Source organism: Paenibacillus caseinilyticus (assembly GCF_027533645.1).
Classification (GTDB): domain Bacteria; phylum Bacillota; class Bacilli; order Paenibacillales; family NBRC-103111; genus Paenibacillus_G; species Paenibacillus_G caseinilyticus.
In genome coordinates this window covers 519,043-572,894 of sequence record NZ_JAQAGY010000002.1, presented here as the reverse complement: position 1 = coordinate 572,894, position 53,852 = coordinate 519,043, and the positions used below count along the sequence as shown (strand labels likewise).

The following is a 53,852-nucleotide window of genomic DNA, read 5'->3' as shown; positions in this document are numbered from 1 at the left end:
GCGACAGAAGACATTGTTCTGGATCGAGACCCCTTCATATTCGCCAAAGAGCTGGATGTGGGAGAGGAACTTCTCAGGGAGTGGCGGATCAAATGCCAGCCCAGTAGACTTGAGTCCGCTGCCGCACCGGTTGAAGAGATTCTCGGCGATATGCACATGCTTGTTCAGCTGCTTCAAAATGATCGCATTGCCGGCCACCCGATCGAAGAAGTTCTCGATGATCTGGTTATACTCACAGGCAAATAGTGCCATTGCGAAGCTCCGGTCAATCCACTCGAATCGATTATGAGCGATCAGGTTTGCCTTGGCCTGTACAAGATCGAATGCTGACGCACCGACGAAGGTGCAGTCCTTCCATACCGAATCAATGATCCGGCCTTTGAAGAGAGCATTCACACCATAATTCGTGAAGTCACACTCGAAGAACCGATAATTGTGGTACGCCCCCTTCTCGTCTGAAGGCGCATCGAGGACCACCATATCCTTGAATGAGCAGTTACGAAAACGCATGGATCGCGGGCTCGACTTCTCCGCGAGCTTAGCGAAATTCGTGAAGCAGAGATTGTCAATTGTGGCCCGCGTCGTGTCTGCGGCAAAGAGGACGTTTGAATCTGCTCCGATCAAGACCGATCCACCAGCGAAAAAATCGTCATGCTCCGGCCAGTATTGCTTGTTGCTTGCCGTTCCCTCGATAAAGACGTTATCCAGCCGCTGCAGCTGGCCTGCGATAAGGAACGGGCCAAGCGGCACTTTGATCTTTTCCCCGGTCTCCCGCGCCTGGTCGATCGCCTTCTGGAAGGCTACGGTGCAGTCTACCTTCCCGCCAACCACCGCTCCCTGCTCAACTACATTAATCATTGACTCTCGCTCCTCGGCCCTCTCAGGGCAAAAAAATTAGCCCCGATCGGATCGAGGCCAAATTGTTTGGAGGTATTAAGCTGCGTTGCTCTGTACTGTGACTTCGTTCCATTGGCTGGTATTTTCCCCGCCCGCATACATTCCGAATTTGGTTCGGCCTGCATACTCCGTCGCATCCGCTGTGGAAAGTGTGAAATCCATAGCAGCCGTCGCGCTGCCTTCAAGGTAAACCTTGATGTTGTTGCCAGAAACCACGATTTTGATTTCATGGCTAGCTGTCGTGTTGATCGTGGCGGCCACAGCATGCAGCTGCGTCGTTGTCGCTGTACCTGTGACATCACTACGTTTAAACAATTTGAGCTCAGCTCCTGCAGCAGCAGCATCGTACCTGACATAGAGGTAGTTGGTGCCATTCAGGCCGCGGAACGCGAAGCCCTGCTTTCCACCGGCAGCGTACACATTATAAATGAGAGTGTAGTCCCCCGTAGGCGCACCCGATTCCACAAGAATCTTATCTCCGGTTGTCCCAGTGTACTTGGCCGCATTGTTGACGAGCTGCCAGTTAGCTGGCGTGGTTGCCACCGAGGTGTCCCAGGGTGCCCCGGTTTCAGGCTGGTGACCGTTGAGCGAACCGTTAGGGCCAGTGAAAGTATCCTTATAATACACAGTAGGCCCACCTGCAGGTGCAGCATCGGTTGTGACGGCCAGCGCTGGGGATGCCGTGGACGTATTGCCGTTCGCATCCCGGGCTTTCAAAGTAAAGTTATACGGCGTGGATGGGTTCAAGCCTGTGATGGTCGTCTGCGTTACCGTTCCTACCGTGACAGCCGAAGGGCCGCCTTCGATGATGTAATTCGTTACGCCGACGCCCCCAGTGTTATCAGAAACAGCTGTCCAGGAGAGAGTGACGCTGTTATGCGTCTTGCTGACCAGTGTTGGCTGTGCCGGTACGTTCGGCGCGGTGCTATCCGATGCAGGCGCGCTCGTCGTCACGCTGAGAGTGGCTGCAGGACCTTCATTCCCTTTGGCATCGACGGCTCGCACTGTAAAGGTATATGCCGTACTCTGCGTCAGCCCCGTTGCCTGGTAGCTCAGAACGTTTCCGAGCGTTGCAATCAAGGTTCCGTTGCGGTATACCTTGTAGCCGGTCACACCGGATCCTCCAGGGTTATCGGTCGCTGCCGTCCATGCGAGGTTTACCGTGGTGGTTGTCTTGGACGGCGACGTGAGCGATGCAGGCGCGCCTGGGGCCGTCGTATCTGCAGCTCCCGCTGGCAGCTTAAGGGTGGCAATGAACCCGGCACCAGAGTCAGCGATTTTCGTTGATCCTACCGCATTTGGGTGGACACGGTCAGCTTGATAGTCCGTTGCGTAATCAATTCCGATGCCGAACATGTCCCACACAGGGCATTTCATGTCGTAGGCAAGCAGGCGCGCCTCGGCATTATGATCCATCAGGCTGTTACCCAGGAGGTTTTTGTCCTCATTTTTCACTACCGCTTCCGGTGGGCCATCCCGTGGAAGGGAAATGGCAATGACGACAATAGCGTTAGGATTCCAACCTCGGATCAGGTTCACCGTTGCCCTAAGCGTTCCCATATGGTTGTTGTCCGTTGCGGTATCTGTATAAACACCCTTGTCGATTTCCAGACGCGGATCATTGCCACCAGAGTACAGAATGTACACATCCCCGGTCCTATCCCATGAATTTCTGTTGGAGTAGATCGAGGTATTCGTCGCGCCCAAGGCTGTCTTCCAAGACCATGGTTTTCCCGGGTAACCATATTTAATAACTGTTCCCCCGGTTCGGGCAGCTAGTTTGGTAGACCATCCCTGCCCGGCAGGCACGTCTTGTTCGGCGACAATGGAGTTGCCAATCACGATGATCTTCTTGCCTTTAAATGGTTGGGCGATAATTACGTCTCCGGTACCTCCCCCTCCAATGCCTCGAGTCTGCTCAATAAATAAACGATAAGCACTTTTTACCTTCCGCACCACCATGTTTGCTCATCTCCTATTCCTAAAAATAAAGCAAGCAGCCGACTATTCGGTGCTTGCTTCCTCGGGCTTTTGTTGCTGTTCTTGCTCCTGTCTCTCCAATACAGAAAGGGCCGTAAACAGCTCCCTCTCTTCTTGCTGCAGCACATACATTTGCGCCTGGATCTGCATGATTCGTTGCTTGATTCCATCCTTCATTGGTTTGGTCCCTCCTTAGTCTTGGGCGACTATACCTTCTTTGATATTGATTTTTTCGGTAACAAACCCTTGAACCCCCTGCGTTGCCGTTTCGATAGGACCGATGGCATCGGGCTTGAGCAGCAGCATTGCATTTGAGGCGAGCATGTTTCCCTCGTCATCAAATTTCTGATAGGTGACTCGATACTGCATGAGCTCACCGTCTTTGTTGAAGTTTTGGGTGATAGACATGATATTGATCTTCATGGGTTACCTCCTATCCTGCAGCATAATTGAAACGAAGGTTGTGATAACCAAGGCGCCATGCAAGAACCCGATACATGAACTTCTTCCCGGCTGGCCCGTGTATCGTAAAGCTGTCAACTCCCCGGACAGGTACGGTAAACCCGCTGCCGTCGATCCCGGTTACATGAACTTGGTAATCGTCCCCGTTAATCTCGACGGTCTCCAGGAAGATAGGATCCATCTGGATCACAACAGATCCATCATCTCCGATCTCACCCTCACCGAAGTCCTCGAATCGGTTCTCAGGACTTTCCATAGCGTAAAGCAGTTGCTCACCATGGCTGGCCGTTTGGACAAACGCTGATTTTGTACCGCCTACGCTGAAGGCCTTCTCTACGCGGAATTGGGTAGTGTTCCACCAAGCCGTCACCTGGTTATTCGCGAAAATCTCCATCTGTCCGTCCGAGTTCCAGTTAAACCCGGTATCATGGTCACCAACCGCTAAGGATATAGCTGGTTCAGAATTCATAAGATTGTTGGCAGCTCCGTTGTGGACGAAGGTCCTTCCCCAGATATTCACCTGGCCCATGCCCCGGACGGAGAACCTGGGGTTCCATCCGTTATAAAGACTCACTGCCTCAAAGATACTTGTGTCATTGCTAGCGTAACGGTTTGCCACAATGGCCCCAACCGATGAGGTCGAATCCTCATAGTTAACGATATACGCTCCAAGTTTCACTCCACCTGGTATCCCCTGGAATGTGCTTTCGGCGAACTGCCGTCCTGGTTTACGACGAACATCGAGAGAAATACCAGTATAGTCATTTGCTATGGTCACAACGGGGTGAAAACTACCCCCATTTGTTGCCCCGTGATCCATAGTTCCTAGCTGTACACCGCGGTTACCAGCAATACGGGCACCATCAATGTTTTTTGTTGAGGTCTCATCGAAGTACTGAATGAAATGGTTCTTGTCGAGACCATCCGTGCTTCGGATGTACAGTGGCTGGTTATTCAGGCTGAGGGAATACCCGCTGCCCACATTGAGATTCCGACCACTCGTCCAAATATCCGCTGTATCGCCGCTCAACTTCCAGTCAATGGTTTTACCGTCACTCGGTCGAACAGCACGGAAAAGGAATCCCGCCCCGCCCATGCCGTCATTGGCTGTATTGAATATTTGCTTGATCCGGAACTTGTCAGTAGCCATGGTCTCATTCTCCATGTTAACGACTACGTCTCTCCCGGATGATCCCGTCGCCCTAACCGTGATAAGGGCATTATCATCATTCTTTTGAACGGAAAGTCTGCTGAACTGAACAGCGTCTGCCTTCTTCAGTGACTGATCAAAGTCGCCCTTATGGACAGCATTCTTCTGCAATTCCTCCAGCACTTTGCTTGTTCTGGTAAATAACCAGTTGAAATAACCTGCCGGCGGTTTCTCGCCTGCTTGAAATCCATCCGTTTTTTTTCCTGCCGGCGGTTCCACCCCCGCCGCGCCCCATCCGGGTAGCTGCTCTAAGAACACTTATAAACACCTCCTATATCGGCAGCTCATCTTCCTCTTCTGGGCTGTATGCCGCCCCAAGGTATCCGCCGATGGTCCCTTCAATATCTCCGAATCCGGCACTGTTGTCCGTCTCGCTCGAATCGTAATCCGAAGAAAATGAGAATGTCCCCTCAAGCTCGATCACACCCACGCGCACGCCAGCGGCCACCGTCCGCTGCACAACCCGGGCAAATTGATTCAGCGTCATGCCGGCGGCATTCAGTGTGGCCAAGGGAAGCTTTGTGATAGATATGGCAGCCGGCTCCGGATCCACGGCTGCCGTGTACTCTTCCCGGATTCGTATCTCACTCGGATCCACATTGAGCGCAATGGAAAGAACCCGAATGATGGTATTGATATCCCCCTCACTCAGATTCTGGGCAATCTTACTCTTGAGCATGATGCGGTACACTGAATCGGACGCCACACCGCGCGGCTGCTGCACCATCTGTCCGATCCGATCCAACGTCGACCCTCTGGCCTGGTCGATCTCCCGCCAATCGTGAACGCGATTCTGGGCCTCCTCATAGGCTTGCAGCTGCCCCGCCATGATCGCCAGGAGCTTCCCAAGATTGCTGTTTGGGCCCTTCGTGAACACGTCTGTCAGGCGTTTGACGATATCCTTTACCTGAATCATACGACCGGCACCACCGTTACCAGATTGGCCGCCGTCTGGGCGACCTCATTCGCATCGATCTGCAGGTTCCCTTCTTGCCAGCTCGTCCCATCCGTACTGAGCTCCACCTTCACGTCGATAACACCCTCGACGCTGTAGGCTGCCGCAATGATCCGGGAGTGTACCACTTCCGCTCCCATGCTGAGCCCTACATAGACCGTGCCGTCCGCGTCCTCCCCTCCGACGTACCGTATGGCTGCCGTCTCCACCTGCGCGGCGCCATTGGCCGGGAAGCGATTATCCGTCGTCACCGTGATGCGTTGGTGGACCGGTACCTCAACCGCATAGGAGAAACGCATGACCCGGTCTGTCCCAGAGTCGTCCTTGACGGTCACGCTCTCGGTCCCCCAGGGCTGGATCCCGCCGGCTTTGGTGTCCAAGATGGCTTGGCCGATATCCTGGGGAAGCCCACCGAGCACGAAAGCCTCGAACGATTTGGGCGGCCTACCGGCGGCATCGGTCGTATTTGTAAAGTTCTCGATGACTGTGGCTGCTCGTACGCCTGTCGTCCGAAGGAGCGCCGCTCGGATGGCTGGAATAGTCGCCTTGCCGCGCCCCTCTGCAGATACACCGAAACGGTTGCGAAACTCCTGCGCCGTCTCCTCCTCGCGGCCTCCAGACGTCTCAGATTGGTTTATCACGGCCGTTACATGCGCCACCGGATTCACTATCGTCGTAATCTGCCCGGCCGCCACATTGCCTGTTTTGCCCGCCAGGAGCGCCTGTATATTAGCCGTGCCGTGCCCTGTTCCATCGAGCGTCACGGCCTCGAGGGTTTCAAACACGACGTTTGATGTCGTCTTCACCCGGAACCCGGACGCCACTGTGGAGCCCGCGGTGCCCGTGATGGTGATCGAACCGATCGCCCTGCTCGCCTGCAGCCGCTGAATGCCTCCAAAAGGGCCGAGCCGATACAGACTTACTCCAGTTGCCGTATCCGGAAAGGCGCTGTTGTAGACCGCCTCCAAGCCCTGCCAGAGGATCGCCAGAAACCAGGCGAACAGCCGGAGGATGATCCCCAGGGGCGAGCGTTCGGAGGTGTTGATCTGCTCCCCGTAGGCCTCCCGGGCTTTGCTCTCCATGTCCGAGAACAGGTCGGCGAATCTCGGCCGCTTAAATCCCTTTTCATCCAACATTAAGGGCCACCTCCTCGGAGATTATTGTTCCATCCTCCGCGGTGGCTTCAAAGCGGACCACCGACGTCCTCCCTGCAGGGTCGTCCTGGATCTCCAGGCTATCGATGGTCTTGATCCGCGGCTCTTGCCGTAACCCCTGCCGGATCTGTTCCAGCCGTGCCTCCATGCTCAGGCTCTTCCCCACGAATTTTTCAACATCAATACCCATGTTCGGATTAAGGAACCACTCGTCTTTATTGGTGCCGAGGGATATGCTCACGCACTGCGCGATCTCCTCCGGCCCCTCCACCATGAGCAGCTCCCCGTCCTCGATGACCAGGTCACCATTCACCAGTTTTAAAGACTGCATGAAAACACCCCCACGATAACTGCATCATTCTTGCTGTGCTTTCGATCCGTATCGGGGCTCGCCGTCACACCGCTCAGGGTATTCTTGATCTCCCGGTCCGCGCACACCACAAGAACCATGTCCCCAGGCTGCAGTACCGGCCGATACACCTGTACGGTGCCTCCTTCAGTCCGGTACTTGTGCCCAAGCGCCGGAACGTTTTGGATCGGTGCCGGGTCCTCCTCCGTGATCCGGAGCAAGGGCTGTACCGTAGCCATGCAGGTTGCCTCGTCGAAGGAGATCACCCTGCAGGGAAAGCTTACGTATAAACCTGCAGCAGCCTTTTTGGCCGAAGCCGCGGCGAGCTTTGCCAACCCGGCGCCCGCATCCTTATTCACGGCAGAATCGCCTCCACTTCCGTTGAAAAATCACCGGTATTGCTGAATTTATGGCTGCCGCTTCGGACGTGTACCCGGCCTTCGAAGACTCTGCTTTTGAGTTCAATTACCGAGGCCGTTGTTATCCGATACTGTAGCTGCGACCGGACGGTGTATCCCTTGAAGCCGTCCTCCTCAAACGGGTCAGGCGATCCGATCAGGCCAGTACCCGGGGAGAGCGTGAAAAGATCGTCCGCTCCCCGCCGGAGGTTTCGGATATACAGCTTGCCTTTATTGACGTAGGCCGAGGTGCCGCAATCTGCAGCCACGTCGCTGATGATATCCGTAACCTCTCCGCTCGCCGTGTACCCATCCTCATACCGATAGTCCTGGTTGAGTTCAAACTGAGCGATTGGGAGCCCCAGCTGCGCGGCCATTTCCCTCAGGATATAGGAAGCCAGGGTGCCCTCCGTGTAGGCCACGTCCGCCACCTTCCGGCTGGAAAGATCCTCGGAGTCCAGGACATAGATCGTGGTGATCTTGTCCACCCCCTCCCGACGCGTGAGGGTCTTGGCCACGAATCCATGAAGGATCAGACCAACGTCTCCCCAATACCCGGCATTGATCATCAGCACGCTGCCGCGCTTGATCCGCTCGATGGTCTCCGGCGACAGGTTCCAGATGCGGATCTCACTCTCGTTCGGCAGTGGGTCATTGTCGAAGGGGATGGTGCCCTCCATTGTGTATTTGTCCAGCGTGAAGAGCATGTTCTCGACCATGACCTCCACCACACGCCCGAAATTAGGCATCCGTCTCCGCCTCCCCGACAAATAAAAAGACGCTCTCACCAAGCGTCTCCCATGTTACTTCTGTTTGATTTCCCGACTCATCCAGCGGTACGATCTCCCAGGCAGGAAACCTCCGATCTCGGATCGCGCGGAACAGCGGTACCCCGTAAACAAGCTTCTCGCCGTAAACCAGCACCTCTCCGTCCCGCTCGAGATCCACCGTAAAAAAATCATGCTCAGCGTTATAATGCACTTCGAAGGTGTAGAATACGTCCGCCAGGGAGATCTCAAATCGGTAGGGGATCACTGTCTTGTCAATGTCGATGTATTCCATCCTATCCCTCCGCCCACGGGCTGCCCGCCTTGAATTTCACCTTTTGGACCTCTTCCGTCTTCTTGGCTGTTTTGCTCTTCGTCTGCTTGCGGCCGGAGCTGATGACCGGAGCTGCCTGTGCCCTGATCGGAGCCGGTAGGCTCTCCGCGTAGGATGCTTCTGCGATCCGGACCTCTACCAAGGTGAAGGAGAACTCAAACCCATTGGCCACCTTGTTCGTATGCCTAGTCCGCAGCCCCTTGATCAGGCCGACAAAGTAATTGCGGCCATCGTACTCCACGATTGAGGCGTTATTCTGCAGGCTCTTGAGATTCTCACGGATCTGGGCCGCGTCCTCGCCGACGATAAGACCGCTGATCGGCATCCGGACCGGCTTCCGTTGTACGTGGTCCACCAGGTTGACGTTGTCCTCGACCGGCTGCTCCGTGACGTCGATATCGTAATCCGGCTCCTCATCTTCGACCATGAGATACATTCCGTTAAGTATCGCCATAGGAGACCACCTCCCCCTGCAGGCCCAGCCGGCGTACCGCGCTCTCGATAACGTCGAGTAGGCGTTGATCGATTTGATCAAGGATAGACTGCCCCGCCGGCGTATTGACGGCGTTACCCGTCAGCTCAAACTTGACATGGACGTCCACTCGCGAGGTACCGCCCTGTCGACCGCTTGCCACCGGCTCGGGATACGCGGCGCGAGGCAAGCTTGCCGGTCTGAGCTCGTGCTCGATCGGGCCTTCAATGGCACTCCCCGCCAGCTCATCAGAAGCTTCGATGACTTGATCAGCGGTGCCTGATATCCCTAATGCAAAGCCCTCGCCTGTGTTGACGCCGATCTCCATCATATCCCTGGAGGGCGAATGGATATCCAGGGCCTCCATGACGTTCTCTTTGATGCTCGCGGCAAGATCAGTGACTGCACCCCATAGAGCTGGCCCCTTCGAGACAATACCTTTGATAAGCCCTTCGAGGATGTCTGCACCTATGGAGAACAAATTGATATTCCGTAAGAAGCTTTCAACATTACCCCATACCGAGGCGATTTTCGGGCCGAAGCCGCTCCAAACCTCGCCAAGCCACTCGGTAATCGCACCCCAGTTCTGGAAAGCCCAAGCCACACCCGCCACTGCTGCACCCACGGCAAAAGCGAGGCCGATGAATGGCAAAAACGGTGCAGCTGCCGCCCAGCCTGCCACAGCAAGCCCCCATAATGCAGGTGCAACCGCCACGCCGATTACAAGAGCGAATCCCGCCAAACCAGGGCCGATGATCTCAAAGTTGTCTATGACAAAACCCAGCGCGTCCGAGAGTAACATTACTGCAGGGATCAGCATCTGGCCGATAGGTATGAGGATTCCAGTTTCGATCTGACGGCCAAAGCTCATGGTGGCATCGGATAGGCTGTTGAGCTTGATTTGGTTGAGCTCCTCCATCGTATCCTTTGTCATGTCAAACTGACTCTGCGCGGTACCCATGGCCGCCACGACGCCTACTTCCAGATCCTCGAATTGGGTCCCCATGAGAGCTACCCCGACCGTGTTTCTTTGGACCGGATCCTCGATATCGGAGATCATCCGCATGATCTGGGTGAATGACTTCTGGGCTTCTGGCCCACCTCGGGCGAAAGTCTGCATCATCTCGTTGGCATTCAGACCTAGCATTTTGTAAGCCATGATGGAATCCTTGGAGCCGTCTTTCGATCGGATATTGAACTCTTTGACGGCATCGCCTACCTTATCGAGATCCCACGCGCCAGCTTCTGCTCCGGCACTGAAGATATCAAACATCTGATTCGCAGACATACCTAAAGAGTCAAAGAACACGGAATATTCATTCGCTGTATCCAGGAGATTGCCGTTTGCGTCTAAGCCCTTTTGCGCGCCCTGGGCGAGCAGGTTGAAAGCCTGGTCGGACGTCACCCCGAAGTTCTCCATGACCCCATCTGCGGACCTCACAGCGTCTCTGACCTCAAAGCCAAAAGCGTCTCGCATCAGCAGCGCGTTCCTGGTGGTATTCTCAAGCTCCTTGCCTTGCTGCTTTGTGATTTGAGCCGTGACGGAAATAGCGCTCCCCAGATCGGACCAATTCTCGCCGAAGTTCTGGGAGTACAAGCTCTCTGCTACTCCGCGCGTCTCCTGCATCTGGGCCCCTGTGGCGCCCGTAGCGCCTTGGATCCGCTCCATCGCCCTTTCGTACTCCTCTGCAGCCTGGACAGCACTAGCGCCCACGGCCGCGAGGGAGAGAGCCGCTACCGCCGCCCCGCCCCCCGCGGCCAGAGCTGTGAGTGACGCACCGAGACCGGCTATCGCGTTGTCTGCTTTCCCAGCGTTATCAATGAGCCCGCCAAGATCCTTTTGCGCCTTCTGGACTGCCTTGCTCTGGAGCTTGAACCCGATGGCAAACATCAGGTTCCCTATAACACCCATAGCCTACCTCCTTCTGCCGGTTGGAGGCTTCCCTTTGGGCTTGGCGGCCTTCGTCTGCTGCTCCAGATGTATGTCAAGAGCTGCATTAGCTTCGGCCACGTCCTCCCAATCCATCGAATTCAGATCGCTGTATGAGATATTCATGTCCGAGAGCAAAAGCCGCCAAGTTGACCAATTTCGCTCCGCCCTAGACCTCGCTTCCTGCTTGCTGATCGTCATCCTCGTCGTCAGCTCCATTCATGAAGTTGATGGCAGCCCCCACGACCTCATTGAACTCGGCAATGTCATCACCGAAATCCTCGATTCTCATTTTCGGGTCCACCACAACATACTTAAGGACTTCGTCGGCCGACTTCTCGTCGGAGGCAACCCCGAACCGATTCTTTACGCGGTCACGGATCTGCTGCACTGCACGGATCCCTGGGAACTGGAAGATATACTGCTTTCCTGTGACTTTCGAAGTGAAGTGTTTCTGCTTTTTTTCCATGTTTATTTATCGCTCCCTACCGAAATTTTTTAGGTCATTTTCAGGTCAAGGCATTGGAATACATACTCACGATCCTCTGCACTCTTGCCGTACGTCCGGGTTGCAGGCTTTGTAACGTAAGCCTGAGTAGCCGATGACCGTTCCTGGGGGTCTCTGGAGATGACGGTAATCGATACAAGCTGCCCGCTATTCGCCAAGCGATCCAGAAAGGGTACCTGGGGACTTGTCGGCAGCAAAGTGACCCTGATCTCGCCAGTTTCATCGTTCACACGCGCCCGAATCGGATCCCCCTGCGCGCCTACCCGGACCTCGTAGCCGTCTTCGCTTTTCTCTACCTCGACCATATCCTCGCCAAAGCCGGTCAGGTACTGGCCTGCTACAATTACACTTACGCTTCTGGCGTCATACGTTCTAGCCTCTGCCATCTGGTCGATACCTCCTTTAGAGTCTGATATACCCGCGGATCCGGGCCTCGTGGATCGCACCGGCGAGCTCAAACCAGAATTCGCCGTCATTGTAAATCCGGTCAGCACGGTCTGCCGGATCAACCTCCGCGCGCGACTTGAAGTCGGTGCCATAGAGACCGATTCCGTCCGCGTCCCGTGCAATCATCCCCTGGTTGAATGCACGTTGCAAGACCGTCAGCACAACGCTCTCGATCTGGGCAATGCCGGTATCATCATAAGGAATCTTGTCCGTCGAGTTGATCAGCTTTTGGACCGCATACTCAATGTTAAAATCCACATAATCCTTCGAGTGAATGACGTCGATATACTCACCGTTCGTCGTCTTGCCCTCGCTGGTGACATTGTCGCCGGCCTTGGTAACGTAAGTGTTAGCGCCAAGCGCATGGATCGCAGCCAGCTCTGTGGCGTCGATATCCAGCGGCTGGATACCCGTAAGGGTCTTCGCCTTCCACGTTACGCTGCCGACGTCAGCGGATCCTGTACGCCCAATCCACGCCGCCTCAGGGTAATTCGAAACGTCCGTATGGTAAAACCCAGTCGTCCGAGTGAAACCCTCCGCAAATACAGCGGCGAGGTCCGTTTTGCTGCTCGTACGGAAGAAGAACTGCCTGGTATCGTCCTGCTCGACTGCCTCACCGATCGTTGTGATATCATCCACATTCGTGGAGGTCGTCACAAGGAAGTACCAGTCCTTAGTAAAGAGTCCCGGCAGAATATCCTCCAATGTCTCCGGCGTTCCCCCGGTGCGCCTGGCCGCGATCGCAATCTCCCGCGGGGAATCATCGCCTTGGTTGAACAGCGCGAAGGCTGCCTTGTATTCCTCTGTGCTGGCTGCATAATCGACCAACACCGCCGGCAGGTCCAGATACGTTTTGTATGCGTGTCCCGCCGCGCTCGACCCCAGAATCAGGGGCTTACCGAAGCCCAGCTTGGGTGTCGGTCGTTGGATCTCGATAATGACCGTTACGTCATTCTTGTTAGCCAAGCGGATCAACTCCTTTTATATTTGCAGTCTCGATGGTTTCCACGGTGTACTGCACTCTATTTGTTGTCCGGAAGGTCACCTCGAATCCGTGTCGGCGCTCCCATTCCTCGCCTACAAGGACGTCTCGATTCTCCACCTTCCCGATCTCGGCGACGATCACGTCCACCTTGTACTTAAGCTCCAGATGACCCTCACCCAGGAACCAATCCCGCGCCTTAAGAGCTAATACCTTACCCTCCAAGGTGCTTTCTGAGTAGGAGTGAAAGGACATGGTGAATTCGACCGTCTCAGTCAGGGTAACGGCTCCATTTTGGCTCTGGATAATCGGTAAGCCGCCGGGACTGTCGTCCTCCAGAAAGTCATAAGTCATGAATGGATAGGCCGGAGCTTGGCCGGAGCTATTCATCTCAATGACCTTATTCCCTAGATAGGCTGCCAGCCCCCGCACGATGGCGGATCGGATGGATTCAAAGGAGATCATGGGAGCTCACCCGTTTCAGCATGTATTTTCCCACATCAGAATACTCACGGGCCTCAACCGACTCCACCTTATACCGGGTGCCCAGATACTCGATAACGTCACCCGTCTGGTGCTCAGTCGTGGCGTAAAGAATCCGATCATCCGAAGTGTATCGGCCGCCCTCAAGCTCCATCAGCTTCATACCGACGGGCTGGATTACGCCTAAAAGGGTTTCAGGAGCCGCGGCCGCAGGTTGAAACACCCCATCTTCGTCGTAATCTCCCGCGCCGGTACGCACCCGGATGTATGACGTGGAGTACTTCCTGATCAGCCGGGCGAATCGAAACATTCTCACCGGCGCTTCCTCCCCGTAATCAGATAGGTGATCGAATCCCTCAGCTCCTGCTCCTGTACAAGGATCTTGCGTGAGCCCTTCCGTCTCGCATAGATCGGGGAAAGGGGAGGCGTCCGGATTCGATCAAAATTCTTCAGTACACTCTGCTGCGCCAAGTCGCCGATTTGTTTGAGGAACGACTCGGCATCCAGACTGCCTTCTGCCAAGTCCTGCAGCTTGGTTCTGACCAGCTTGGAGACGGCAGCCGATGCCTTTTTACGCCCCGATCCGATGAAGCTGCGAGCCGGGATACCTGCCTTGATTGACCCGTATTCATGGATGCCGGCGATCATGGCCAGCTCAGCATCCCCGGCCGCGCCCACATGGACCTCTTTGGCAGCCAGCTCCTCAAGCTTTCTCAGCATGTCAGGCAGCTTGGACTCCTCTGTCACGGTTACATTGGCTCTCCTCCTCGAGGTACGTCTTGTTTTTGTCATGCGAACCTCTTATAGGGATCGATCAGCGCCCTCACCGTGTAGGGAAGCCCTCTCTCGTCAGCGGAATAGGATACCGATATGTCCCCCACCCGCTCCGAGCTTGCACCTGGATCCCGCATAAGTGTTTGGGTGAGTAGCATGCACGCTATCTCCAGAACCCGCGGTAAAGTCTGCGGCCGCTCCGCTGTGGCGTCTCCTGGCAATACATATCCTGCCGTGTAGCTCACTGTGATCGCCCTCTCGCCACATGGCCACCCTGCACGCCGGAACAGGATACCCTTCTCTGCATCGAGCTCGAAGTCTTCCCGCATCCCATCCTCAAAGCTTACGGCACTCACGGAGTGAACCGGGTAGTTAGGGAGGAGCAAGGATTTTCCCCTCACTCCATCTACCACTACATCTTTGTGCTCTTGATATCCAAAGGACCGCCGGCAGTAATTCTCTATGGCGGTAGAGGATGCCACCAGTAACGCTTCGAGCAGTTGATCCTGGGACGAATCCTCCTCTGAGATTTCAAGCATAGGCTTTATTTTAGCGAGGGTAGCAAGCACTAAGCCTCACCGCCCGCCTTCTCGTCGAGCTCTGCCAGCGCCTTGGCTGCCGCCTCTTTGCCGCGGACCCGCTCTCCGTTAGGCAGATCGTACCAACCGCCACCGACGTGCTGCAGACGCGGATCCAGCTCGTCGTCCTTGTCGGCATCTGCGTCGTCGTCCCCGTCTGCGTCGGCGTTGGCTGCAGCTTCTTTCGGCTCCTGTGGCTCCTGCGGCGGCTGCGCTGGAGGTTCCGGAGGCACCACGATCTCCCGACCGATCACAAGGGCCGCTCTCAGTTCCTGCTCTCTGAACTCGTCAGCGTAGATTTCGTCGCCCTGCTTGTACTCTTGGCCGGTTTCCTTGTCGGTGAAGTCAGCGATTACCCGAAATTTTTTTACGCTCATTATGATCAGCTCCCAAAAATAAGATCAGAGGTCCTTAGAGGACCCCTGTCGAGTTTTTAAGCGGATGGATTGCCAAGAACGACATAAGGAGAAGCTTTAGTCACGCCGTCTTCGAGGGTAAGTGGAGTCTTGACCCAAGGCTTACCGTCAACGTTCCAGAAGCACTTGATAACGGTTTTGTTGTTTACAAAATGCACATGCTCGGATGCTGCGATGTACGGGCCCGAGCCATCTTTGATCAGGTAGTAATCGAAGTCCACCAAAGCCACGTCGCCTACCGTACCCTTAGGGCCCGTCTTACCTGTGAACCGGATCGGCCGGCCCAGCAGCGTGGCGCCAATACCGCGAGTCGCGTCTCCACCGTTGAAGATGTAATTGCCTGCAGGGTCTTCAAGCAGCATCAGTTCAGGCATTGCGCTTTGGGCGACAACCCAGACTGCTTTGTCCAAGGAGGAAGGCAACATTTTGGACAGCATCGTGACAAGGTCGTTATAAGTAATCACGTTCGCCAGCTGACGGTTAACCAGGAGCCTGCCCTCAGCTGGGATGACCCCGAACGGCTTTCCGACCCCGTCTCCCTTCAGGAAGGCCGTATCCTCTGCTGCGGCCATTGCCTGAGAGAGCAGGCTCCGAAGGAAGCCATTAGCTGCAGTCCAGTTCCGAAGCAGTTTATCAGTGACCACGACATGCGCCGCAACCTCATGAGGCTCGAGAGTGATTTCATCGAGCTTCGCCTCAGTTTTTGGCTTGGCCTCGCCTTCACCGATCCACGTCACCGTAGCACCGCCGTAGGCGCCGGCTGCCCCTTGCACGAATGTCGGCATCGTGATCTTTGCGTCAGGCGGGGACCCGGCAGGAATAACGTTGGCACGCGGTCGGACCACCGCAGCTTCATAGGCCAGTCTCAGCAGCTCTTCCCGGAATTGCTCTGGTACCATAAAGCCGCCATCCGGATTGCTACCCATAGAGAAGTCATTCCGGAAAGACTCCAAACGACCTGTGCTGTCCCCAAATCGTACGGCATTCATGAACTCACCAAGGGATTCAAAGCCGGCGGTATCCTTAACAGGCGCCTGAGTAGGGCTACCAGACAGTGCTGCAGGCCGGAAAGGTTGCTCCGCCGGCTGGCCGAGATCTCGCATGCGTGCCGCTACCGTCGCTTCACGGCTTGTCTGCTTGTTTTTCGCCTCGACCTGGGCATCCAGCGCCTGGATCTCCGTCTCAAGAGAGTCAAACTCACTTGCCTCGTCCTGGGTCAGGTCACGCTCTCCCTCCGCCCGGGCCTTGGCCAGGATTGTGCTCTGCCGCTGGATTTTTTCATTACGGGTTTGGAGTAATTGCTGCAAATTGGCCGAAAATAACTGCAAATTCAGGGGCAAAGGCGTTCTTTTTTGGTTTTTCATGAGTTCTAAACCCTCCTATGTCGGTTGTTTTGAGCGACTCTTTCATAAAAAGCAAGCGACCTTTTGGGCCGCGGAGCCTCGTTTTTCGGCTGATTTTCGGCCTCTGGAACCATGATTATTGGGGCATTTTTGAACTTTTTGAGGTCCATTTCCTGCCCATTGAGGGTCAATACGCCCCCATCTAACGCGGCCGCCACGCTTTTTTCAGCCTCAATGGCATCTGCAAAGCCATAATTCAAGGCTTCCTCGGCAGTCAGCCAGGTCTCGGCTTCCAGAAGGGCAATCAGCTTATCCCGGTCCATGCCAGTCTTATCTTGGTAGGCCGCAACCAGGCTTTCCTGGATTTGATCCAGGTCATCCGCCTTTTTTCGAAAATCATCCGAGTTGCCGTAGGCATATGTCCATGGTTTATGTACCATGAGCATGGCATTTCGCGGCATAAGGACCGTATCACCGGCCATTGCAATCACAGAGGCGATAGAAGCAGCCAAACCGTCAATATGGACGGTCACCTTGGCCTTATGGCGCTTCAACATGCTGTGAATTGCCTGCCCTGCGAAGACGTCTCCACCGTCGCTGTTGATGTACACGTCGAGATCTGCGATATCACCGAGCGCATCGAGCTCGGCCTTGAAAGTTTTCGGTGTGATCTCGTCGCCCCACCACGATTGACTCTCGATAATGCCGTAAAGAAATAGCTCCGCCCTGCCAGCGGATGACGCTTTGAACGACCAAAATTTCTTATTCTTGCTCCTCATCGTTTGGATCACCTCCTTCTGGCTCAGGATTAGGCTGCGGCTGCGGCCCTGCGGCGGCCATGGATGCCGGGATCATGTTCCCATTTACGAGATACACCTTCCCGCTTCCGTCCTCCGTCGGGTTCCGATCCTCGAGCGCGCGCCACTCATCCACATTGATAGCCCCGTTCTGCCGCTGGATCGCAAGCCCCTCTTGCCGGCTCTTATAGTCGCCCCGGAGCAGGCCGTCAACGTTGAATTTCACGTAATAACCGGCCCTTCTCTCTTCGGGCGTGAACAGCTTCCAATTTGCGGCCTGTTCAAACCGGGTCAGGTATGGCATAAGAGTATGCATCACAAACTCGATGCCCTGGTGTTCGATATTGTTATTAGTCGAGCGCTCCAGGTTGGCGATCATGTGCGGCGGTACCCGGAAGAGCCCGCAGATCTCATCCCTGTTGAGCTTCCGCGTCTCGATAAACTGGGCGTCAACAAAGGGCATCGGAATCCGGTTGTACTTCATGCCCTCCTCGAGCAGGAGAGGCTTCCAACTGTTCCCCATCCCCACGCCGTTCTCATCGATCCATTCCCGCAACCGAGCATAGGCTTTATCGCTCAGCCCGCGCGCTTCCGGATGCTCCAGGACCCCGCCGATGTTCATCCCCGATTTGTAGAACTGGGAGACAAACTGGGAGGATGCCATCCCGAGCCCCACGGCTTCCGCCGCCATCCGGATGGGAGAATATCCCTGAATCCCGTTCGATCCGAAACCGGAAACATGAAATACTCGGTCTGCCGGGAAGATTTCATGCTTGCCGCGGTCGTTCACCTGGTACTGCAGGGCCCCCGTCAGCTCATTACGGATTGGCTCGCAATTGAACCACTCCACAGGATAAAGCTCGATGACCTGGCCGGCTCGATTCCGCGTAATGATCGAATATCCGTTCCCGGACAAAGCAACATGCCCGATCTTCGCCTCCCGCCAGCTCTGCGAGGTCATTTCATCATTCGGCCGGTGGTAAAGCAGCTCATGCACCGGGTGGTCTCGTGCCTTGTCCTTTCCGCCGCCCTTGCGCTCCTTGTATACCGCCAGCGGCAGCATGCCGACCGCTTCTGCAAGCACCCGGACGCAGCTGTAAACGGTGATAAATCGCATGGCCGAATCCTCGCTGACATGGACTCCGCCAGGTGACTGCCCTCCACGGATGCGCTCAATCACCTGGCGGTCGAAGTCATCCATGGAGTACTGCGACTTGATGCCCAGCTTGGATAACAGGCCCGTCAGTAACTTCACAATTGCCGCACCCCCCTCTTCTCGTATGTCGATCTGTTGTCTTCATTCCGCATTACCAAGTCCAGCGACATGACCAACGCGACAATTCCGTCGATCTTACCTTGGCTGCTGGCCTTATCCGGCTTCACGTTGCCGGCCGGGTCCTTTTTCACCGCCATGCTGTCCGCCATCCAGCGGAGCACTGCGTTTCCCCCATGCCGGATCTTATTCCGCCGGAGGCGCCGCTCAAACTCCATCATCGGGGCCGCCATGGACATGAATCCTTGCCCCATTGGCACCACTGTCAGCCCCTCTTCCGCGAGCTCGAGCGCCATCTGGTAACCCTGGAACAATCGGTCAACGTTTAAGGCTTCCAGTCCAAAGATCTCGGCGTCTTTCAGAACCTGCGCCTTAACGAACGCGTAGTCGATCGCGTCTCCCGGGGTTGTCTGCAGCAACCCTTTGTTCTTCCAGGCCCGATACTGATCGGCGTACCGGTTCCGGCGATCCGTTAGGCGTGCCTCAGGCACCCAGAACCGAGCTAAAATATCGACCGTTTCCGGATCGTCTTCCCTCGGGAACGACATGACCCAGGCCGTGATATCCGAAACACTTGAAAGGTCCAATCCTCCGTAACAGGTCCGCCCCAGCAGCTCCTTTTCTTTCCGACCGTCATCCGCATTCCGATCCCACAGCTCGAGATCAATCCACCGATCGGCCTGCTGGGTCCAGATATTAAGTCGCTTGGTCAGGAAGTTGTTGAGCGAGCTGGGCATTTCCTTCGCACGGCGAGCCAGCCTCTTCAAGTCGTTCTCTTTCACGGAAATTCCGTAATTGGGGTTCGCCTTCTTCCAGGTCTCAACAGAAAAAGGGTCATCCCCCGGATCCGGCGCCGCTATGAAAGCAAAAAGCATGTCATCCTGAACCGTTTTGTTCAGGACCTTCTCCCCATACTCCCTCTGCTCGAAGCAAAAAGAGCTCTGGTCAAAGCCGGCCGTCGTGATTGCGAGCATCAGGGGCTGCCGCCGTGCGCCCGTCGCCGTATCCAATACGTCCCACAGGGCCCGCTTTTTATGAGCATGCAGCTCGTCCACAAGCGCGGCATGTACGTTCAGGCCGTCCAATGTGTCCGCATCGGCAGCAACCGGCTCGTACTTGGAGGCCGAATTTTCGATGAAGAGGTTATCCTTGAAGGACTTGATCCGCTTCTTGAGAGCAGGGGAGGCCTTGACCATCCGCACGGACTCCTGGTGAATGATTCGGGCCTGCTTCATGTTCGTGGCCGCCGTATACACTTCCGCCCCTGGCTCTCCATCAGCGATCAGCAGATACAGGCCTATGCCGGAGATCAGGGCCGACTTCCCGTTCTTCCGCGCCACCTCGATATAAGCGGTGCGGAACCTCCGCATGCCGTCGCTCTTTTGCTTCCAGCCAAAGATGCTGCCGACGATGAAGTGCTGCCAGGGCTCGAGCTCGAAACTATGCCCGCCCCACTCCCCCTTGGAATGCTTGAGGAATCGAAAAAAGTCTATAGCGTGATCGGCCGCCTCCGGATCGAAATAATACTCGCTGTCCGCGTCTTCCAGATCCGCCAGATGGCGCTCGCATGCTTTACGGAGCAGCTGCCCCGTCACGATCTCCCCGCCTATCACCTGCAGGGCATATGCCGTGGTGCGGTTACTTGCTGCGGCGGAGGTAATCTTCGAACTCATCTTCCTCACCGCCCGACGGCAGCCGCATCCGGCCGCGCGCACTTGGCGTCAAACCGAACTCAGTACAGAAGGCCTTGACCTGCTTGAGCGCCTTCTCCGCGATAGCGATCTCCGGGATTGGTACCTCGTTCTCGGCGCCAAGCGTGTTGGTGTACGTCATGGTCAGCTTCTTGTACTTCTTCTGCCAGGCGATCACCGCTCGCTGCGCCGAGTGGTACAGTGACCAGGACTGGCAGTAAGCAGCGAAGGTTGCCCCATCCACGACCGTCAGGAGGCCGAGCTTCTCGAGCTCCGGGGCAACCCGTTTCCATTCCTTCTTTGCTTCCGAGTCGAGCCAGCTCGGGCACTTCGGCGCGATGGGCTTCGGCTTCGGCTCATTTTCGTTGAGCGGACGCTTACCGGGGTTACCGGTCAGCACTTTCAGGTGTGTCGGTTTGGGCGGTCTGCCTCTCGGCATGAGAACCAGCCTCCTTTCCAAAGGGCCTATGAATTTCGCGGAAATAACAAAAATGCTGGCGCGCGGTCTATAGTTTTTAGCTTCTGGAGGATTTTAGCCCCCCTCCCCCTCTGCCCCAAGGCCAACTTGCCGCATCAAATTATCAGCCTGCTGTAGCAAATCAACCAGCCGTTCGGCCTTGACTATCGCCGCATCCAGTTCACGGGTGTCTACTTCGATTTTGATTCCATTGATTGTCCTTACCTTGTTCTCATCCATTGCTGTGCCCTCCCTGGTGGGTCGATTCGATCTTCTTCCTAGTTGTCAGCATGCAACTGTACTTCCCATCAAGGTACAGGGCATACACCCTCTCACCTTCATACTCGCAGATGAACTCCCATCGAATCCGATCATCCATCCTCACTCACCCCTATACAAAGATTCATTGCAGCACTATAATAAAAACTACCTCATCAGATGCCCGTTCCTGGATAGGAACTGGAAGCGGCTTAGCCCATGGCAATCTGCCCTTCTGAAGGAGGTGCGGGATGAGAATTCACTTCGAATTCGAAATCTCGCCGGTGTGCTTTGTCACTCTGCTACGTGTAGCAGAACTGGCCATCCACATCGCGGGGCTCCACCAATAGGTGGGGCTTTTTTAATTTCCAAACCCACCGTCTTCCCGTGCTGTCTTCTTGTCATGGCAGGACTTACACAATGCCTGCCAGTTGCTCTTTCTCCAGAACAGCTGCATGTCTCCCTTGTGTGGCTTGATGTGGTCAACCACCGTGGCCACAGTCAGCCGCCCCTGCTCCATGCAGCTCTGGCACAATGGGTGCTCCTGCAGGTAGCGGGTCCGGGCCTTCCTCCACTTGGCGTCATATCCGCGGGAGGCAGCCGATCCACGGCCCCTGTCCTGCTGCTTCTGGTGTTGGGGGCAGCGACCGTTTCGGGTGAGGGTCCGGCAGCCCGGCTCCCTGCAGAAAGTGGGTAATAAATTTGGCATGCCATTCCTCCTCTCTTTTACCAGCAAGGCTTTTCAGGAAGAACGAAGCGGACGTTAGAACGCCGGCGTACTCGAGTTGGCCGAACGTCCCCTTGCAAGTACCCGTTCATCCCTCCTGAAAAGCCTTGCTACTTGTTTTGAGTCGCTTGTCAGGGCAAGGCATCTGAACCTCCGGGATCTACCCGGATACCGCACCTACTTTTCCCCGGCTACTTTGCCCGTTTGGACGTTTCGCACGACCTATTTTGTTATCAAGGAGTATCAAAAAAGGCATTAACCTGGATACAAAACTCTCAGGTTAATGCCTAGTCTAGTATTTTAATCCGACGAAGATTTGGGGGGATTTCTATAATTTTCGATACGCGCCTTTACGGCCCCCATCAGTGCGTCCTGCCCGGCGGCTTTTGTCTCCAGCGCCGTCATAACCTCTTCGTCCATGGTCCCCTCAGTAACCAGGTGATGGATGATCACGCTGTGCTGCTGCCCTTGCCGGTACAGTCTGGCGTTGGCTTGCTCGTATAGCTCCAGGCTCCAGGTTGGCCCAAACCAGACGATGGTACTGCCTCCCTCCTGCAGGTTGAGCCCATGGCCGGCGCTCGCAGGGTGGCACAGCAGAAGCGGGATCTTACCGGCATTCCAATCCGCTATATCCTGATTGCCTGCTTCCCCCTTTCCAAGGGTCCGCAGCTGGGGGAGTCTTTCGGCGATCCTGGAGAGGTCATGCTTATACGCATAGAACACGAGAACTGGTTTTCCGTTCGATGCCTCGATGATATCCTCTAGGGCGTCCAATTTGGCATCGTGGATCTCCCTGACGCCTCCGTTTTCGTCGTACACCGCTCCGTTGGCCAGCTGCAGCAGCTTATTGCTCAAAACGGCTGCTGTACTGGCCACTACGTCTCCGCCGAGGTACGGCAGCAGCAGGTCCCTCTCCAGCTGCTCGTATTTGGCCCTGGCCGTCTCGCTTAACCGGATCGGCACCGTCCGATCAATCCGCTCCGGCATATCCAGCCAGTCCGCCGCCCGCATGCTCACCGCGATGTCCCCGATGGCCTCGTAGATCCTCGATTCCGCCTCTTTTTTCTGACTCCAATCGTAAACGACGTGGCCGCTGCGGGCGCCTGCGATAAAATATCGATCTCGATAGCCTGTGATCGTCTTGCCCAGCCGCTCCCCTTGATCGATCAGGTACATCTGCGCCCACAAGTCCATCAAGCCATTCGGAGCCGGGGTGCCGGTCAATCCGACGATCCGCTTGATCAGCGGGCGCACCCGGCGCAGCGCCCGGAACCTCTTCGACATGGCGGACTTGAAGCTTGAGAGCTCGTCTATGACCACCGTGTCAAATGGCCACTTGCTGCCGGTCATGCTTACCAGCCATTCCACGTTTTCACGGTTGATCACGTAAAGATCGGCATCGGCCTTCAGGGCCCGCTCCCGCTGCCGGCGATCGCCAAGGATCTTGCTGATCCGCAGGTGCTGCAGGTGGTCCCATTTTTGACTTTCACGGGCCCAGGTGTCGTCCGCCACTCGAAGCGGGGCGATGATTAGGATCTTGCCGGCCTCAAATCGATCGAACAGCAGGTCATTCAGGGCCGTCAGGGTGATGACCGTTTTTCCGAGTCCCATATCGAGAAAGAGGGCCAGTTTGTCCGTCTCCAAGATCCGCTCCGTGGCATATGCCTGGTAACCATGCGGTTTATATTGCATCGATGCCCGCCTCCGTATCGATCACCAGGACTTCAAACCCCAGCCCCCTCAGCTCCTCGTGCCGTTTACGTTGCAGTGGCCTCGGCTGCCCCCCGGGAGCCTTAAGCTCCACGAATATGGCTCGGCCTCCTGGGAAGAGGCAAATCCGATCCGGCACCCCCGCCGTACCCGGTGAGGACCATTTCCAGCACTTGCCGCCTTTCTGCCGGACAGCCCGGACAAGTTTACTCTCTAATGCCGATTCTCGCATGTCGACCACCTCAAATCTCTCAGTTTTCTCTTTTGGCCAGATAGACAGCAGATACAGCATTTCGCGCGTACTCGCAGAAATACGCGTTTAAGTTGTTTACGTAGGCCCTATATATACTTAAATATACTTTTTCTATTTTTATTAAAAGTATCTGTCCTATCTGTCCAATGGCGTTAAAACCCTTGATACGTAAGGCTTTTTCGCGGACAGACAGATACGGACAGATACGCTATCTGTCAGGACAGATAATCTTCATCTGTCTCTATTCTTTCAAATGCTGTCTGCTTGCCGTAGTCGTTAAACGTGACGCGTCGGTCCAGCTCTCGCCACCCTGGCATGCGCCGCATGATGGCACAAATGTTCCTTGCCTCCCATGGCTCCATGTCCCCTTTGCGGCGGCCAAGGCACTCCACCCAGAGCTCCGCCGCACATACCCGCTTCCGCAGCTGACCGTGGTCCTTTGAAAATTCATTATCGATTGGGGTCTCCAGATAACGATGGATAAGCCCTTCGCGCGGATCCTCTTCCATATGTGAGCTCTGTACGTTCTCCGCCTCCCTAGCGGCTTCGCGGTCCAGCTCCAAGGATTCCCCGGCCCTGTATAGGCTCAGCGCCTCCGCCCAGATTTGCCCCACCAGCTCGTCCGTCAGATGGTCCCAATGGTTCAGTTTGCGCCGCTCCGGATGCACGCTCACAGGCCAAAAGCGGCGGTTACCCGTTACATCACGCAGGAAATCATGGGTGTTGGTCGTCCCGAAGAAGACGCACTTGCGCGGGAACTCACTGACCTGGCGATCGTAAGCCACCCGGTACCGGTCCTCCGTCTTCGACAGGAAGGCTTTGACCTCGTCCACCTCAGACTTCCGCATGGCTGACAGCTCGCCGATCTCGAAGATCCAGGCACCCTGCAGGTGTTCACCGGCTTCCTTATTATCGAATGTCCGCAGGGAGTCACTGAACCACTTGCGGCCCATCTTGGCCAACAGGGAGCTCTTGCCGGCCCCCTGCGCGCCGACCAGCACCAGCATTTCATCAAACTTGGCTCCGGGCTCATAAATCCGCTTAATGGCTGCCACAAACATCTTCCGGGTCACGCTGCGGACATAATGGGTATCGTCCGCGCCCAGGTAGGTGACGAACAGCCTGTCCAATCGCTCGACGCCGTCCCACCGCTGCTCCTGCAGGTACTCTTTGATGGGGTGGAAGGCGTTGGCGTGTACGACCTCAGCAAAGGCATTCTGGATCGTCTGCGCCGACTTGAATTTATATGTCTTGGCAAAGTAGTGCTGCATTCGCTTGTCGTCTGCGCCCAGCCATGGCTCATAGGCCTGGTTCGGCCGCTCCCGCCCTCTCCACGGCAGCGGTCCGCGGATGACCTCCGAATTACCGAATGAGTCGTAAGCCAGCACGCCCTTAAATGGCCCGCAGCGCAGGATCAGCTCCGCGTTCTTGGCCGTTGGCAGGGGCTCCCCCGTCTTGTGATGTATGTCCAGCTCAGTCAGCCAGGCGTCCGGATCGATCTCTTCGTCCATAAAGTCATCATCGAAGTCCTTCCGCAGCTCCGACAGCTTGGCCCTTTTCACTGCAGGGTCGTTTGCTGCAAGCTCGAGCATGGCCAGATGGCTTGGCCGCTTGGTGCTTGGCGTGTGGTCCTTCACGTCCTCATCGAGCTCTCCGAATTTGTGGATCCGGATCAGGTCGAAGATATTATGGCAGTGCCCGTCGTTGGCCGGGTCGCTTTGGTGCTCGCTGTACGCCCATTGGTCGTCATAGATCCGCATCCCGCCGACCGAGGAGCCGCCGGTGTATGTCCAGCGGTCCTCATGCGTGGTGGGCTCGTATACATCGACGAGGAACTTCTCAATCCCCTCCGCCATCCCGTACACCTGGCAGAAGGCGCCGATCACGCCCGGCTTCTCTGTCGGATCCCCGAGCTTCCCGCGCATCGTCTCGAGGTGCTTCAGGTCGTCAGCATGCCGTGGCCACTGCAGCGGGTCCCGCCAATCAGAATACTGCTCCAAGACGCCGTCAACGCTTATAGGCTCGCCGTCCACTTCCACCAGCTCCGGATCCGCGTCACGGGAGCAGCTGGGCAGGTACATCAGCCGGTGCACATCGAAGGTCGTGCGGTCGAAGTACGGCAGGCCGATCTGGGCCGCGATCCACCGGCTGACGGCCGCATGCTCATCCGGAGCCATGGCCCGGTCCACTGGAGCGACCACCCGATACTTCGGCCGTGCCGGTCGGCTGCCGTGCGTGGAGTAGATCACATAGGCATTTCCCCCGAGAACCAGGTCAGCGCTGAAGAGGAAATCCTCATCAGCGCTGTCCGCGTCCAGGGTGATCAGCCAGCGGCTCTCCACATTCTCCTTCTTGCGCCGTCCACCTTTGACCAGGCCGCCGACGAATGCTTTCCCGTCCTTGATCTTGCCCTTTTCAGCGGTCGACATGCGATCGTATTCGGCCATCGTCTCACCGGTTCGGCGGGGCTTGCGTAGCCGCTCGACAAACTCTTCCCAAGTGAGGTATTCCGGCTTCCAGTTGGTATCCGATTTATTTTTTCCGAAGCTTATGTCAAGCATGGCGTTCAGCCCTTCCATAATACCTAGTACAAAAAAATGTGATATAACATTTTTTGTATATTTTTCTATCTTAAGGATAATTCTTAATTACGTAAGTAACACAATTAAAAACAGCGAGGAGTTTAAAAATGAACAATTTGCAAGTGACATTAACAGAGAGTACAATTGAGAAATTTCTAAGATCTCGGTTAGAGGGAATAACTTTCGAAAACCAAGAAAAAGAGCTTCGTAATGAAAATGGGGTAAAAATTGTAGCAAACGTTCATGTAAGAAAAGTTGAGTTCAATGATTTTGTTTTAACAGCACCAGACGTTTTTTCGATCAATAAAATCTTGGTAGAGTTTGAAAAACTTAATGTTGTCGTCAGTGTGGACATTAAGCACTACAAGAATGAGAATGTGATTGTTACACCCGATATCCCCGAAGTCAGAGTTGGACCAGTTGTAATTACTCCAAGAAGGGAAGTCCCTGACATTGTTTTGTGGAGAATCGATATCTTCGGTGAAAACCCTGATGTTCAATTAACTATGGGTTTAGAAAATATTCTTAAACCGGAATTTTCAACCAGCTTCAAATTTAACACTAATGACTTCAAAGTAACGTTATCCTTAGCTGATTTTCAGGTTCACAATTTTGTTATTCCTGATAGCATAGGTGATGAGCTAAAAAAACAAGTAATTGAAGAAATCACAAATAAAATCAAAGAGAAAATCGACAATAAATTTTTAGATGAGATAATGGATATCTTGGAAAAAGGGGTTAAATTATTCCCTGTTCCAGATTTCAGCGGTTTGATCAATCAGGCGTTAAAGAGTAAAGAATTTGAAGATTTCGTAAAAAATCAAGTTAACTCGAAATTAGGGGATTATGTTTTATATGTCCCAGCCAACTTTAAACTTGGTCCCAATGAATCTCCGATTGAACTAAGCATTGAAAGCCCCGTTGTGAGTATTAATGATCATCAAGTTACTATAAGCGTAAACGTTAACGAACTTTAGAAGGTGTCTGCTTTTGCCCTTGGATTAGGACAAAAGCAGACTCTTTACAATCTGATTTCCATGCTACATTAATACTTGCTTCGGGAACGAGAACCGTGACCAATCGCCGTACAACTCTCGCACCCTTTTCGCGCCCAATTTCCCAATTTCCCAATTTCCGACTTACTCATAACTGGCTGTGTAGCGGCACGCTCATAATCCCAGCCCAGCTGCTTCACCCTTACCCGAAAAGTGTGATAGGCTATGCCATTCATCTCGGCCAGGGCAATAAACTCCGACGGATACACCTGCATGCATTTTGAGGCTCTGAGCGCATGCTCTTTGACTTCCTGAGGGCTTTCCAGAGGCTTTGTGGCGGCATCTTCCTCGCTCCATCCCCGACGTATGCGAGACATAAACGATTGGTAGGAGATGCCGTTATCCTCCGCCACGTAACGCCACCTTTTCCGATCCGTCAGTTTCCTGACCGGCACCGTCATGGCCTTCTCTTTTTTCCACCCAAGCTCACGGACTCTGCGATCCAAAATGATTGGCGATATACCATTAAGCTCCGCCTCTTCGTATTCCTCAGGAGTGATGTAAAAATAATGACTCATCTCGTTTTCCTCCCTTGAACGATGGGATATAGAGAAGGTATACCTCCCCGATCAACTGGCCGGCCTCGTCATATATAAACTCCCAGGGGATCTCATGAAAGTATGGGTCGAGCTTCCGTTCGGGCTCCCTCATATCAATCAGTCCTTTTTATAAAAGTCCGTCTCGAACGCATCGGCTCGGAGCGGCAGCCCCGGCGCCCAGCTGATCGGGCGGCCCATAATATCAACGATTTCCGGCAAACTATCCCACCCGCGGGGCTCATCGATCACCACTTCGTCATGAACGTGGAGTCGGATCCGGAAGCCGGCAGCGTCGAGCCGCATCATGCTCACCGCCAGGCAGTCCCGTGAGATCGCCTGGACGATGTTCTCGACGAACTTGGGGCCGTAGGAGCTGATCCGTGCCCAGCGCTTTTTCTCATCGATACCCTCATACGTGATCTGCATCTTGTCGAATTTCCCAGGCTTGATTTGTGGATTCACGTAGGCCAGCCGGCGGCCGGACGGCAGCTCGATGAAGAGGTACCCTGACTCGTAGATGAAGCGGATCCCGTGGTGCAGGTTCACAGTGCGCTGCTCTTCAACAGCCTTCAGCGCCGCCTTGTCCACGTCCCACCAAAGCTTTGTGATATTCGGATTCGCATCCCGCCAAGCCTTAACCAGGTCGGGGAGCTCATCCGCATTAAGACCCATCTTGAGAGCCCCCATCGCTTCCAGGGCACCGACGCTCCCGCCGTAACCGAGCGCCAGCTCAGCCACCTTGCCCTTCTGTCGTTCGGAGCTCGTCTTGCCGATCGATTCGATCGGGATCTTAAACATCTGAGCCGCCGAGGCCTCATATATCTTGCCGTGTGTCTCGAACACGTCCAGCCGCCACTGCTCACCCGCGAGCCAGGCGATCACCCGGGCCTCAATGGCCGAGAAATCGGAAACGATGAAGCGGCAGCCGTCCGAAGGGATGAATGTTGTTCGGATCAGCTGAGAGAGAACAAACGGCGGTGCGCCGAAAAGCATTTCCAGCAGCTCATACTCGCCTTCGCGCAGGAGCTCCCGCGCCAGATCCAAGTCTTTCAGCTTGTTCTGAGGCAGGTTCTGCACCTGGATTATGCGGCCCGCCCAGCGCCAGGTGCGATTGGCTCCGCAGAACTGCAGCAGCCCCCTCGCCCACTGGTCGCTGCAGATCGCCCGGCCCATGGCCTCGTACTTCTTCACGCTCGTCTTGGCCATCTCTTGGCGAAGCTCCAAGGCCCGCCGGGTGTCATCGTCTGGCGCCTGGTCGAGCAGAATGGGGATGCTCTCTTTCGTCAGCCCGTCCTCCACCGTTAGCCCCCGCTCCTGCAGCCAACCGGTCAACTGGGCGACGCTGTTGGGATTGTCCAGCCCTGTGAGCTCCCGCGCCTCCACCACCAGCCGCTCGGTATACAGCGCATCGCAAGCTAACGCATGCCGTACAAGCTCCGGATCCAGCCGGACGCCATTGTCGTTTATCCGTTGGTCGAGCGCCCATAGCGCCCATTCACTCTCCGGCACCGGGTAGGCTGCCAGCTTCTTGCGCAGGTCCCGCTCCGTAACGACGTCCTGCCGGCAGTACTCCTTATAACGCTCCCACTTCTCTGGGTCATGGTGCGGGAGGTTACGTGTCCGGCCGCCGTTCGCCTTGGTCGGCTTGCAGGGGGTCGAGAAGAACTTGATAAGTGCCTTGCCGGCGGTGTCTTTCTGCTCGCCTAGCTTCAACACCTTGGCCACATCTCCGAGAGTCCCGGGGAGTCCCAGGGTCAGCGCGTGGACGGCGGTGCAGCGCCAGGCCGCCGGCGGCATTGGCTGTCCAAAGTGCCTGGCCAACGTCGTCCGTTCAAAGTTCGCATTGTATGCCGTCTTGATCACCTGGTCATCAGCAAGCGCTTTGAGCACGTCGGCCGGGATTTCCTCGAAGTCCGTAAGGTCGATCACCTGGACCGGATCGTCATCGAAAGCAAACCCGAACAGCAGGATCTCGAAGTCTGGAGCCTCAACGTACCGGTACACCCCGCTCTTCTTGAGATCGACAGAAGAATAGGTCTCAAGGTCGATCTGCAGGACTGTCATGGGTCAATTCCTCCGATTTTTGAGATAAAGAAAGAGGACCCCCTAAAGAATCCTCTTCCGTTGTGGTTAATTCAGAAAATCTTCCTCACTGATATCCACTACATCGTCACCAAAATCGTCGGCTGCAGAGCTGCGGCCGCCCAGGTAATCTCCATCATGCAGCTTCTGCAGATTGTTCAAACCTGCGGCCACCCCTCGGTTCCCTTTGGCATCGAAGGTATAGAAATTCAGGCTCACGCGACCATAGCAGCCCGAGTACACTTCGGTGCTGTCCAAGATCTCGTTACGGTCACGATCAACGATGCCAGGCTTCTGCTTGCTGGAGCAATTGAGGAAATAGTGGCCGGCATACTCCGGGTACATTTCGGTATCCTTCTCCGCATCCCCGTCGCGCAGGGGCTTTTTGAGATTCGGAGGGATCTTCCCACCCCATTTGCTCTTGCCCGCTTCAATTGCAGCATTAGTGGCTGCCTGGATCTTTTTCAGCGTATCCTTGTCGCTTTTAGGGATCAGTAGAGTGACGGAGTATTTCGGATCCTGGCCGTCTTCCATCGCCTGCGGTTTGAAAACATGTACATAAGAGAAACGGACTTTGCCGGTAATAACTTTCGTGTCCTTGTTAGTGGTCGTCATATTGATCCTGTCTCCTTTTATGTTAATCTGCGAAATCGGCTGCAGCTGAGGCCCCGGATGATAGCTCGACACGCTTGTCCTCTTCTGGAACGAGCGCCGGCTTACCAGCGGGCTTGATGATCAGATCCGACAGCAGCTCTTTGAATTTTTTCTTGCCTACGGCTTTCTCGAGATCCGAAATACCGAGCAGTTCCTTCGGCTTGTAGATCAATTCAGGTGCGTACCCCTCGAGCAGAAGCACATCTGCGGCCACCAGCTCGTCCGTTATTTTACGATTGCTCCGGCCTTCAACTACTTTCCAGCCAGCGTATTTCACACCGTGATCCCGCGCCTGCTTCAAAGCATAAGCGGCAATGTCTGATGCCCAGGCTTTCAAATCGTCCACGCTTTTGAGAATCTCGGCGATCTCCTCGTTGGTCAGAAGAGGCGGATCCGCAAACTCAAACCTGGCCAGCGCAAGATTTGCTCTAGCCCGCGCTCTGCAGCTTGCACGTGCCCGGCAGAATCGGCAGTGCTCACCGGGGACGTACTCTCCCTCTCCGGCCTCGGCCATCAACGCCTTAGGCTTAACGTCCTCCTCTGCCCACTGCAGAAGCTTCTCGACGCTAAGCTCGTCCGTCGAAATACTGTCCAGTCGGGGCTGTACGATCGTCATGCGAACCGTATCGAATTCGTACAGGAAGTGGAGCAGGTTGTAAGCTCCAAGCGCATAAAGCCTCATCTGAGGATTTCCCTCTGCCGATACTGGAACACCCTTGCCGAACTTGAGGTCGATTACCTCGGCAACTCCGTCGGATACTATTACCACGTCCCCCGTACCGAAGCCGTCGGGGACCCAGTTACTAAAGTCCAACTTTTGCTCGAGCAAGACGGCCGGGTCAGCGCACCGCGCCCTGGCTTCGTTGATCTTCTCGATGACGATATCGACGTAAACCTGCACAAAGTCGTCCATGCTCTGAGAGTAGTACTTCTCGGTGTCTTTGAAGTCCTGGAGCTTTTGCTGATAAGTTTCTTCATCAATCAACTTGAGGAACCGAGCAAGATGCAGCTCTGATAACTCATGAGCTGCAGTCCCCTCGTCCGCAAAGCTGGAGGAAGATTCCTCGAAGGAATCCTCCAGAGCCGCGCTCGGGGTGCAGGAGAGCCACCGCTTTGAGCCTGAGGCGGAAAGGCGCGCATGCGCCCTCGCCGCGTGTCCAGCTGTACTCATAACGCCACCAGTTCGTTGTAGAATGCCGATCTCTGGTCTTCCGGTACCGAGCTGACTGCTTTTGCGTCGAACTTGGCCAGGAGCGCCTTCACCTTCTCCTGCTTACCGCTCTTTGCAACCTCTGCCGCTTTGGCCCGCAACTCCTCGACCGTGACCTCTGTTTGCTCCTCGGATTGAGAGGGCGCTGATACGGCAGCCTTCTCCTGAGGTGTAGGGCTTGTCCGCTGCTTAGAGGATGCAGTCTCCTGCACCCCTGCCCCGATCTCTTGCTTGTGAGCCTCAAGCCCATTCTCGATCAGCTCAGCGACGCAGTTTCCGCTGGCCGACAACGTCCGCAGAGCGTCGGCCAGATTATTTAATGCACCGGCAAGCTCCGGCGCTTTAATGGTGATCTCCATAGGAATCCTCCTGTACGAATAGATAATGGCGTGCTATAATGGAGCCCTAAATAGTTTTACTTATTCGGCCCTGCGGCTCCTACCCCGCCAGGGCCTATTTCGTTCCATAGCCTCTCTGCCATTAACCGGTACTGCTGACGGTAAAGACTCCGTAGCTTCTCTGATTTAGCAGTTTCATACAAGCGCTGCAGATTACTGCATGTAAAAATCCGTTGTCTTTTGCTCACTCTCTCACCACCCTCCCTTAAAGACTGTGATATTCTAGCCAAGACTAACTGGAATCCTGTGGTGCTCGGCAAAGGCCAACATTATGAGAAATTCATCCTCAGTAGGAATCAGATCCAAGCGAGCTGCTGCCGCTCTTTTGCCTTTTTCGGTAAGCCACGCATTCCCCACACCATCGATAACAATGAGTCCTTTTTCAACCATTTCCTTAGCAAGACGTACAACGGTTTCCTGATCCATGTGCTGTTTCACCTCCCTTCGAGCAAAGACTAGATCAGGCCCCCTTGGCTTTTTTTCGAAGAGAAATCCACTGTAGGAAGTCCGTCTTGTCTACTCTTTTAGAGGCTCCGATCTCAAAGTTAGGTATGCCCCCAGCACTTGGATCAAGTTGGAACATCTCATACACCCTACGCCTTGAAATCTGAAGGTATGATGCTATATGCTGTGCTGTCAAAATATCAGGTAACTCTCCAATCGTCTTGTGAGAATCCATCTAGCAGCTCCTTTCCAAGGTTGAGAGCCCTTACTCCGCTTCCGAAATCGTGAGCTCTAAATCTAAAGCGCCACAGGCTTTAATTAGTGTTGTCTCATTCCATCTTTTCTTGCCTGCTAGTAGCTCATGGATGTATTGCGGAGCGTACCCTGTCATACGTGCAAGATCCGACGGATTGAGCTCCTTTTTTTTAAGCTGCTGTTTAATTGCTTCTGAGATGTTAGCCACATTGATTCACCTCCTTGATTAGACTTTAATCTATTTGATTAATATTTTCAAGCTATTTTTTAATCTATTTAATTAAAATCGTTTTATCACCATTCAAATAGATTAGAATATAAGCCTTTAATTGAGTTTTAATCCTATTTGATTGTTGTATTTTAAGCCTACAGCTGATATGATATGGTCATCAAATAGTTGAAAGGTTGAAGTTATGATGGAAAAAACACACCGGATACGCGAGATACGGAGGGAAAAGGATTTAAGCGGAACTGTCGTTGCAGAAAAACTGGGAATCTCTCCGCAGTATTACTACGACATAGAACGGGGCAAAAAGACTCTCAGCGCGGAAAACGCAACGAAGCTTGCGGAGATTTTCGGTGTGTCCACTGACTACCTTTTAGGCCTTACTAATACTTCAAACGGTAGAGCTCTAAGCTCTATTGTCCGCGGCACAAATGAAACACTTCATAGGGAAGAAGACGTCGAATATAAATTTAAGCCAAAAGAAGAGCGCGATATTGCAAAGGACCTTGAACGTATGCTCAGCGCATTAGAAAGTGAAGAAGCGTTGGCTTTTCATGGGGAACCAATCGATGAGGAAAGTAAGGAGCTTCTTCGGATCTCCCTGGAGAATTCGATGCGACTGGCCAAGCAAATAGCTAAACAAAAATTCACCCCAAAAAAACACAGGAAAGAAGAGCAGTAAATATTTTCAGGGGGATTGAAGTTGATGCGAACAGCTAAAGGCGCTGCCTTACACCTAATGAAGAAATACGGGACCAATGACCCCTATGAGATCGCCTCGCATAAAAACATCTCCGTAATTTTCGAACACCTCGGCAGTATCCTTGGGTTTTTCAGTACATACAAGCGTATCAATTTTATACACATAAACAGCAATTCTAATGAGGCGGAGCAAAGATTCACTTGTGCTCACGAGCTTGGGCATTTCATTCTACACCCCAAAGTGAATACACCCTTCCTCCGTAAAAACACCCTTCTATCGATCGATCGAATCGAGAGGGAGGCGAACGAATTCGCCGTTGAGCTACTTATACCGGACGAGCTTATTGCATCGGGCACAAGCATCTACACTGCTGCAGCTACCTGCGGAGTCCCACACGAGCTAGCACATTTGAAGCGTATTGCAAATCGAGTAGCGATTTGGGATAGCTTTTCTTAGTGCTGAGGATCTGTCAGATCGAATTTACAATTTTATGAAGGGGAGTTTCTTGTGAAGGGGTATTTTCGAAAGCGTGGAGAGAAATGGTCTTTTTCAGTTGATCTCGGACCAGATCCAGCTACAGGAAAACGGCGCCAAAAGACTGTATCGGGATTCAAAACCAAAAAAGAAGCTGAACGTGCATGCGCAGAGTTGATCGCCGCTATCGAAGGCGGTACTTATAGTAATAATCCCAAACAGAACCTGGAGACCTATCTCACTGAGTGGCTGCAGTCCAAGGCTATCACTTTGAAGAAGAACACCTTTGCCAGCTATACCAACATCGTGACCCACCACCTGATCCCAGCTTTCGGCAAGATCGAGCTGACCAAACTCACACCGGCACATATATCCAAATTCCATGCCGAGCTACTAAATGATAAAGGACTCAAAGAGGGAACAGTCCGGGACATTCACAAGGTGCTCACCACCGCGCTGAACCAGGCGGTAAAATGGGGAATGCTGCAGAAGAATGTTGCATCGCTTGTTGAAAAGCCGCGGCCAAGGGCCAAGGAATTGAGCGTTTGGAATGAGGAAGAAGCCAAGCGGTTTATTAAGACAGCCGTAAAGAGTCGAAGCTATATTGCTTTCCTGCTCGCCATCTCTACCGGCATGCGTCAAGGAGAGATCCTCGGTCTGCGTTGGAAAGACGTAGACCTGGTAGGCAAGACGATCTATGTCTCCCAGACCCTGAGTCATGACGGTAAGGAACTCACGGCCGGTGCAAAGACGAAGTCCGGCAGTCGCAAGATCAGCATTGACGATACTCTCGCTAACGAGTTGAAGAAACAGAAATCAAGGGTCTCTCGTGAGAAGATGCAGACAGAGCCAGGTAAATACACTGACTTGGATCTTGTCGTACCAACTTCAAAAGGGACTCCCGTCACGCCTCGTAACCTCTCACGCTCCTTCTATGCTCTGATGGAAGATGCAAAGGTTCCGACCATTACCTTCCACGATATGCGTCATACGCACGCCACCCTCCTGCTGTCCCAAGGAATTCATCCTAAAGTTGTTGCTGAGAGACTCGGACATGCAGACATGAGGACAACCTTGGAAATTTACTCGCATGTACTACCCGATATTCAAAAAGATGCTGCAACTAAATTCGGCGCAATGTTTTACGCTGACTGATGCTGATCTCAACTGCTTTCAATTTAGAGTTAACAAAAAATACATTTTATAAAAGGAGAGCCCAATGATTTCTTTACGATACTTTTTACTTATACTAATCGTTGTCCTCGGTTTTGTTGTATATTTTTATTTCCATCCCTCGAACGAATCACAAACAGATATACTAAAAACACTAATAAGTACACTATTGGGAGGACTTCTTTCTGTCTTTGTAACTTTCCGAGTGAACTCTTATAATGCAAAACAAAAAACGGCACTAGAAAGAAAAAAAGACGTTTATATTCCCATTGAAACTGAACTTAAAAAAGTGCTAAAAGAAAACGAAAAAATTTCGTTTTGGAACAGTTTGAATAAAAAATTCGAATTCCCTGTCGTTAATGATTTATTAGAACAATCATATATTTTTCTACCGAAAAAATTAAAAAATGACTTACTGGAAATAAAGGAATTGGTAGACGAACTTAAAACAATAAATCACTACAGTATTGCTGAAAACATTATTCTGAACAACTTCGAAACTGCACTTAAGGATTGCTACGGAGATGAAGTTTTTTTGACACATGTAGATCCCGAGGCGGGTTTTATCTATGAAAATTTTCCTGAGCCCTATCTTATTCTAAGACATGATATGGGAACCCGTAAGAACATTGATCTTCTAGCCGAAAATGATCATGAAAGTATTGACTTTTATGAGAGCCTCTTAGGTAACTATAAAGAACCACTTAAAATAGAATTGCCCGATGATAATACAGAAAGGACTCTAGACGTTGGTGAATATATTGCTTACTTTTATCCTGTGTCCAATAAAATTAGGGAACATGAAAAAATTAAACAAAAAAGGGACATCTACCTCGAAATTATAGGTAAGATAAAAAACGCCCTGAAACAGCTTGAAGTAATCTTTACTTACATAAATAAAAACTATGAACGAGACAAATATTGACTCCTGAAATTGACCACATTTTGACCACGCACTTCCGAAATTTGTAGTATATTATCATTGAAGATGTTACAACCACATATACTGTAAATACCGTAACACCGCACTAAAACGGGCTATTCTGCAGGATGTTACTGACACGCCAAATACCCTGCTCATTTTTGACAGGGTGGGGGTCACTGGTTCGAGCCCAGTACAGGTCATAAGAGAAAGTCCTTGCCCAGCAAGGGTTTTTTTGTTTTCTAGTGAATGATTGCAGGAACTAATGATTAATTTGGCGACAACTTGGCGACATCCTTTAATTGTATTCATTCATTCTCTCACCTAAAACAGCATCTCCTCAAACTTCTTTCACTAGTGGATGAGTTGTGCAAGACGATGGCTAAAAGGAAAAGAACAACAAAGAAAGCCTGGCATCGCTGCCAGGCCCTGTTCGTTTCGTTATTATTTCTTTTCCCTTCCAGGCTTTTCATGCAGGATCGAGCGCAGCTCCTTGATCTCCTCTTCGGACATGGGCTGTTCTTCAATGAACTGAACGAGCATGGACTTCAAGGTTCCTCCATAGATCCGTTTCAGAAACGAATGCGCCTCAGCGAGCTGGCATTCACTCTGTGAGTAGAGCGGAAAAAAGGTATACACCTTTTGATTCTGATGGACACCCACCACCTCTTTTTTAACCAGACGGTCCAGCAGTGTACGGGTCGTTTTCGGCTTCCAATCCGTTTTTTCCTGCAGGGCGGCAATGACCTCGTTTGCCGTTTGCGGAGCTTTTTCCCACAGCACGTTCATGACTTCCCATTCTGCTTCGGAGATACTGGGTACTTTGTTGGACATTCGGATCCCCCTACCGATTCTACTCTAGATAAAAAGGCTGCAGCAGCCTGCAGGTACTGTCAACCCAAACTGGCGATAGCTTAGAATATCCCTTTATCCCTCAATATGGACAAGGCAATGTCTGCTGCTGTACTTCCGTTCGCCTGATCTTCCCTTTGAATATTGGCTGCAAAGATATGGACATTCCCTCTGCTCTCCACATAACCTACAAACCATCCGCTGGTATTCTTGTTATTTACCGTCCCCGTACCTGTCTTGCCATAGAGATAGGCACCGTTTTTTTCCTCTAACCGGATCGCAGCTTTAACCGTATGTATGTTTTCTTCTTTAAAGCCAAACTGGTTCTGGTAGAAGGCTTTGAGGAGCTGCACCTGCTCTATCGGTGAGATTTTTAACGAAGACTCCAGCCAGTAGTGTCCCACCCCGCCTGACAGGTTGGTATTTCCATATCCAATGTCCTTCATATAAGCCTGCAATCGCTTCAAACCTACTCTACTGTCCAATTCCTGGTAATACCAGCTGACGGAGCCCGCCATCGCTGTAAACAAATTCTGATCCTTATTCCATTCTGTATAAGGGTACTGATCGCCATTCCATGGAATCGAGGATTGATCACTCTCTATGATGCCGGATTCCAAACCAAACAAGGAGCTGTAGATTTTATAGGTGGAATCCGGAGAGATTCTCCGCTTGCTCTTCTGTTCATTGTAGATTCGGTATTCGTCCGCCTGCGTATCGTATAATACAAAGCTTCCATCATACCCGCCGAAATACACGCTCAAATCCTCGTACACAGCCCTGTCGGTTTCAAAGACGTAACGGCTGTCATCTTCACGGGCCATCACAGCAGCAGCCTGAATTTGACTTGCAACCAGAACGCCAGCCAGCAGGAAAATAAAGAAACTCTTCCGCTGCAGCTGTTTTGACTCGTTCTTATAGGAGGCGATCTTCTCAATCCGTCTTTTAATCTGCTCACTGGATCCGGCAAATGTGCTTGCCCAAATGCCATACACCGGCCGCGATACCCGGCTGGCTGCAGTAATGATCGTATTTCCATATTCGGCGATGCATGACTCGTCCAACGATTGCAGCACTGCGGTATCGCAGGCTATCTCGCGATCCAGCCGCATGTGCCGGAAAGCGGTCCACACCAGAGGATTGAACCAATACAGCAGCTGAAAAGCGATGATCAGCACATTGGTCAGATGATCTTTATTTTTATAATGACTCAGCTCGTGAAGGATCATGTATCTGCATTCCTCCGGTGAGAGCCGCTCGTAAAAGCACTGGGGAAAGACGATATAGGTCTTAAACACACCGAACATCATTGGAGATTGAATGTACGGCGATTCCACTGCGCTTACCGTACCCGTTATCTTTAGGCTCTGTTTGCAGTATTCGAACAAGCGTGAAAATCCCCCGTGCTCCAACGGGGTAAACGAGCGCTTCATGCACCGGAGCTGCACCCAGGCGCGCAGGTTCAAAAGAGCAAACACCAGCATTCCTGAAACCCACAAACCAGCTGTAAGGTTGTTCAGAAGCATCGGTGTGGATTGATTCACAGAAACCGTAAAATCCTGCAGCCAGTTCGCATCCCCGGCCGATTCGACGCCCACTGCGTTTGTCGACGAATCTGCGGATGGATGCAGAGCACGTTCGAATACGGCTAGATGGCCTTCATATTGAAAAACGTCATCGGGCAGCATAGGCAGCGTTAACGCGAGCATCAACAAAAACCACAGGTTATAGTGCCACTTGGCGGTGAGCTGGTTTCGAAATATTTTTTTTATCAGCAGCAGGGCAGCCGCCGTACACGATGACAGAATCAAGCCTAATGCAAACTGAATAAAGAACACGCCCAACAATCCCCCCTATCAAGCCTTCACGTACGCCTCTTAGCATATCACAAGTCTATCGCTGCGGCCCATCATAACGAATTCATGTACTCGCCCCCTTACTTCGCCTCCCCACCTGCGGGCTGGAGCAGTGAGTCGAGTGCGATCTTCGCGGCCTTGGCGATCAGGGCATTGTCAAAGGAAGCGTCCTGCACATCCCGCGTCGACTGTACCGCTATAACGATAGGATCATCGTTCGGCGGCCAAATTACAGCGATATCGTTGCGCGTTCCATAGCTTCCGGCGCCGGTCTTATCCCCGACGACCCAGCCCTCGGGCACTGCGGCGCGAATCAGTGCGTCTCCTGTAGTGTTTCTCCGCAGCCAATCGACCAGTATTGTACGCTTGTCGGCCGGAAGCAGATCTGACACTGCAAGAGCTTTGAGCGTGGTGGCAAGAGCTCTGGGCGTGCTGGTATCCCGGATATCACCAGGAACGGCTTCGTTCAGCTCGGTTTCGTAGCGGTCCGCGCGAATCACGTTATCGCCAACCTTCTCCTTCAATATGGCTTCAAAACCGTCCGGTCCTCCCAGCTGCTTGAACAGCAAATTTCCAGCCGTATTATCGCTGTATCGCACGGCTGCATCTGCAATTTCCCGCAGAGTCATTCCCGTATCGACGTGCTTCTCGGTTACCGGCGAGAAGGTGACAAGCTCCTCCTTGGTATACGTAATGGTTTGGTCGAGCTTCTCGATCGAGCTCTTCAGCAGCACGGCACCAGCGGCCAATGCCTTGAATGTGGAGGTATAAGGAAAACGCTCATCTGGCCGATATTCAATCGTCCGCCCCGTTCCCGTATCGATGGCATACACACCGAGCCTAGCTTTATACTCGCCCTCCAGCTGGGCGAATGGAGGGCTCGCAGCTGCCAGGTCGCGGGTAACCGCTGCTGCCGTTGAAGGGGCCGCAGCTGGCTCGGCGGTTTTCATGCAGCCTGTCAGCAGCATCAGCAAGAGAGAGAACAGCAGCATCGTGAGTCTGTTTGCCCTTAAATGAACCTTGGTATTATATGTTTTTATCATTAGATCCGACCTCATCTCATCCTCATTTCGGGTGCAGCTTACTAAACAGCAGCCAGCCTGCTCTATCCGCCAAATAACCTTCGCTCCTCCCTTTGCACCATATTGATTACACCCGTAATACAATATTACGTATGTAGTCTACAATTGTCAAAACTCCCCTTCCTGATATTTTGATGACAGCAGGCTGATGCCTCCTGCCGGCAGGTGCACATATAGCAAGAAATTCCCCAAAAAGTGAAGCCAACCTCTGCAGCTTATTCTATTACTTTTTTGGGTAGTCCCGGTTATCCACAGTTCAATGCTGCACATAATATTTCCTATACAACAAGAAAAGCTCTAAGCGAGTAATCGCCAGAGCCTTTTATAGTAAATATTTTACTTTTCACGCATAAAGAAGGATACGTTAAGTGAACTGAAAATGTACGATAATCGTAGGCGGCGGTGCGGGAGGAGATGGAGTCGCCCCTGTATAGTGGCTCGACGCACCGGGTGTTCCGTGTGAGTGGGGAAGAAACAGAGGGGGCGGATAGCGTGGAACCATCGCATAGTCAGGAAACCAAGGATGTACGTACGATTGACACACTTTTTCACAACCTTTCCCCTATCTGATATTGCGAGAAGATCTATAGATATGGTAAATATGCATGTGCCATATAAGTTGCTTGTCTCGTCATCCGTTTTCCGATCCGTCCCCGATAAAAAATGGTATGGAACAGTCTTCCTCATCCGTCGTATAATTTTCGTTATATACGACAAGGAGGCAAAACATATGTGGGCGTTTATGGGCTTGGCCGGAATAGCCGGCTGTATTGTAATGTCCGAATCCCAAACCAGAACAGATGCAGATCAAGTAATTCCCCCGCATCCCCCCTGAACCGGGGCCAAAGTATACCCTCCCTGTTTGATTAAACCGCCAAGCAGAATGGTAAATACCTTTATCGCTTCCAGAGTTGCCTTGTACCAACAAAGTTAGAGAAGACCATATAGAGAATCGAAGGAGAGAAAAGCCGATGGATCCAATTTCTGAGGAGCAGCAGCGTTTGAAGGATACAGGCTGGAGAAATGCCAGGCGTGACCGGACGCTGCCCGAGGTATACCGAAGCATGAAAGTCCCCACTAACGGATCGTGGATCAAGAAATTCCTTGCTTTTGTCGGGCCCGGTTACATGGTTGCCGTCGGTTACATGGACCCCGGCAACTGGGCTACGGATATTGCCGGAGGCTCCCTGTTCGGCTACAGCCTGCTGTCCGTCATTCTTCTGTCCAATCTGATGGCGATGCTGCTGCAAGCCCTCTCAGGCAAGCTGGGGATTGTGACAGGGCGTGACTTGGCTCAAGCCTGCCGAGATCATTACAGCAAGCCGGTAGCTATGACGCTATGGCTCCTGTGCGAGCTGGCGATCGCCGCCTGCGACTTGGCCGAGGTCATCGGATCGGCGATTGCCTTGAATCTGTTGTTCGGCATTCCGCTCATGTACGGGGTTATGATTACTGCACTCGATGTGCTCATTGTCCTTCTTCTGCAGAACAAGGGCTTCCGCTATATCGAAACCTTGGTCATTGTGCTCATCGTTACGATCGGGGGTTGTTTTGTTACGGAGATCTTCTTGTCGAAGCCTGATGCCGGGGGCATTCTGCGCGGCTTTGTTCCAAGTGCCGAGATCGTTATGAATCCAACGATGCTGTATATCGCCATAGGCATTCTGGGCGCTACCGTGATGCCGCACAATCTGTATCTTCATTCCTCCATCGTGCAGACGCGGCAGTACGACCAGACGGCACTCGGGAAACGTCAGGCGATCAAATTCGCAACATGGGACTCTTCCATCGCCTTACTCTTCGCGCTGTTCATCAATGCCGCCATCCTGATCATCTCGGCAGCCACCTTCCACCGCGCCGGCTTGACCGAGATTGCCGAGATCGGCGATGCGTACCATATGCTTACGCCGCTGCTCGGAACCACTGTCGGCAGCCTCTTGTTCGGCGTAGCCCTGCTCGCTTCGGGCCAAAACTCAACCTTGACGGGGACGCTCGCCGGCCAGATCGTGATGGAGGGCTTCCTCAATATCCGTCTTGCCCCATGGCTGCGGCGTTTGATTACGCGTCTGATCGCCATCATTCCCGCGGTTATTGTGACGGCGCTCTATGGGGAGAGCGGCACCGCGAAGCTGCTCATACTCAGCCAGGTGATCCTGTCCCTGCAGCTTTCCTTCGCTGTCGTGCCGTTGATTCAATTCACGAGTGACCCGAGAAAGATGGGCGAGTTCGTCAACCGCGCGTGGATGAAGGGGTTCGCCTGGCTGGTAGCCGGACTCATCGTTTGCTTGAACGTCTATTTGCTTTATCGTACCTTTGGGGGCTAATTCTGGCGTTTAACTTGCAGACCGCATGCTCCCCCAAATCCCAAATCTAACGGCCTTATTGGCCATCCATGGTTATACCCTTCTTACTGGCCTTACGAATAGAAGATTCGGATACCCTTCACCACCGAATTTCTACTCGTAAGGCCAGACGCATTCCTGCGGCGTCTTATCCAATAAAAAGGAGTGGAACTCAGTCTCCCCCAGCTGGTGCATGGCGCTCCGGTCCCGGTAGGAGATCCGGCAGCAGAGCCGGGGCTCAAGCCACCGGGTCCCTCTCTCCTCATGCGTAAGCAGCCCTTCGGCCAGTCTCAATAAGATGCTTCGGTCTTCCTCCGTCAGTCCCCTCGCTACCGAACCTACGGGTTTGTTCTTTACGGTGCGGAACTGAAGGCCGATGACCAGCGCGAAAGGATCTTCCCGGTAACCGAGTATCACCGTATCTACTGTGCGGCGATGCTTGATCTCGACCCACTCGCCGCCCCTGTGTCCAGGGAGGTACAGGGAGTCTTTGCGCTTCGCTACGATGCCTTCCAGCCCTTGAGCCGCGGTGAGCTCAAATAACCGCCGGCCCTGCTCCTCGATGTATATCGTAGGTGTCAGAATGCCGCCATCCCGGAGCAGCTCCCCAAGCCTTGCTTTCCGGTTCGTGAGAGGCTCGCCCAGATGCGGGCGGTCCGTATAGAGCAGGTCGAACGCCGCAAACAGGACCGGATGCGTGATCTGCGCGGTACGGATCTTGGCGGATTGACGAATCCGCAGGCGGTATGCCCAGTCGTCGAAGACGGGCCTCCCGCCGCGCAGAACAATCCCTTCCCCGTCGAGAATGACGGAGGGGGCAGACAGCGCCGAGAGGGCCTCCCTGAGCTCCGGCAGCTGCTCCGTTACCGGCCGGCCGCTTCGGGTATAGATCTCGCAGCGGCCTCCCTGCTTATGAAGCATCAGACGGCCCCCGTCCCACTTCGGCTCGAAGAGGAACGCTTCGTCATCGAACGCCTCGTTCGCAGCCAACGCCCCCATAGGTGCGATCCCGGTAAACAGCATAGCCGCCCTCCCTCTTGTCCAAGCTCCGACAACACCGTGTATCACGTTAGATCAACCAAGGCCGCCGTCCACATGCCGTTATCTGTCACCTAGTCTGCGCACAGCTCGCAGACCACGGCCCGGGACGCCTGAGCAAGCGCCTCCCCGCCCAAGAAGATTTGAAGCCCCCGGCGTCCTCCGCTGATGCTTACGGGATTCAATCCGAGCGCACTTTGGTCCAGATACAGCGGGTAAGCTTTCTTGATCCCCAGCGGAGATACCCCTCCGCGAATATACCCTGTAAGTCCCTGAATGTCTTTGACCGCTACCATCTCGACCTTCTTGTTGCCGCTGACGGCAGCCGTTCTCTTCAGATCGAGCTCCCGATCTCCAGGGATACAGACCAGCAGCACTCCCGTCTTGTCCCCCCTCAGCACCAGTGTTTTGAACAGCTGGCCCGCTGGCAGCCCCACTTTGCCAGCTACCGTTCCCGCGTCCAGCTGATCCTCATCCCATTCGTATTCATGCAGTGTATAAGCGACCCCGAGCTGATCGAGCAGCCGGCACGCATTCGTCTTGGAAGCCACGTACTCTTCTTCTCCTCTCTTGTCTCTCCAAAGCCGGGGAGTTTCATTCCAGCATCTGCCTCTGCAGCCTATCATACCATAGGCCGGCTCACGATTCTCTGCAGGGCCTGCCAGCCTCCGGGTAGTCCGTCATACAATCGCTTATAGTGAGACTGGCAGATGAAGAAAGGGCAGTCGGCCGGTCAGAGGCTGCATCACTGGCCTCTCCGCTCACCGCACAGATTCACTATCGCAAAGAGAAGAAGCCACATTTGGCTTCGTTGTTCGCTGCTGTGCTGGCAAGGAAACAGATGTCGAACCCCGCCTTATAACCCATGATATTCCATATAATCTCATAATTCGACATCAATTCTCCCGTATTTCGATTCATATTTGTCGAAATCGGGTATAGAAAAATAACAAGTCCCTATCTTAACGTCTGAATTTGTCATACCTCACGAATGAGCAGCATACACTTTGTCTATCATTGTCATCATGTGAACAAAAAGGAGACCATCCCTATGTACTACTGTATTGCATGCAAAGAGCTGCATTCGTCCGCGTCCCCCGATCACATGGTTTTTACGACAGGGTTTCATTATATCCATGAAACGCTATACCGCGCAGGCACGTGCTTGAAGCTTCCGAAGCGTATGGAAACACCGGAGCCTGCCAAAGTGCTGCAGTCCACAATGGCTTAGCCCTCCAAACGGGAGCATCCTCCGGTCCATTTCCTGGCTTCTTCCGGAAGATCGCCGGGCGGCCGCGTTCTGCGCTCCCAAGCTTTGGGTTCCGTCTTGGGATGCATGGACCGCAGCCGCTCCAGCGGCGTCCGCTTCTTCTTCGCTTCCAGCAAGGCGCGGAGATGCGCCATAAGCTTCTTCAACCGCTCCCCTTCGTCCGCTGTCCCGGCTGTCTTCAATTCATCATATAGATTGCTCTTCATCCCGCTCCTGCTCCTTACCTGGATTCCATCCTCTACTCCCGGGAGACGAGCTTAAGCACCCTTCCCAGGGACCGGCTGGTATGCCAATATTCCTCCGAGCGCAAAGCTGCGGACCGCCTTCCGCTCCATACAATAGGCCCTGACATAGCTGCCCTGCACCGACAAGATCCGAACCACACGTTTCGTGAATCGCTCGGCTCCATCGGAGTAAATGAGCTCTACCGTGCTTCCCGTATATTTCTGCAGCAGCGTATCCACAGCCATCCCTCCTCCACCGAACAAGAACACCCGTTCGTTTTTCTACTCTTATTATGCCAAACATTCGTTCCCATTTCAAGTGGTGCGTTCGCTTCTTTTTGGTGTAATATTGTAAGAATACGTCCACTATAAAAGAAGCAGGGGGGAACGCCCATGAAAGTCATAATTACTGCGGAGGAAGCTGTCCAAAAGGGGATCTGGCCCCGGCTGCAGAACATGTTCGGCCGGGACGAAGGGGAAGAAATCTGGCCTAAGGAAGAGTTCATCCTGACGGAGGAACAGGCTGTGGAACTGGAACTCATCCCCAAATCGTAGAAGAGCAGCAGAAACAAGGCCTCCTTCGGGAAGGGGGCCTTGTTTCTGTTGTATCAGCCTTTGAGCTCGTATCAGTCTTTTATCTCGTATCAGCCCTTTTACCGCCTCGGCTTGCCCCGGCTGCTCCAATCGGTTGAACCTTCCCTTGGATCCGTGATATTGATGTCTTCATTGCGTACGGTCTGCAGCAGATCGGCAATCGTCCGGTTCAGCAGTTCGCCCTTGTGCCTGGAGAACAGCCTCCGCCGTTCTTTCATCAGGATCTCCAGGATCAGCTTCTTCTGTTGTTTGCTTAGAAGCATATTCCTCCCGCCTTACCTTGTCGACTGGAAGAACTCGATCCACTCCCCGTCCGGGCCGTGGAAGAAGAAGTACCGGGAGCCATTCGGCAGCGTGATGATCTCCTCGTCAATACGCTGCACATCGAGCTTGCCGATCCGCTCGAATTCCTCATCAATATCATCCACCGTAAAGGCCAAATGATGCACCTTGCCTTCTGCCGGAAGCCCCTCGTTATACCCTTGGATGAGCTCCACTTCCGTTTCGCCCTGTTCCCCGAAGCCCAGGAACGCCAGCTTGATTACCCCGTTCGTATGCAGCAGGGTATCCTTGAGCTTCATGCCCACCACTTCTTCATAGAATGCGACGGACGTCTCGATATCCTTAACCATGATTCCGACGTGTTCGATTCTTCTGCGCGCCATTGGAATGCCTCTCCTCTCGTTCTAGCCCATGCTTCAGCGTATTATACCATATTTCCCCTTCTCCGCACCGCTCCCCTCCCGCATCAGCCGGCATTCGCAGCCCCGGTGCAAAGATGGGCGGATGCCCATGGGCGCACGGCTATACAACGCATATAGTGATATACAAGATAAACGGCTCCGCGGTCCTTTCAGGACGTTGCGCGTTTATGAGATATATAAGATACAGGATCGAGCCCCGGCGAGATATAAATTCTTATATATTGAAAAAAGCGGTTCCCAAGGGAATCGCCGGAGAGGATGAGGTTATTCCATGAACCGAAACAGCATACTTCGGGCACTGTCACCTTCGGAATCCGTTGGCGCCGCCCAGCCCCCTGCGCCGTCTCCCCACCCTGCGCAGGACCCCCGGACACTCCAGCAGCTGATGAGCTGTGGTATGGATCCTTACAGCGCCGTCCGGATCGTGGAGACTTGGGAGGCCGGAGAAGTATTCCCGCCTTATCAAAGCGGCTCGGTCTTTCATCTCTGGGGTAGATATCTCGTATAATCTTCTTCAACTGCGCGAATGTCCTCCCTGCAGCAGCTGCCGGATATGCTTCACTCGGGATTCGGCTCTGACGGACCGGTTGGAGCCTGCCTGCACCATCGATGAAGAGGATACGGCCGTGACCCGGATCCGGTCCACCCGGATTTGGCCGCAGGACTGCGTTACAGTCATCTCTACCGGCTGCTGCGCGGAAGGAAGTGCAATGGGGACGACGAAGAGGGGAAAGCTCTCGAATTTTCCCTCATTTCCATAGTAATTCGGAATTTCTCTCTGAACCGCCAGCGCCAGGGAGACCGGGGAGAAATCCACCACATCTCCGGCGAACACGGCCGAAGCGTAGCCGACGTCAATGATCCTCATCGTACCGATGACAGAGGTCCGTACGCTTCCGCTCATTGCGGTTCCTCCGGAGTCAAAGGTTCCATCGGACCGATGATCAGCGATTCTGGCGGTGTGTCGAACACGCTGGAGAGACGAATCAAGCTCGCATCGCCGATCAAAAACAACGAGGCACTCGCCACACCCGTAATCTGAACGCTGCCTACATGCAGCCCCTTGTTGTCGACTTGCAAATTCATGTGCCGCTCTCTCCTCCCAAATCCGCTTTCTTGTTCACAAAATACTGCCTCATGCCCTTGCGGACATCTTCGATGACACGGTCCTGAATCCACTGCTCCTGTTCCTCCGTAAGCACGGGCTGCTGGGGATCCGCGGCGGCCTTCAGATAATGATCAATCCGCGGACCGACCTGGTTCTGCAGATCGCCGATCATGACTTGGTGAAAATCATTGCCGAACTCCACCCCGTATTGACGCTCCAGTTCGTCTAGCTCCGAAGGGCAAGTTTGCAATAAATAGTCGAATATATTTTTTTGAATACGGGAGAAGGACTCGGACCTTGCTGTATTGGTACGGATCGGCTCCCCGTTTGCGGTGGCATCCTCCAGCGAAGAAGCGCCTAGTCCCGCAGGAGACAAGCCAACATTCAGCGTCCCCTCGAGCGTATCCACTTTGAGTTGATCGAAGTTGTATTCGATTTTCTCAATGGTAATGCCTCTCTGTTTCTTCAGCGCCTCGACTTCCTGCGCCATGGATTCCACCCGCCTCTCCAGAGAGCGGATGCGGTCCGTCTGCCAGGTCAGATATTCGTTGAGCTTTCGGAAGTACGATTCGGGAGTCATGAGGTTCATCGGTTATTCCTCCGTTTCACCGGGGTGATGGCAGCGGCACCAGCGGCAGCGGGGATTGTTCTTCGGCGTTGGCCCCTTGTTCAAATCCCGGCGCCGGACCGGTGAATCCGCCGGTGTTGTATAGATTCGCAAGGGAACGGATGGTGCCCGCCGTTCCGATCTGCAGGACGGACGAGTTCGACACGGCCCCCACCTTCAATTGGTGGATCACGATCTGTTGATGGATCACCAGCCCCATGGTTCACAGCACCGCCTTATCTGCCGACGTTATCGTGGAATCGGCCAAGTCCGCATCATATGTATTGGTCGAACTGACCATATTGTATATCCGTATCCCATCACCCGTATTGAACGAGCCAGCTCCGGCGAAGGTCTTCGCCGCGGAGCTCGGTGCAATCTGGATCGAGTCCCCAATATGCACAACGGAGCCTGTACCGACGCTGACAATCTTGATGGCTCCTACTACTGCCGGCATGAGCAACACCCTATCCGTGATTGGATTTGATACAGTATATGATTCGCCGGGTTGAAGTATGTTTTTTGACTCTGTAACCATCTGCGAGCAATCATGCTTTGGGAGCTGGGTTCATATACTTGAAGCAGCGAGGAGGGATACAGCATGGAGGGTCCGAACCCTAATCCGTTCGAGATGAATTGGAAGCAGTTTGAACAATTTTTCGGCGGCAAGCTGCCGTTCGGCGGACACGCCGGCGTACCCGGCAGCGGTGAAGGCATGGCCTGGGTAGAGAATTATGTCAAAGATGTGCTGCGTCAGTCCATGCCGGCTGCGGAAGCCCCGTCCATCAAGCACCACTTTCATTCCGAATTATTTGATACCCACAAGAGCGTGATCGTCAAAGTGCATATTCCCGACCGGGCCCAGGCCCGCCAGCTCCGCCTGATGCTCAGCGCAAGCGAGATTCGGCTGGAGAACCTGCCGGATAACAACAGTCAGACCATCCGCCTCGCTTCGCCTGTCGTGCCGGGCAGCTGCAAGGCGGTATATAGGCACGGCGTACTGCAGCTTCATCTTCGCAAGCAGGCGTCCGATCATCTGTTCCATGAGATTGACATCCGATTCACATGACAGGTCTCGCTCTCCGGCTCACGTCACAAAAAGAAACCGCATAACCGGTTCTCCCATCCGCAGAGGAATGGCCGGTTTGCGGTTCCTGTGCTTGCTTGAGTCTGAGGGCGGACTCTTGAAGCTAGTTATTCGCCGTATTGTTCGAATCCGCAATATCGGGATCCAGCGTATTGGTGAAGCTGACTAAGGTGAACGTGGCGCTGAAGTCGCCGGTATTGCCGCCGCCGGCGCCAGAAGCCGTCTTGGATGTACTCTTCGGCGTAATCTGCAGCACGTCTCCGAAAACCAGCTCCCCGTCGTTGCCTGTGATCTTAATCGGTGCCAGAATGATGGAAGGCATAGGCTTCCTCCTCTTCTTCGTAGTGGTAAAGTATATGCGGATCCTGCCAAAAAACAACCAGATCCCGATCTTCTTGTGGCTTGCGGGCCGTGCCGACGATCCGCCGATAACGAAAAAAGGCTTATCTCGACCGCCAGAATGACGAATACGAGATAAGCCTTATTGATTCTAGAGCTAGTGCCGAAGACCGGACTTGAACCGGTACGGTGGTCACCCACCGCAGGATTTTAAGTCCTGTGCGTCTGCCGATTCCGCCACTCCGGCAAGTGGTGGTGGGCCCTGAGGGACTCGAACCCCCGACCAATCGGTTATGAGCCGACCGCTCTAACCAACTGAGCTAAGGGCCCACAAAATTTGAATGGATGGTTGGTTGCGGGGGCAGGATTTGAACCTGCGGCCTTCGGGTTATGAGCCCGACGAGCTACCGGGCTGCTCCACCCCGCGCCAGTCAATTCACGGCTATACTTCATAGCGACAAAAGTAAATATACACCATAGAAAACACCGGAGTCAAGTGTGAATTTATACGGTATAGCGGACACCGAACCGCCCTTTGCGGGAACGGAAGACTTCAACCTCCGATGGGCACTCGTATCCGTAAATCCACCAGTCCTCTTCCATGCGTTTGGCCAAACAGCCTGCTTGAAATTTGCTGTCGTATAATTTAACCCAATAGATCCAATTCATGATCTCACACTCCGCTTGCCAGCCGTAGATGATTTCCTTCCCTTAGCATAACCAAAAAGAAGCTTCCTTATTTGGGAGAGAAGCTTCTTGGTATGGTTTGAATAACGTAGAGTCGGCAGTGAGAGTCAGCTTGCGTTCTCTCCCGTCCCCGTGATGTAGGTCACTATGCTTTCCTTCTCTTCCAAATCCCGCTGGTGATGTGCAATGCGCGAAGACGCGGACGAAGCGATGGCCGCCACGAGATCGTCGAGGAAGGTATGCACCTGCGATCCGTTCTTCGTATCAAGCCTCTTAATGATGCCGATCTTGTGCTTGTCTAGATGGCCGAAGGTGGTTACGGCGATACTGCCATAACCGAACACCGATCCAAGAGCCAGCGTCTCGTCGCAGCCGAATAACCCTTCATCCGAATCAATGATGGACTGGATCGGCTCGGACAGCATTCCTTTCTCCGCGAGAACATCCAGTTCGATTCCGACCAGGATGGCATGCTGGAGTTCACGCTTCTTCAAGACCGCATGAACGGAGTCCACGCACTCTCCCATGGTCAGGTGAGGCTGGTAGGGCAGCTGCATTTCCCTAACAATCTCGGCTATGTCTTCTATAGCGACACCGCGCTCCTCCAGTTTATGATAGACGGCGGTTTTGACTTCGATGCTGTGTACCTGACGTTTCATGGAGATCGCCCCTTTTGCCGGAATTGAGTTCATTATAGCATACGAATGATAGCGATTACATTAGGCTGATGCAGGGAAGCAGTACAACTTCTTCCAGGGAAGTTTTTTCCTTTGGAATGACAATCCGGCAGGCGTTATAATGAATAAAAGGAGGGATTCCCATGTTCTATGGTATCGCCGTATTTCCAGCGCAAGCTATTGCCGACTTCGCAGCCCCGCTGCGCAAACGATATGATCCGCACGAATTTCTCATCCGGCCGCACTTGACCGTCCTGGAGAAACAGGAGTGGACACATGAGCAGCTCAACGAGGCCGTCGCTGTCTTAAGATCCGTCGCGCAGGCCTCTCAGCCCTTCCCCATCCACTTTAATCGCTTCTCGAGCTTCTATCCTGCCAGTCAAGTGATCTACATGGCCCTCTCCGACCCCGAGCCTCTGAGAGCGCTGCACCAGCGCATCGTTGCAGCGCTCCCGAAGCCCGAGGCGGAGAAGCCTTATCTCTATACGCCTCATCTGACGGTTGCCCAGGCGCTGGGTGACGACGAGCTCCACGATGTGCTCGCCAGCCTGAAGAACCAGACGCTGGATCTGCAGTGCACGGTCGACCGCTTTGCCCTTCTCCGTCAGGAGCAGAATGGTACCTGGAAAACCGTAAGCGAATTTGTGCTCTCCTAATTTTCTTATCCTTCTAGCAATCCATCCGCCCCCGACAGGGCGGATTTTTTTGATACCGCTGCCAGCCTCCCAGAAGGCAGAGGATCATCGAGGCGCTGTATGCCCTGCCAATCCGCATAGAAAAAGCCGATCCTCTCGGACCGGCTGAATATTGAAAAATTTGTATAAGGACTTGCTTACTGCTTATGAACGCCTACGAGACGCTTTGCCACTCCGCCATTCTCTGTCGTGAAGGTTTCATAGATTTTCATTTGCAGCGGCATGAATGCCGATTGACTGTTCCCGCTAATATTGAACTTGTTCTCACCCGAAATTAATCGCCCTTCGCCTATGAATGGTTTGCTCGCGGTTCCGATCAAGCTGCCGCCGCCATCATACAATTCGAACAGCAGACCTGTTGCACTAGAATCAAGCTGCACCAGATCCTGGCGTTTGATTTCTATAAACGGCTTGGCTGTATAGACATAACCTGACTCCACGCTGAAGTTATACGACAGGTTAAGCGATTTGATATTGATTTCAAACGGATAGGCGGCAATCATTTGATTCAAAGCCGGAGGAGCTTGGAGCGGAAGCTTGTAGGCCGCAATCGTCGTCTTGTAAGGCGCAGCCAGCTTCGTATCCTGTACCTTCACTCCAAGGTCCTTTCCTTCCTCGGAAAGCGGTACGGCATACGAATAGGCGACGGTGATCGCCGATTTCGGCAGGATGTTCGCCGTCGAAATCTTCTGCCTCGCTCCACTGTACTCATAACCGTCGCTGCTCACGAGGTCCGCTTGGAAGGTCGGAACGGCCACCGGCTTATCGCTTTTGTTGTATATTTTGAACTTCGCCGTCACCGTCTTGGCGCCTTCTTCGGTATTCTCGAACATATCGAACTGGGCGACAGACACATCCAGCTCCGACGGGATCAGCTCACTCCGCTTGTCGAACTGCATGACATCCCCGATGTTGAACGGCACATACTTCGTGTCCGTCTGTCCTGCCGGGAGCAGCACATTCAGGCGGCCCACATAATAGCCGCTGCGGCTGGCACCTGCTGTGCTGCCGCCTGCTGCCCCGGAGCTCAAGGCGGCACCGGAAGCAGCTTCGCCACTGCCTGCTGCGGACGCGGCATCCCCTGCCGACTGGCCCGCGATGCCTGCTCCGGCTGCTGATGCTCCGGCTGCTGATGCTCCGGAAGCGCTCGAGGCAGCCGCGGCCGAATCGGCGGATCCGGCGGCGGAGGCCCCGCCGAAATTCTCCGGCGTCAGCACGTTCAGCGAGGTGAGCACCGTATCCTGGTCGGTTGGGATCGCGAAGTGAATGTATTTCTCCTCTTTGGCCTGCAGCGACAAAGTTCCCTGCTCTACGCGGGAGCCGGTATACACTTTGTCTTCGCTTCTTCCGTCCACGACGAATGCAGGCATTTCTTCTTTTTTGGCTCCCGGATTATAGGCGAGCAGTTGGACGACGAATACAGTGCCGCTTTGCGTCGACTCTTTCTTGATGCTGACCGGCGTGTATTGGATCGGCGACGTCAGTGTCGGGATCACGAACGTTTCGGACCATTTCTTCACGGCCTTCGGATCAGTGATCTGGGACTCGCTGCCCTGCCAGACATTCCCGGTTATCGGCGCAGCCACAATCACGGTTTCCTTCTTCGGATAGACGTACACGTCAACATCCGTCCAGTTCACTTCCGTCAGTGTAACCTCATCCGTCCGGTCTACGACAGCGATATAGCCAATCTCGGTCGTAGCCTTAGGCTGGATGGACTTAGGGCTTCCTGCGCTCGGCTGCAGCGTATACACCGTACCGTCGCTGGATTTCACGCGCAGTTCGTAATCCGGCACCCGCGTAATGCCGCTGCCGTTATTCTTGAGGCGCACGACAACGCCAAGCCGCGTCCCTTCGTCCACCCGTTCATTCAGAACGGCTTTGATTTCAAAATCGAGAAGGTCCGTCAGCTTATAAGTAACGACGGCCGGAACACTGGTCTCGGCTGCCGGCGCTTCTGCGGCGAATACGGCATATCCCGGTGTAACGAGCGTTGCGGAGAGTATCACGGATGCTACGGTCATTTTGAGTTTGCGGTTCACTTGGTTTTCCTCCTGTCGGATCCTTTGTCGTTTACTTGGCGAGTTGTACCTTTTCTTTATCCTTCAACTGGTTCTGGCCGGAGATGATGAGCTGCTCTCCTTCTTTGACGCCGGAGATGACTTCCTGGATCGTCTCGTTGAGACGGCCGAGCTGGACTTTGCGCTTCTCTACCGTATCGCCCGTCAGAACGAAGACGAAGGTATCGCCGCCCTCGCGCACGACACTCAAGGTAGGAACGGCAACCACCATTTGGTCGTTCTCGCCGGTAAGCTGAATCTGGGCCTTCATGCCGGGCTTCAGCTTGCGGTCCGCGTTCGGCACTTCG

At 53.7% G+C, this 53,852-nt stretch carries 69 protein-coding genes and 3 tRNA genes (2 of these 72 only partly in view); 10 read left to right on the top strand and 62 right to left on the bottom strand.

Annotated features, from left to right (window positions below; genetic code table 11):
* The 32 genes from O9H32_RS05360 to O9H32_RS05205 form a co-directional block, all read right to left on the bottom strand.
* A protein-coding gene (locus O9H32_RS05360; RefSeq protein ID WP_269864838.1) for a glycosyl hydrolase family 28-related protein crosses the window boundary here: on the bottom strand, window positions 1–858 show its 5' portion. It extends 792 nt beyond the left edge of the window; 858 of the gene's 1,650 nt are visible here — the first part of the coding sequence; its start codon is at window positions 856–858; its stop codon lies beyond the left edge, outside the window.
* A 75-nt stretch (window positions 859–933) separates the two neighbouring features.
* On the bottom strand, window positions 934–2,859 hold the full coding sequence (locus tag O9H32_RS05355) for a fibronectin type III domain-containing protein (RefSeq protein ID WP_269864837.1): 1,926 nt from the start codon (window positions 2,857–2,859) through the stop codon (window positions 934–936).
* Between the two features lie 42 nt (window positions 2,860–2,901).
* Window positions 2,902–3,054 carry a hypothetical protein gene (locus O9H32_RS05350; RefSeq protein ID WP_269864836.1) on the bottom strand — a complete coding sequence of 51 codons (153 nt, stop codon included), beginning with the start codon at window positions 3,052–3,054 and terminating at the stop codon, window positions 2,902–2,904.
* 15 nt (window positions 3,055–3,069) lie between these two features.
* Window positions 3,070–3,300: a hypothetical protein gene (locus tag O9H32_RS05345; protein ID WP_269864835.1), complete on the bottom strand. Its 231-nt coding sequence runs from the start codon at window positions 3,298–3,300 to the stop codon at window positions 3,070–3,072.
* A gap of 10 nt (window positions 3,301–3,310) precedes the next feature.
* Complete coding sequence (locus tag O9H32_RS05340) at window positions 3,311–4,807, bottom strand: hypothetical protein (protein WP_269864834.1); 1,497 nt, start codon at window positions 4,805–4,807, stop codon at window positions 3,311–3,313.
* A gap of 13 nt (window positions 4,808–4,820) precedes the next feature.
* Window positions 4,821–5,465, bottom strand: coding sequence for a hypothetical protein (locus O9H32_RS05335; protein ID WP_269864833.1), 645 nt, complete (start codon window positions 5,463–5,465; stop codon window positions 4,821–4,823).
* Window positions 5,462–6,640 (bottom strand): baseplate J/gp47 family protein, encoded by a 1,179-nt coding sequence (locus O9H32_RS05330; RefSeq protein WP_269864832.1) that lies wholly within the window; start codon window positions 6,638–6,640, stop codon window positions 5,462–5,464. The genes O9H32_RS05335 and O9H32_RS05330 overlap by 4 nt, the downstream gene beginning before the upstream one ends.
* Window positions 6,630–6,989 carry a DUF2634 domain-containing protein gene (locus O9H32_RS05325; protein WP_269864831.1) on the bottom strand — a complete coding sequence of 120 codons (360 nt, stop codon included), beginning with the start codon at window positions 6,987–6,989 and terminating at the stop codon, window positions 6,630–6,632. Before O9H32_RS05325 ends, O9H32_RS05330 begins: the two co-directional genes overlap by 11 nt.
* Window positions 6,977–7,366 (bottom strand): Gp138 family membrane-puncturing spike protein, encoded by a 390-nt coding sequence (locus O9H32_RS05320; protein ID WP_269864830.1) that lies wholly within the window; start codon window positions 7,364–7,366, stop codon window positions 6,977–6,979. The genes O9H32_RS05325 and O9H32_RS05320 overlap by 13 nt, the downstream gene beginning before the upstream one ends.
* Entirely contained in the window at window positions 7,363–8,154 is a 792-nt protein-coding gene (locus O9H32_RS05315; RefSeq protein ID WP_269864828.1) for a phage protein, read from the bottom strand. Before O9H32_RS05315 ends, O9H32_RS05320 begins: the two co-directional genes overlap by 4 nt.
* Window positions 8,147–8,467: a phage baseplate plug family protein gene (locus O9H32_RS05310; protein ID WP_269864827.1), complete on the bottom strand. Its 321-nt coding sequence runs from the start codon at window positions 8,465–8,467 to the stop codon at window positions 8,147–8,149. Before O9H32_RS05310 ends, O9H32_RS05315 begins: the two co-directional genes overlap by 8 nt.
* A gap of 1 nt (window position 8,468) precedes the next feature.
* A complete protein-coding gene (locus O9H32_RS05305; protein ID WP_269864826.1) occupies window positions 8,469–8,960 on the bottom strand; it encodes a phage baseplate protein in 492 nt (163 codons plus the stop codon).
* Window positions 8,947–10,890, bottom strand: coding sequence for a phage tail tape measure protein (locus tag O9H32_RS05300; RefSeq protein WP_269864825.1), 1,944 nt, complete (start codon window positions 10,888–10,890; stop codon window positions 8,947–8,949). The genes O9H32_RS05305 and O9H32_RS05300 overlap by 14 nt, the downstream gene beginning before the upstream one ends.
* 3 nt (window positions 10,891–10,893) lie before the next feature.
* Window positions 10,894–11,034: a hypothetical protein gene (locus O9H32_RS05295; protein ID WP_269864824.1), complete on the bottom strand. Its 141-nt coding sequence runs from the start codon at window positions 11,032–11,034 to the stop codon at window positions 10,894–10,896.
* A 43-nt stretch (window positions 11,035–11,077) separates the two neighbouring features.
* Complete coding sequence (locus O9H32_RS05290) at window positions 11,078–11,377, bottom strand: hypothetical protein (protein WP_269864823.1); 300 nt, start codon at window positions 11,375–11,377, stop codon at window positions 11,078–11,080.
* Between the two features lie 29 nt (window positions 11,378–11,406).
* Window positions 11,407–11,802: a phage structural protein gene (locus O9H32_RS05285; protein ID WP_269864822.1), complete on the bottom strand. Its 396-nt coding sequence runs from the start codon at window positions 11,800–11,802 to the stop codon at window positions 11,407–11,409.
* A gap of 16 nt (window positions 11,803–11,818) precedes the next feature.
* Complete coding sequence (locus O9H32_RS05280; protein WP_269864821.1) at window positions 11,819–12,829, bottom strand: DUF3383 family protein; 1,011 nt, start codon at window positions 12,827–12,829, stop codon at window positions 11,819–11,821.
* Window positions 12,822–13,310: a phage neck terminator protein gene (locus O9H32_RS05275; RefSeq protein ID WP_269864820.1), complete on the bottom strand. Its 489-nt coding sequence runs from the start codon at window positions 13,308–13,310 to the stop codon at window positions 12,822–12,824. The genes O9H32_RS05280 and O9H32_RS05275 overlap by 8 nt, the downstream gene beginning before the upstream one ends.
* Window positions 13,297–13,638 (bottom strand): hypothetical protein, encoded by a 342-nt coding sequence (locus O9H32_RS05270; RefSeq protein WP_269864898.1) that lies wholly within the window; start codon window positions 13,636–13,638, stop codon window positions 13,297–13,299. The genes O9H32_RS05275 and O9H32_RS05270 overlap by 14 nt, the downstream gene beginning before the upstream one ends.
* 2 nt (window positions 13,639–13,640) lie before the next feature.
* Window positions 13,641–14,120 carry a phage virion morphogenesis protein gene (locus O9H32_RS05265; protein ID WP_269864819.1) on the bottom strand — a complete coding sequence of 160 codons (480 nt, stop codon included), beginning with the start codon at window positions 14,118–14,120 and terminating at the stop codon, window positions 13,641–13,643.
* Window positions 14,117–14,671 (bottom strand): phage head-tail connector protein, encoded by a 555-nt coding sequence (locus tag O9H32_RS05260; RefSeq protein ID WP_269864818.1) that lies wholly within the window; start codon window positions 14,669–14,671, stop codon window positions 14,117–14,119. The genes O9H32_RS05265 and O9H32_RS05260 overlap by 4 nt, the downstream gene beginning before the upstream one ends.
* Window positions 14,671–15,057, bottom strand: coding sequence for a hypothetical protein (locus tag O9H32_RS05255; protein ID WP_269864817.1), 387 nt, complete (start codon window positions 15,055–15,057; stop codon window positions 14,671–14,673). Before O9H32_RS05255 ends, O9H32_RS05260 begins: the two co-directional genes overlap by 1 nt.
* 56 nt (window positions 15,058–15,113) lie before the next feature.
* Complete coding sequence (locus O9H32_RS05250; protein ID WP_269864816.1) at window positions 15,114–16,460, bottom strand: phage major capsid protein; 1,347 nt, start codon at window positions 16,458–16,460, stop codon at window positions 15,114–15,116.
* A gap of 5 nt (window positions 16,461–16,465) precedes the next feature.
* A complete protein-coding gene (locus O9H32_RS05245) occupies window positions 16,466–17,218 on the bottom strand; it encodes a head maturation protease, ClpP-related (RefSeq protein ID WP_269864815.1) in 753 nt (250 codons plus the stop codon).
* Window positions 17,202–18,491, bottom strand: coding sequence for a phage portal protein (locus tag O9H32_RS05240; RefSeq protein WP_269864814.1), 1,290 nt, complete (start codon window positions 18,489–18,491; stop codon window positions 17,202–17,204). The genes O9H32_RS05245 and O9H32_RS05240 overlap by 17 nt, the downstream gene beginning before the upstream one ends.
* Window positions 18,488–20,182 (bottom strand): terminase large subunit, encoded by a 1,695-nt coding sequence (locus O9H32_RS05235; protein ID WP_269864813.1) that lies wholly within the window; start codon window positions 20,180–20,182, stop codon window positions 18,488–18,490. The genes O9H32_RS05240 and O9H32_RS05235 overlap by 4 nt, the downstream gene beginning before the upstream one ends.
* Entirely contained in the window at window positions 20,148–20,639 is a 492-nt protein-coding gene (locus O9H32_RS05230) for a phage terminase small subunit P27 family (protein ID WP_269864812.1), read from the bottom strand. The genes O9H32_RS05235 and O9H32_RS05230 overlap by 35 nt, the downstream gene beginning before the upstream one ends.
* Window positions 20,640–20,732: 93 nt before the next feature.
* The gene (locus O9H32_RS05225; protein ID WP_269864811.1) at window positions 20,733–20,897 is read right to left on the bottom strand and encodes a hypothetical protein; all 165 of its coding nucleotides are present in this window, start codon (window positions 20,895–20,897) and stop codon (window positions 20,733–20,735) included.
* A gap of 379 nt (window positions 20,898–21,276) precedes the next feature.
* Window positions 21,277–21,435: an HNH endonuclease signature motif containing protein gene (locus tag O9H32_RS32760; protein ID WP_319946921.1), complete on the bottom strand. Its 159-nt coding sequence runs from the start codon at window positions 21,433–21,435 to the stop codon at window positions 21,277–21,279.
* A 507-nt stretch (window positions 21,436–21,942) separates the two neighbouring features.
* Window positions 21,943–23,334 carry a DEAD/DEAH box helicase gene (locus tag O9H32_RS05215; protein ID WP_269864809.1) on the bottom strand — a complete coding sequence of 464 codons (1,392 nt, stop codon included), beginning with the start codon at window positions 23,332–23,334 and terminating at the stop codon, window positions 21,943–21,945.
* Window positions 23,324–23,644: a VRR-NUC domain-containing protein gene (locus O9H32_RS32860; protein WP_406627254.1), complete on the bottom strand. Its 321-nt coding sequence runs from the start codon at window positions 23,642–23,644 to the stop codon at window positions 23,324–23,326. Before O9H32_RS32860 ends, O9H32_RS05215 begins: the two co-directional genes overlap by 11 nt.
* Before the next feature lie 176 nt (window positions 23,645–23,820).
* Window positions 23,821–26,166 (bottom strand): virulence-associated E family protein, encoded by a 2,346-nt coding sequence (locus tag O9H32_RS05205; RefSeq protein WP_269864808.1) that lies wholly within the window; start codon window positions 26,164–26,166, stop codon window positions 23,821–23,823.
* 128 nt (window positions 26,167–26,294) lie between these two features.
* Here O9H32_RS05205 and O9H32_RS05200 point away from each other — a divergent pair, with 128 nt between their 5' ends.
* Window positions 26,295–27,164, top strand: a complete 870-nt coding sequence (locus O9H32_RS05200) for a hypothetical protein (protein WP_269864807.1) — start codon at window positions 26,295–26,297, stop codon at window positions 27,162–27,164.
* 68 nt (window positions 27,165–27,232) lie between these two features.
* Here the strand turns inward: O9H32_RS05200 and O9H32_RS05195 are convergent, their stop codons facing one another.
* The 8 genes from O9H32_RS05195 to O9H32_RS05160 form a co-directional block, all read right to left on the bottom strand.
* Window positions 27,233–27,760, bottom strand: coding sequence for a hypothetical protein (locus tag O9H32_RS05195; RefSeq protein WP_269864806.1), 528 nt, complete (start codon window positions 27,758–27,760; stop codon window positions 27,233–27,235).
* Window positions 27,761–27,898: 138 nt separating this feature from the next.
* Window positions 27,899–29,845, bottom strand: coding sequence for a DNA polymerase (locus O9H32_RS05190; protein WP_269864805.1), 1,947 nt, complete (start codon window positions 29,843–29,845; stop codon window positions 27,899–27,901).
* A gap of 66 nt (window positions 29,846–29,911) precedes the next feature.
* Window positions 29,912–30,478 (bottom strand): DUF2815 family protein, encoded by a 567-nt coding sequence (locus O9H32_RS05185; protein ID WP_269864804.1) that lies wholly within the window; start codon window positions 30,476–30,478, stop codon window positions 29,912–29,914.
* 22 nt (window positions 30,479–30,500) lie between these two features.
* Complete coding sequence (locus O9H32_RS05180; RefSeq protein WP_269864803.1) at window positions 30,501–31,688, bottom strand: DUF2800 domain-containing protein; 1,188 nt, start codon at window positions 31,686–31,688, stop codon at window positions 30,501–30,503.
* Window positions 31,685–32,086, bottom strand: a complete 402-nt coding sequence (locus tag O9H32_RS05175; RefSeq protein WP_269864802.1) for a hypothetical protein — start codon at window positions 32,084–32,086, stop codon at window positions 31,685–31,687. Before O9H32_RS05175 ends, O9H32_RS05180 begins: the two co-directional genes overlap by 4 nt.
* Window positions 32,087–32,347: 261 nt before the next feature.
* Complete coding sequence (locus O9H32_RS05170) at window positions 32,348–32,551, bottom strand: hypothetical protein (protein ID WP_269864801.1); 204 nt, start codon at window positions 32,549–32,551, stop codon at window positions 32,348–32,350.
* Between the two features lie 34 nt (window positions 32,552–32,585).
* Complete coding sequence (locus O9H32_RS05165; RefSeq protein ID WP_269864800.1) at window positions 32,586–32,804, bottom strand: helix-turn-helix domain-containing protein; 219 nt, start codon at window positions 32,802–32,804, stop codon at window positions 32,586–32,588.
* A gap of 30 nt (window positions 32,805–32,834) precedes the next feature.
* Complete coding sequence (locus tag O9H32_RS05160) at window positions 32,835–33,032, bottom strand: helix-turn-helix domain-containing protein (protein ID WP_269864799.1); 198 nt, start codon at window positions 33,030–33,032, stop codon at window positions 32,835–32,837.
* Between the two features lie 205 nt (window positions 33,033–33,237).
* Here O9H32_RS05160 and O9H32_RS05155 point away from each other — a divergent pair, with 205 nt between their 5' ends.
* The 4 genes from O9H32_RS05155 (at window position 33,238) to O9H32_RS05140 (ending at window position 36,325) form a co-directional block, all read left to right on the top strand.
* Complete coding sequence (locus O9H32_RS05155; RefSeq protein ID WP_269864798.1) at window positions 33,238–33,732, top strand: helix-turn-helix domain-containing protein; 495 nt, start codon at window positions 33,238–33,240, stop codon at window positions 33,730–33,732.
* Window positions 33,733–33,756: 24 nt separating this feature from the next.
* Window positions 33,757–34,209 carry an ImmA/IrrE family metallo-endopeptidase gene (locus O9H32_RS05150; RefSeq protein ID WP_269864797.1) on the top strand — a complete coding sequence of 151 codons (453 nt, stop codon included), beginning with the start codon at window positions 33,757–33,759 and terminating at the stop codon, window positions 34,207–34,209.
* Window positions 34,210–34,260: 51 nt separating this feature from the next.
* Window positions 34,261–35,382, top strand: coding sequence for a site-specific integrase (locus O9H32_RS05145; RefSeq protein WP_269864796.1), 1,122 nt, complete (start codon window positions 34,261–34,263; stop codon window positions 35,380–35,382).
* A gap of 223 nt (window positions 35,383–35,605) precedes the next feature.
* Window positions 35,606–36,325 carry a hypothetical protein gene (locus tag O9H32_RS05140; RefSeq protein ID WP_269864795.1) on the top strand — a complete coding sequence of 240 codons (720 nt, stop codon included), beginning with the start codon at window positions 35,606–35,608 and terminating at the stop codon, window positions 36,323–36,325.
* Window positions 36,326–36,766: 441 nt separating this feature from the next.
* On the opposite strand, the gene blaI is transcribed toward O9H32_RS05140, so the two are convergent.
* From blaI to bla, 3 genes are all read right to left on the bottom strand, one after another.
* On the bottom strand, window positions 36,767–37,156 hold the full coding sequence (gene blaI, locus O9H32_RS05135; protein ID WP_269864794.1) for a penicillinase repressor BlaI: 390 nt from the start codon (window positions 37,154–37,156) through the stop codon (window positions 36,767–36,769).
* 80 nt (window positions 37,157–37,236) lie between these two features.
* Window positions 37,237–39,012, bottom strand: coding sequence for a BlaR1 family beta-lactam sensor/signal transducer (locus tag O9H32_RS05130; protein WP_269864793.1), 1,776 nt, complete (start codon window positions 39,010–39,012; stop codon window positions 37,237–37,239).
* Window positions 39,013–39,110: 98 nt separating this feature from the next.
* Window positions 39,111–40,073, bottom strand: a complete 963-nt coding sequence (gene bla, locus O9H32_RS05125) for a class A beta-lactamase (protein WP_269864792.1) — start codon at window positions 40,071–40,073, stop codon at window positions 39,111–39,113.
* A gap of 1,010 nt (window positions 40,074–41,083) precedes the next feature.
* Here bla and O9H32_RS05120 point away from each other — a divergent pair.
* A complete protein-coding gene (locus tag O9H32_RS05120) occupies window positions 41,084–42,436 on the top strand; it encodes an Nramp family divalent metal transporter (protein WP_406627253.1) in 1,353 nt (450 codons plus the stop codon).
* 132 nt (window positions 42,437–42,568) lie between these two features.
* Here the strand turns inward: O9H32_RS05120 and O9H32_RS05115 are convergent, their stop codons facing one another.
* Together O9H32_RS05115 and ybaK are read right to left on the bottom strand one after the other, a co-directional pair.
* A complete protein-coding gene (locus O9H32_RS05115; RefSeq protein ID WP_269864791.1) occupies window positions 42,569–43,477 on the bottom strand; it encodes an ATP-dependent DNA ligase in 909 nt (302 codons plus the stop codon).
* 89 nt (window positions 43,478–43,566) lie between these two features.
* The gene (gene ybaK, locus O9H32_RS05110) at window positions 43,567–44,043 is read right to left on the bottom strand and encodes a Cys-tRNA(Pro) deacylase (protein WP_269864790.1); all 477 of its coding nucleotides are present in this window, start codon (window positions 44,041–44,043) and stop codon (window positions 43,567–43,569) included.
* 440 nt (window positions 44,044–44,483) lie between these two features.
* On the opposite strand from ybaK, the gene O9H32_RS05105 reads away from it, so the two are divergent.
* Window positions 44,484–44,723 (top strand): DUF3973 domain-containing protein, encoded by a 240-nt coding sequence (locus O9H32_RS05105; protein ID WP_319946920.1) that lies wholly within the window; start codon window positions 44,484–44,486, stop codon window positions 44,721–44,723.
* Here O9H32_RS05105 and O9H32_RS05100 read toward each other — a convergent pair.
* Window positions 44,720–44,968, bottom strand: a complete 249-nt coding sequence (locus O9H32_RS05100; RefSeq protein WP_269864788.1) for a hypothetical protein — start codon at window positions 44,966–44,968, stop codon at window positions 44,720–44,722. The two genes, O9H32_RS05105 and O9H32_RS05100, sit on opposite strands and share 4 nt — an antisense overlap.
* Before the next feature lie 51 nt (window positions 44,969–45,019).
* Window positions 45,020–45,226, bottom strand: a complete 207-nt coding sequence (locus O9H32_RS05095) for a WYL domain-containing protein (protein ID WP_406627252.1) — start codon at window positions 45,224–45,226, stop codon at window positions 45,020–45,022.
* A gap of 153 nt (window positions 45,227–45,379) precedes the next feature.
* Here O9H32_RS05095 and O9H32_RS05090 point away from each other — a divergent pair, with 153 nt between their 5' ends.
* On the top strand, window positions 45,380–45,541 hold the full coding sequence (locus O9H32_RS05090) for a hypothetical protein (RefSeq protein ID WP_269864785.1): 162 nt from the start codon (window positions 45,380–45,382) through the stop codon (window positions 45,539–45,541).
* A gap of 98 nt (window positions 45,542–45,639) precedes the next feature.
* On the opposite strand, the gene O9H32_RS05085 is transcribed toward O9H32_RS05090, so the two are convergent.
* The 7 genes from O9H32_RS05085 to O9H32_RS05055 form a co-directional block, all read right to left on the bottom strand.
* On the bottom strand, window positions 45,640–45,843 hold the full coding sequence (locus tag O9H32_RS05085) for a hypothetical protein (RefSeq protein ID WP_269864784.1): 204 nt from the start codon (window positions 45,841–45,843) through the stop codon (window positions 45,640–45,642).
* Window positions 45,844–45,855: 12 nt separating this feature from the next.
* Entirely contained in the window at window positions 45,856–46,245 is a 390-nt protein-coding gene (locus O9H32_RS05080; protein ID WP_269864783.1) for a VOC family protein, read from the bottom strand.
* Between the two features lie 553 nt (window positions 46,246–46,798).
* Window positions 46,799–47,188 carry a spore germination protein GerPE gene (locus tag O9H32_RS05075; RefSeq protein WP_269864782.1) on the bottom strand — a complete coding sequence of 130 codons (390 nt, stop codon included), beginning with the start codon at window positions 47,186–47,188 and terminating at the stop codon, window positions 46,799–46,801.
* On the bottom strand, window positions 47,185–47,370 hold the full coding sequence (locus O9H32_RS05070; RefSeq protein WP_269864781.1) for a spore gernimation protein GerPD: 186 nt from the start codon (window positions 47,368–47,370) through the stop codon (window positions 47,185–47,187). Before O9H32_RS05070 ends, O9H32_RS05075 begins: the two co-directional genes overlap by 4 nt.
* On the bottom strand, window positions 47,367–47,981 hold the full coding sequence (gerPC, locus tag O9H32_RS05065; RefSeq protein WP_269864780.1) for a spore germination protein GerPC: 615 nt from the start codon (window positions 47,979–47,981) through the stop codon (window positions 47,367–47,369). The genes O9H32_RS05070 and gerPC overlap by 4 nt, the downstream gene beginning before the upstream one ends.
* Before the next feature lie 16 nt (window positions 47,982–47,997).
* Window positions 47,998–48,219 (bottom strand): spore germination protein GerPB, encoded by a 222-nt coding sequence (locus O9H32_RS05060; RefSeq protein WP_269864779.1) that lies wholly within the window; start codon window positions 48,217–48,219, stop codon window positions 47,998–48,000.
* A 3-nt stretch (window positions 48,220–48,222) separates the two neighbouring features.
* Window positions 48,223–48,456, bottom strand: coding sequence for a spore germination protein (locus tag O9H32_RS05055; RefSeq protein ID WP_269864778.1), 234 nt, complete (start codon window positions 48,454–48,456; stop codon window positions 48,223–48,225).
* 144 nt (window positions 48,457–48,600) lie between these two features.
* On the opposite strand from O9H32_RS05055, the gene O9H32_RS05050 reads away from it, so the two are divergent.
* Window positions 48,601–49,068: an Hsp20/alpha crystallin family protein gene (locus tag O9H32_RS05050; RefSeq protein WP_269864777.1), complete on the top strand. Its 468-nt coding sequence runs from the start codon at window positions 48,601–48,603 to the stop codon at window positions 49,066–49,068.
* Between the two features lie 121 nt (window positions 49,069–49,189).
* Here O9H32_RS05050 and O9H32_RS05045 read toward each other — a convergent pair whose 3' ends face one another.
* The 6 genes from O9H32_RS05045 to O9H32_RS05020 form a co-directional block, all read right to left on the bottom strand.
* Window positions 49,190–49,408 (bottom strand): spore germination protein, encoded by a 219-nt coding sequence (locus O9H32_RS05045; RefSeq protein WP_269864776.1) that lies wholly within the window; start codon window positions 49,406–49,408, stop codon window positions 49,190–49,192.
* Between the two features lie 178 nt (window positions 49,409–49,586).
* Window positions 49,587–49,672, bottom strand: a tRNA-Leu gene (locus O9H32_RS05040).
* Window positions 49,673–49,678: 6 nt separating this feature from the next.
* Window positions 49,679–49,755, bottom strand: a tRNA-Ile gene (locus O9H32_RS05035).
* A gap of 20 nt (window positions 49,756–49,775) precedes the next feature.
* A tRNA-Met gene (locus O9H32_RS05030) sits at window positions 49,776–49,852 on the bottom strand.
* Between the two features lie 77 nt (window positions 49,853–49,929).
* Window positions 49,930–50,094, bottom strand: coding sequence for a hypothetical protein (locus tag O9H32_RS05025; RefSeq protein ID WP_269864775.1), 165 nt, complete (start codon window positions 50,092–50,094; stop codon window positions 49,930–49,932).
* 125 nt (window positions 50,095–50,219) lie between these two features.
* The gene (locus O9H32_RS05020; RefSeq protein ID WP_269864774.1) at window positions 50,220–50,771 is read right to left on the bottom strand and encodes a phosphatidylglycerophosphatase A family protein; all 552 of its coding nucleotides are present in this window, start codon (window positions 50,769–50,771) and stop codon (window positions 50,220–50,222) included.
* 161 nt (window positions 50,772–50,932) lie between these two features.
* On the opposite strand from O9H32_RS05020, the gene O9H32_RS05015 reads away from it, so the two are divergent.
* Window positions 50,933–51,445: a 2'-5' RNA ligase family protein gene (locus tag O9H32_RS05015; protein ID WP_269864773.1), complete on the top strand. Its 513-nt coding sequence runs from the start codon at window positions 50,933–50,935 to the stop codon at window positions 51,443–51,445.
* A 176-nt stretch (window positions 51,446–51,621) separates the two neighbouring features.
* On the opposite strand, the gene O9H32_RS05010 is transcribed toward O9H32_RS05015, so the two are convergent.
* Window positions 51,622–53,526 carry a hypothetical protein gene (locus O9H32_RS05010; RefSeq protein ID WP_269864772.1) on the bottom strand — a complete coding sequence of 635 codons (1,905 nt, stop codon included), beginning with the start codon at window positions 53,524–53,526 and terminating at the stop codon, window positions 51,622–51,624.
* 31 nt (window positions 53,527–53,557) lie between these two features.
* A protein-coding gene (locus O9H32_RS05005) for an efflux RND transporter periplasmic adaptor subunit (protein WP_269864771.1) crosses the window boundary here: on the bottom strand, window positions 53,558–53,852 show its 3' portion. 968 nt of this gene lie beyond the right edge of the window; the window shows 295 of its 1,263 coding nt (coding positions 969–1,263); its start codon lies off the right edge, out of view; its stop codon occupies window positions 53,558–53,560.

Bases quoted from the DNA above. Each gene is read 5' to 3' on its own strand.
- O9H32_RS05355 (WP_269864837.1), bottom strand. From the start codon at position 2,859: ATGGTGGTGCGGAAGGTAAAAAGTGCTTATCGTTTATTTATTGAGCAG.
- O9H32_RS05350 (WP_269864836.1), bottom strand. From the start codon at position 3,054: ATGAAGGATGGAATCAAGCAACGAATCATGCAGATCCAGGCGCAAATG.
- O9H32_RS05345 (WP_269864835.1), bottom strand. From the start codon at position 3,300: ATGAAGATCAATATCATGTCTATCACCCAAAACTTCAACAAAGACGGT.
- O9H32_RS05335 (WP_269864833.1), bottom strand. From the start codon at position 5,465: ATGATTCAGGTAAAGGATATCGTCAAACGCCTGACAGACGTGTTCACG.
- O9H32_RS05330 (WP_269864832.1), bottom strand. From the start codon at position 6,640: ATGTTGGATGAAAAGGGATTTAAGCGGCCGAGATTCGCCGACCTGTTC.
- O9H32_RS05325 (WP_269864831.1), bottom strand. From the start codon at position 6,989: ATGCAGTCTTTAAAACTGGTGAATGGTGACCTGGTCATCGAGGACGGG.
- O9H32_RS05315 (WP_269864828.1), bottom strand. From the start codon at position 8,154: ATGCCTAATTTCGGGCGTGTGGTGGAGGTCATGGTCGAGAACATGCTC.
- O9H32_RS05310 (WP_269864827.1), bottom strand. From the start codon at position 8,467: ATGGAATACATCGACATTGACAAGACAGTGATCCCCTACCGATTTGAG.
- O9H32_RS05305 (WP_269864826.1), bottom strand. From the start codon at position 8,960: ATGGCGATACTTAACGGAATGTATCTCATGGTCGAAGATGAGGAGCCG.
- O9H32_RS05300 (WP_269864825.1), bottom strand. From the start codon at position 10,890: ATGGGTGTTATAGGGAACCTGATGTTTGCCATCGGGTTCAAGCTCCAG.
- O9H32_RS05295 (WP_269864824.1), bottom strand. From the start codon at position 11,034: ATGAATATCTCATACAGCGATCTGAATTCGATGGATTGGGAGGACGTG.
- O9H32_RS05290 (WP_269864823.1), bottom strand. From the start codon at position 11,377: ATGGAAAAAAAGCAGAAACACTTCACTTCGAAAGTCACAGGAAAGCAG.
- O9H32_RS05285 (WP_269864822.1), bottom strand. From the start codon at position 11,802: ATGGCAGAGGCTAGAACGTATGACGCCAGAAGCGTAAGTGTAATTGTA.
- O9H32_RS05275 (WP_269864820.1), bottom strand. From the start codon at position 13,310: ATGATCTCCTTTGAATCCATCCGATCCGCCATCGTGCGGGGGCTGGCA.
- O9H32_RS05270 (WP_269864898.1), bottom strand. From the start codon at position 13,638: ATGTTTCGATTCGCCCGGCTGATCAGGAAGTACTCCACGTCATACATC.
- O9H32_RS05265 (WP_269864819.1), bottom strand. From the start codon at position 14,120: ATGACAAAAACAAGACGTACCTCGAGGAGGAGAGCCAATGTAACCGTG.
- O9H32_RS05255 (WP_269864817.1), bottom strand. From the start codon at position 15,057: ATGAGCGTAAAAAAATTTCGGGTAATCGCTGACTTCACCGACAAGGAA.
- O9H32_RS05250 (WP_269864816.1), bottom strand. From the start codon at position 16,460: ATGAAAAACCAAAAAAGAACGCCTTTGCCCCTGAATTTGCAGTTATTT.
- O9H32_RS05245 (WP_269864815.1), bottom strand. From the start codon at position 17,218: ATGAGGAGCAAGAATAAGAAATTTTGGTCGTTCAAAGCGTCATCCGCT.
- O9H32_RS05235 (WP_269864813.1), bottom strand. From the start codon at position 20,182: ATGAGTTCGAAGATTACCTCCGCCGCAGCAAGTAACCGCACCACGGCA.
- O9H32_RS05230 (WP_269864812.1), bottom strand. From the start codon at position 20,639: ATGCCGAGAGGCAGACCGCCCAAACCGACACACCTGAAAGTGCTGACC.
- O9H32_RS05225 (WP_269864811.1), bottom strand. From the start codon at position 20,897: ATGGATGAGAACAAGGTAAGGACAATCAATGGAATCAAAATCGAAGTA.
- O9H32_RS32760 (WP_319946921.1), bottom strand. From the start codon at position 21,435: ATGGAGCAGGGGCGGCTGACTGTGGCCACGGTGGTTGACCACATCAAG.
- O9H32_RS05215 (WP_269864809.1), bottom strand. From the start codon at position 23,334: ATGCAATATAAACCGCATGGTTACCAGGCATATGCCACGGAGCGGATC.
- O9H32_RS32860 (WP_406627254.1), bottom strand. From the start codon at position 23,644: ATGCTGTATCTGCTGTCTATCTGGCCAAAAGAGAAAACTGAGAGATTT.
- O9H32_RS05205 (WP_269864808.1), bottom strand. From the start codon at position 26,166: ATGCTTGACATAAGCTTCGGAAAAAATAAATCGGATACCAACTGGAAG.
- O9H32_RS05200 (WP_269864807.1), top strand. From the start codon at position 26,295: ATGAACAATTTGCAAGTGACATTAACAGAGAGTACAATTGAGAAATTT.
- O9H32_RS05195 (WP_269864806.1), bottom strand. From the start codon at position 27,760: ATGAGTCATTATTTTTACATCACTCCTGAGGAATACGAAGAGGCGGAG.
- O9H32_RS05190 (WP_269864805.1), bottom strand. From the start codon at position 29,845: ATGACAGTCCTGCAGATCGACCTTGAGACCTATTCTTCTGTCGATCTC.
- O9H32_RS05185 (WP_269864804.1), bottom strand. From the start codon at position 30,478: ATGACGACCACTAACAAGGACACGAAAGTTATTACCGGCAAAGTCCGT.
- O9H32_RS05180 (WP_269864803.1), bottom strand. From the start codon at position 31,688: ATGAGTACAGCTGGACACGCGGCGAGGGCGCATGCGCGCCTTTCCGCC.
- O9H32_RS05175 (WP_269864802.1), bottom strand. From the start codon at position 32,086: ATGGAGATCACCATTAAAGCGCCGGAGCTTGCCGGTGCATTAAATAAT.
- O9H32_RS05170 (WP_269864801.1), bottom strand. From the start codon at position 32,551: ATGGATCAGGAAACCGTTGTACGTCTTGCTAAGGAAATGGTTGAAAAA.
- O9H32_RS05165 (WP_269864800.1), bottom strand. From the start codon at position 32,804: ATGGATTCTCACAAGACGATTGGAGAGTTACCTGATATTTTGACAGCA.
- O9H32_RS05155 (WP_269864798.1), top strand. From the start codon at position 33,238: ATGATGGAAAAAACACACCGGATACGCGAGATACGGAGGGAAAAGGAT.
- O9H32_RS05150 (WP_269864797.1), top strand. From the start codon at position 33,757: ATGCGAACAGCTAAAGGCGCTGCCTTACACCTAATGAAGAAATACGGG.
- blaI (WP_269864794.1), bottom strand. From the start codon at position 37,156: ATGTCCAACAAAGTACCCAGTATCTCCGAAGCAGAATGGGAAGTCATG.
- bla (WP_269864792.1), bottom strand. From the start codon at position 40,073: ATGATAAAAACATATAATACCAAGGTTCATTTAAGGGCAAACAGACTC.
- O9H32_RS05120 (WP_406627253.1), top strand. From the start codon at position 41,084: ATGGATCCAATTTCTGAGGAGCAGCAGCGTTTGAAGGATACAGGCTGG.
- O9H32_RS05115 (WP_269864791.1), bottom strand. From the start codon at position 43,477: ATGCTGTTTACCGGGATCGCACCTATGGGGGCGTTGGCTGCGAACGAG.
- O9H32_RS05105 (WP_319946920.1), top strand. From the start codon at position 44,484: ATGAGCAGCATACACTTTGTCTATCATTGTCATCATGTGAACAAAAAG.
- O9H32_RS05100 (WP_269864788.1), bottom strand. From the start codon at position 44,968: ATGAAGAGCAATCTATATGATGAATTGAAGACAGCCGGGACAGCGGAC.
- O9H32_RS05090 (WP_269864785.1), top strand. From the start codon at position 45,380: ATGAAAGTCATAATTACTGCGGAGGAAGCTGTCCAAAAGGGGATCTGG.
- O9H32_RS05085 (WP_269864784.1), bottom strand. From the start codon at position 45,843: ATGCTTCTAAGCAAACAACAGAAGAAGCTGATCCTGGAGATCCTGATG.
- O9H32_RS05080 (WP_269864783.1), bottom strand. From the start codon at position 46,245: ATGGCGCGCAGAAGAATCGAACACGTCGGAATCATGGTTAAGGATATC.
- O9H32_RS05075 (WP_269864782.1), bottom strand. From the start codon at position 47,188: ATGAGCGGAAGCGTACGGACCTCTGTCATCGGTACGATGAGGATCATT.
- O9H32_RS05070 (WP_269864781.1), bottom strand. From the start codon at position 47,370: ATGAATTTGCAAGTCGACAACAAGGGGCTGCATGTAGGCAGCGTTCAG.
- gerPC (WP_269864780.1), bottom strand. From the start codon at position 47,981: ATGAACCTCATGACTCCCGAATCGTACTTCCGAAAGCTCAACGAATAT.
- O9H32_RS05060 (WP_269864779.1), bottom strand. From the start codon at position 48,219: ATGGGGCTGGTGATCCATCAACAGATCGTGATCCACCAATTGAAGGTG.
- O9H32_RS05055 (WP_269864778.1), bottom strand. From the start codon at position 48,456: ATGCCGGCAGTAGTAGGAGCCATCAAGATTGTCAGCGTCGGTACAGGC.
- O9H32_RS05050 (WP_269864777.1), top strand. From the start codon at position 48,601: ATGGAGGGTCCGAACCCTAATCCGTTCGAGATGAATTGGAAGCAGTTT.
- O9H32_RS05045 (WP_269864776.1), bottom strand. From the start codon at position 49,408: ATGCCTTCCATCATTCTGGCACCGATTAAGATCACAGGCAACGACGGG.
- O9H32_RS05025 (WP_269864775.1), bottom strand. From the start codon at position 50,094: ATGAATTGGATCTATTGGGTTAAATTATACGACAGCAAATTTCAAGCA.
- O9H32_RS05020 (WP_269864774.1), bottom strand. From the start codon at position 50,771: ATGAAACGTCAGGTACACAGCATCGAAGTCAAAACCGCCGTCTATCAT.
- O9H32_RS05015 (WP_269864773.1), top strand. From the start codon at position 50,933: ATGTTCTATGGTATCGCCGTATTTCCAGCGCAAGCTATTGCCGACTTC.